General features: G+C 59.0%; 43 protein-coding genes and 1 tRNA gene (2 of these 44 cut by a window edge). 21 read left to right on the top strand and 23 right to left on the bottom strand.

Features of this window, described 5'->3' with window-relative positions; genetic code table 11:
* A protein-coding gene (locus DWU98_RS13035) for an alpha/beta fold hydrolase (RefSeq protein WP_230474845.1) crosses the window boundary here: on the bottom strand, positions 1-795 show its 5' portion. The gene continues 45 nt to the left of window position 1, outside the view; the window shows 795 of its 840 coding nt (coding positions 1-795); the start codon lies at positions 793-795; its stop codon lies off the left edge, out of view.
* A gap of 432 nt (positions 796-1227) precedes the next feature.
* Here DWU98_RS13035 and DWU98_RS13030 point away from each other — a divergent pair, with 432 nt between their 5' ends.
* On the top strand, positions 1228-1860 hold the full coding sequence (locus DWU98_RS13030) for a response regulator (protein WP_115495996.1): 633 nt from the start codon (positions 1228-1230) through the stop codon (positions 1858-1860).
* Here DWU98_RS13030 and DWU98_RS13025 read toward each other — a convergent pair.
* Positions 1857-4943, bottom strand: a complete 3087-nt coding sequence (locus DWU98_RS13025; RefSeq protein WP_115495995.1) for a sensor histidine kinase — start codon at positions 4941-4943, stop codon at positions 1857-1859. The genes DWU98_RS13030 and DWU98_RS13025 overlap by 4 nt on opposite strands.
* A gap of 672 nt (positions 4944-5615) precedes the next feature.
* Here DWU98_RS13025 and DWU98_RS13015 point away from each other — a divergent pair.
* Complete coding sequence (locus tag DWU98_RS13015) at positions 5616-7121, top strand: DHA2 family efflux MFS transporter permease subunit (RefSeq protein ID WP_115495993.1); 1506 nt, start codon at positions 5616-5618, stop codon at positions 7119-7121.
* 589 nt (positions 7122-7710) lie between these two features.
* On the opposite strand, the gene DWU98_RS13005 is transcribed toward DWU98_RS13015, so the two are convergent.
* The 8 genes from DWU98_RS13005 to DWU98_RS12970 all read right to left on the bottom strand — a co-directional run bounded on the left by DWU98_RS13005 (position 7711) and on the right by DWU98_RS12970 (position 15024).
* A complete protein-coding gene (locus tag DWU98_RS13005) occupies positions 7711-7929 on the bottom strand; it encodes a hypothetical protein (RefSeq protein ID WP_115495991.1) in 219 nt (72 codons plus the stop codon).
* A 270-nt stretch (positions 7930-8199) separates the two neighbouring features.
* Positions 8200-9147: a hypothetical protein gene (locus tag DWU98_RS13000; RefSeq protein WP_115495990.1), complete on the bottom strand. Its 948-nt coding sequence runs from the start codon at positions 9145-9147 to the stop codon at positions 8200-8202.
* Positions 9144-9818, bottom strand: a complete 675-nt coding sequence (locus DWU98_RS12995; RefSeq protein WP_230474838.1) for a DUF6932 family protein — start codon at positions 9816-9818, stop codon at positions 9144-9146. The genes DWU98_RS13000 and DWU98_RS12995 overlap by 4 nt, the downstream gene beginning before the upstream one ends.
* Positions 9819-10107: 289 nt before the next feature.
* Entirely contained in the window at positions 10108-12285 is a 2178-nt protein-coding gene (locus DWU98_RS12990) for a VapE domain-containing protein (RefSeq protein ID WP_196239511.1), read from the bottom strand.
* A 160-nt stretch (positions 12286-12445) separates the two neighbouring features.
* Complete coding sequence (locus tag DWU98_RS12980) at positions 12446-12658, bottom strand: helix-turn-helix transcriptional regulator (RefSeq protein ID WP_115496048.1); 213 nt, start codon at positions 12656-12658, stop codon at positions 12446-12448.
* On the bottom strand, positions 12655-12855 hold the full coding sequence (locus DWU98_RS21720) for a hypothetical protein (protein ID WP_147293317.1): 201 nt from the start codon (positions 12853-12855) through the stop codon (positions 12655-12657). Before DWU98_RS21720 ends, DWU98_RS12980 begins: the two co-directional genes overlap by 4 nt.
* A gap of 875 nt (positions 12856-13730) precedes the next feature.
* Positions 13731-13943 (bottom strand): cold-shock protein, encoded by a 213-nt coding sequence (locus DWU98_RS12975; RefSeq protein WP_115495987.1) that lies wholly within the window; start codon positions 13941-13943, stop codon positions 13731-13733.
* A 736-nt stretch (positions 13944-14679) separates the two neighbouring features.
* Positions 14680-15024: a hypothetical protein gene (locus tag DWU98_RS12970; RefSeq protein WP_115495986.1), complete on the bottom strand. Its 345-nt coding sequence runs from the start codon at positions 15022-15024 to the stop codon at positions 14680-14682.
* 500 nt (positions 15025-15524) lie between these two features.
* Between DWU98_RS12970 and DWU98_RS12965 the strand changes: the two genes are divergently transcribed.
* The gene (locus DWU98_RS12965; RefSeq protein WP_115495985.1) at positions 15525-17111 is read left to right on the top strand and encodes an MASE1 domain-containing protein; all 1587 of its coding nucleotides are present in this window, start codon (positions 15525-15527) and stop codon (positions 17109-17111) included.
* 48 nt (positions 17112-17159) lie between these two features.
* Here DWU98_RS12965 and DWU98_RS12960 read toward each other — a convergent pair whose 3' ends face one another.
* The gene (locus DWU98_RS12960; RefSeq protein ID WP_196239510.1) at positions 17160-17654 is read right to left on the bottom strand and encodes a hypothetical protein; all 495 of its coding nucleotides are present in this window, start codon (positions 17652-17654) and stop codon (positions 17160-17162) included.
* 870 nt (positions 17655-18524) lie between these two features.
* On the opposite strand from DWU98_RS12960, the gene DWU98_RS12950 reads away from it, so the two are divergent.
* Positions 18525-19103: a glycine zipper 2TM domain-containing protein gene (locus DWU98_RS12950; protein WP_115495983.1), complete on the top strand. Its 579-nt coding sequence runs from the start codon at positions 18525-18527 to the stop codon at positions 19101-19103.
* Positions 19104-19233: 130 nt separating this feature from the next.
* Here DWU98_RS12950 and DWU98_RS12945 read toward each other — a convergent pair whose 3' ends face one another.
* On the bottom strand, positions 19234-19572 hold the full coding sequence (locus DWU98_RS12945) for a hypothetical protein (RefSeq protein ID WP_115495982.1): 339 nt from the start codon (positions 19570-19572) through the stop codon (positions 19234-19236).
* Between the two features lie 441 nt (positions 19573-20013).
* Between DWU98_RS12945 and DWU98_RS12940 the strand changes: the two genes are divergently transcribed.
* The 7 genes from DWU98_RS12940 to poxB all read left to right on the top strand — a co-directional run bounded on the left by DWU98_RS12940 (position 20014) and on the right by poxB (position 27576).
* A tRNA-Arg gene (locus DWU98_RS12940) sits at positions 20014-20090 on the top strand.
* Positions 20091-20398: 308 nt separating this feature from the next.
* Complete coding sequence (gene amaB / locus DWU98_RS12935) at positions 20399-21934, top strand: L-piperidine-6-carboxylate dehydrogenase (protein ID WP_115495981.1); 1536 nt, start codon at positions 20399-20401, stop codon at positions 21932-21934.
* Between the two features lie 152 nt (positions 21935-22086).
* Positions 22087-22869, top strand: coding sequence for an SDR family NAD(P)-dependent oxidoreductase (locus DWU98_RS12930; RefSeq protein ID WP_425480228.1), 783 nt, complete (start codon positions 22087-22089; stop codon positions 22867-22869).
* A 4-nt stretch (positions 22870-22873) separates the two neighbouring features.
* Positions 22874-23641: a class I SAM-dependent methyltransferase gene (locus DWU98_RS12925; RefSeq protein WP_115495980.1), complete on the top strand. Its 768-nt coding sequence runs from the start codon at positions 22874-22876 to the stop codon at positions 23639-23641.
* Positions 23641-24678 (top strand): quinone-dependent dihydroorotate dehydrogenase, encoded by a 1038-nt coding sequence (locus DWU98_RS12920; RefSeq protein WP_115495979.1) that lies wholly within the window; start codon positions 23641-23643, stop codon positions 24676-24678. Before DWU98_RS12925 ends, DWU98_RS12920 begins: the two co-directional genes overlap by 1 nt.
* A 10-nt stretch (positions 24679-24688) precedes the next feature.
* Positions 24689-25717, top strand: a complete 1029-nt coding sequence (murB, locus tag DWU98_RS12915; protein WP_115496046.1) for a UDP-N-acetylmuramate dehydrogenase — start codon at positions 24689-24691, stop codon at positions 25715-25717.
* Between the two features lie 128 nt (positions 25718-25845).
* Positions 25846-27576: a ubiquinone-dependent pyruvate dehydrogenase gene (gene poxB / locus DWU98_RS12910; protein WP_115495978.1), complete on the top strand. Its 1731-nt coding sequence runs from the start codon at positions 25846-25848 to the stop codon at positions 27574-27576.
* 30 nt (positions 27577-27606) lie between these two features.
* On the opposite strand, the gene murJ is transcribed toward poxB, so the two are convergent.
* From murJ to DWU98_RS12890, 4 genes are all read right to left on the bottom strand, one after another.
* Positions 27607-29187, bottom strand: a complete 1581-nt coding sequence (gene murJ / locus DWU98_RS12905; RefSeq protein ID WP_196239509.1) for a murein biosynthesis integral membrane protein MurJ — start codon at positions 29185-29187, stop codon at positions 27607-27609.
* A 104-nt stretch (positions 29188-29291) separates the two neighbouring features.
* Positions 29292-30047 carry a Bax inhibitor-1/YccA family protein gene (locus DWU98_RS12900; RefSeq protein WP_115495977.1) on the bottom strand — a complete coding sequence of 252 codons (756 nt, stop codon included), beginning with the start codon at positions 30045-30047 and terminating at the stop codon, positions 29292-29294.
* 66 nt (positions 30048-30113) lie between these two features.
* Complete coding sequence (locus DWU98_RS12895; RefSeq protein ID WP_115495976.1) at positions 30114-30422, bottom strand: hypothetical protein; 309 nt, start codon at positions 30420-30422, stop codon at positions 30114-30116.
* Between the two features lie 9 nt (positions 30423-30431).
* A complete protein-coding gene (locus DWU98_RS12890) occupies positions 30432-30755 on the bottom strand; it encodes a YbjQ family protein (protein WP_115495975.1) in 324 nt (107 codons plus the stop codon).
* Positions 30756-30936: 181 nt separating this feature from the next.
* Between DWU98_RS12890 and DWU98_RS12885 the strand changes: the two genes are divergently transcribed.
* The gene (locus tag DWU98_RS12885) at positions 30937-33645 is read left to right on the top strand and encodes a M16 family metallopeptidase (protein WP_115495974.1); all 2709 of its coding nucleotides are present in this window, start codon (positions 30937-30939) and stop codon (positions 33643-33645) included.
* A gap of 78 nt (positions 33646-33723) precedes the next feature.
* Here DWU98_RS12885 and DWU98_RS12880 read toward each other — a convergent pair whose 3' ends face one another.
* Entirely contained in the window at positions 33724-34932 is a 1209-nt protein-coding gene (locus DWU98_RS12880; protein WP_115495973.1) for an MFS transporter, read from the bottom strand.
* Positions 34933-35060: 128 nt separating this feature from the next.
* On the opposite strand from DWU98_RS12880, the gene DWU98_RS12875 reads away from it, so the two are divergent.
* Positions 35061-35846 carry an AraC family transcriptional regulator gene (locus DWU98_RS12875; RefSeq protein WP_115495972.1) on the top strand — a complete coding sequence of 262 codons (786 nt, stop codon included), beginning with the start codon at positions 35061-35063 and terminating at the stop codon, positions 35844-35846.
* A gap of 116 nt (positions 35847-35962) precedes the next feature.
* Positions 35963-38119 (top strand): polyphosphate kinase 1, encoded by a 2157-nt coding sequence (ppk1, locus tag DWU98_RS12870; protein WP_115495971.1) that lies wholly within the window; start codon positions 35963-35965, stop codon positions 38117-38119.
* Positions 38120-38121: 2 nt separating this feature from the next.
* Here the strand turns inward: ppk1 and DWU98_RS12865 are convergent, their stop codons facing one another.
* Positions 38122-38679 carry an NADPH-dependent FMN reductase gene (locus DWU98_RS12865; RefSeq protein WP_115496044.1) on the bottom strand — a complete coding sequence of 186 codons (558 nt, stop codon included), beginning with the start codon at positions 38677-38679 and terminating at the stop codon, positions 38122-38124.
* A 358-nt stretch (positions 38680-39037) separates the two neighbouring features.
* Here DWU98_RS12865 and DWU98_RS12860 point away from each other — a divergent pair, with 358 nt between their 5' ends.
* Positions 39038-40717: a sensor domain-containing diguanylate cyclase gene (locus DWU98_RS12860; RefSeq protein ID WP_230474835.1), complete on the top strand. Its 1680-nt coding sequence runs from the start codon at positions 39038-39040 to the stop codon at positions 40715-40717.
* Positions 40718-40817: 100 nt separating this feature from the next.
* On the opposite strand, the gene DWU98_RS12855 is transcribed toward DWU98_RS12860, so the two are convergent.
* The 4 genes from DWU98_RS12855 to DWU98_RS12840 form a co-directional block, all read right to left on the bottom strand.
* The gene (locus DWU98_RS12855; protein ID WP_115495970.1) at positions 40818-43088 is read right to left on the bottom strand and encodes a thiamine pyrophosphate-dependent enzyme; all 2271 of its coding nucleotides are present in this window, start codon (positions 43086-43088) and stop codon (positions 40818-40820) included.
* A 40-nt stretch (positions 43089-43128) separates the two neighbouring features.
* Entirely contained in the window at positions 43129-43611 is a 483-nt protein-coding gene (locus DWU98_RS12850; protein WP_230474834.1) for a nucleotidyltransferase family protein, read from the bottom strand.
* On the bottom strand, positions 43593-44135 hold the full coding sequence (locus tag DWU98_RS12845) for a GNAT family N-acetyltransferase (protein WP_115495968.1): 543 nt from the start codon (positions 44133-44135) through the stop codon (positions 43593-43595). The genes DWU98_RS12850 and DWU98_RS12845 overlap by 19 nt, the downstream gene beginning before the upstream one ends.
* Positions 44136-44270: 135 nt before the next feature.
* On the bottom strand, positions 44271-45440 hold the full coding sequence (locus DWU98_RS12840; protein ID WP_115495967.1) for an acyl-CoA dehydrogenase family protein: 1170 nt from the start codon (positions 45438-45440) through the stop codon (positions 44271-44273).
* 587 nt (positions 45441-46027) lie between these two features.
* Between DWU98_RS12840 and DWU98_RS12835 the strand changes: the two genes are divergently transcribed.
* The 6 genes from DWU98_RS12835 to DWU98_RS12810 all read left to right on the top strand — a co-directional run bounded on the left by DWU98_RS12835 (position 46028) and on the right by DWU98_RS12810 (position 57197).
* Positions 46028-46903 (top strand): DMT family transporter, encoded by an 876-nt coding sequence (locus tag DWU98_RS12835; protein ID WP_115495966.1) that lies wholly within the window; start codon positions 46028-46030, stop codon positions 46901-46903.
* Positions 46904-47167: 264 nt separating this feature from the next.
* A complete protein-coding gene (locus DWU98_RS12830) occupies positions 47168-48409 on the top strand; it encodes an efflux RND transporter periplasmic adaptor subunit (protein ID WP_115495965.1) in 1242 nt (413 codons plus the stop codon).
* 19 nt (positions 48410-48428) lie between these two features.
* Positions 48429-51536, top strand: a complete 3108-nt coding sequence (locus DWU98_RS12825; RefSeq protein WP_115495964.1) for an efflux RND transporter permease subunit — start codon at positions 48429-48431, stop codon at positions 51534-51536.
* Positions 51533-54847 (top strand): efflux RND transporter permease subunit, encoded by a 3315-nt coding sequence (locus tag DWU98_RS12820; protein ID WP_115495963.1) that lies wholly within the window; start codon positions 51533-51535, stop codon positions 54845-54847. Before DWU98_RS12825 ends, DWU98_RS12820 begins: the two co-directional genes overlap by 4 nt.
* Positions 54844-56307 (top strand): efflux transporter outer membrane subunit, encoded by a 1464-nt coding sequence (locus tag DWU98_RS12815; RefSeq protein ID WP_115496042.1) that lies wholly within the window; start codon positions 54844-54846, stop codon positions 56305-56307. The genes DWU98_RS12820 and DWU98_RS12815 overlap by 4 nt, the downstream gene beginning before the upstream one ends.
* 14 nt (positions 56308-56321) lie before the next feature.
* Positions 56322-57197, top strand: a complete 876-nt coding sequence (locus DWU98_RS12810) for an aldo/keto reductase (RefSeq protein ID WP_230474833.1) — start codon at positions 56322-56324, stop codon at positions 57195-57197.
* 9 nt (positions 57198-57206) lie between these two features.
* Here the strand turns inward: DWU98_RS12810 and DWU98_RS12805 are convergent, their stop codons facing one another.
* Positions 57207-57671 carry the end of a 5'-nucleotidase gene (locus DWU98_RS12805; RefSeq protein WP_115495961.1) on the bottom strand. Its footprint extends 465 nt past the window's final position, so 465 of the gene's 930 nt are visible here — the last part of the coding sequence; its start codon lies off the right edge, out of view — the gene reads right to left on this strand; the stop codon is at positions 57207-57209.

Here is a 57671-nt window from a genome sequence, read left to right as displayed (position 1 = left end):
ATGCGTCGTCATCAATCCGTGTGGGAAGCCTGGATAAATTTTCAGCTTGGCGTTCTTAAGCAGTTTCGCCTGTAGCACCGAGGCGTCTTTGTAAGGAACAACTTGGTCATCGTCTCCCTGCATAACGAGGGTCGGCACCGTAATCGCTTTCAGATCTTCGGTTTGATCCGTTTCAGAGAAAGCTTTGATGCCTTCATAGTGTGCGAGCGCACTGCCCATCATGCCCTGACGCCACCAATTTTCGATGATGCCTTGGGAAACTTTTGCACCGGGCCGGTTGAAGCCATAAAACGGGCCAGTCGGAACATCAAGGAAAAATTGAGCGCGATTGGCAGCGAGTGCTGCGCGAAAACTATCGAAGACAGCGAGCGGTGTGCCGTCAGGGTTATTGGCGGTCTTGAGCATAAGCGGTGGAACCGCGGCGATGAGCACCATCTTCGCGACACGCCCTTGAGGTTCACCGTATTTCGCAACATAGCGAGCGACCTCACCACCACCGGTGGAGTGACCGATGTGGATGGCATTTTTTAAATCGAGATGTTCGGCGACGTCCGACGCATCGGATGCGTAATGGTCCATGTCGTGGCCCGTCGCAATTTGCGAGGACCGGCCATGACCGCGTCGATCATGAGCCACCACGCGATAACCCTGGGCGACAAAGAACAACATCTGCGTGTCCCAGTCATCGGACGATAGCGGCCAACCGTGATGGAACACGATGGGCTGAGCGTTCTTCGGGCCCCAATCTTTATAAAAGATTTCGGCGCCATCTTTGGTCCGGACGAAGCTGCTCATGGGTGAACTCCCAACTTGATCAGGGGTGGAGGAAGGAGTGGCATGCGAGGTTGGGCTGGACATCGCGATCCTCGGCAATGCAACCGAGATCGCAACTACGGCAGCGCCAAGAAGCAGTGCTCGGCGCTGCTCATCCACGTCGGACGGGAAGTGATCGGTGCTCATCACAATCCTTGATAGGCCAACAGCGGGATCCATTCGCGCTCGGAAGAGACGCGAGCCAACGCCTTGCGGGGAGGCGTTACCTATTCATTTGGCACGCCGAGCATTCCATTGATCGACCAGGCCCCAAAGCCCTTACGAAGGGAACGCTGACTCACCCTGATGGGGGAGTTTCGTGGCAGTTGTCGCCGGGGGGAGATTGTGATTAGCTAGTGAAGCTCGTCTGCCCGTTGGGAATGGACGCCCTAAGATCCGTGGGGATTGAAGCCCATGAGTGACGATTCGCACCGTATTCGCGTTTTAATGGTCGATGACCACCCGATTTTCCGTGAAGGCATTGCGGCTGTTCTGGCTGCGCAAAGCGATATGGAATTAGTTGCCGAGGCAGTTAATGGCGAAGCAGCCATTGCGGCCTTTCGTCAGTTTCGACCTGACATCACGCTGATGGATTTGCAAATGCCAGGGATGGGTGGCCAGGATGCCATTCATACCATCCTTGGTGAATTCCCCGACGCACGAATCATTGTGCTCACGACCTACGAGGGTGACGTGCAAGCCACCCGAGCGCTAAGAGCGGGCGCAGTCGGTTACCTGATTAAAAGCACATTGAGGAAAGAGCTTCTCTTCACGATCCGGCAAGTCCATCAAGGGCACCGTCACATCCCGGGTGACATTGCACGGGTCATTGCCGAGCATGTAACCGATGACGCATTGAGCATGCGCGAGCTCCAAGTGCTCGGTCATGTGGCCGGCGGCCTTTCAAACAAGCGCATTGCCACGCACATGGGTATCTCGGTAGAAACCGTCAAGACGCACATGAAGAGCATCTTGGCAAAGGTCAACGCGAGCGATCGCACGCAAGCGGTGGTGATCGCGATGCGCCGCGGCATCATCGACGCCTAACGCCCCAAGCTCAGCATCTGTTTGAGCCACGTCCACCGCCGTTTGCGCGAGCGGACATAGGCAATACCAGCGGGCACCACTAATTCAATCTCCGTCCCTGCCCCAGGTTTTGCCCAAATCTTGAACTGGCCGCCAATGCAATTGGCACGTTCGCGCATGCCCACCAATCCCCAATGCCCCGGCTTGCGACCGGCTTCCAAAACCGTGGGATCGATGCCGATGCCATTGTCGCGCACACACAAACGCAGCTGCTTGATGTCGTAAACGATCTCCACTCCGATTTCCGTGGCCTTGGCGTGATGAAACGCATTGAGCAAAGCTTCGCGACCGATGAGATAAATTTCCTCGCGGATGGTGGGATCAATCTCCTGCCGTTCACCTGTGCTGACGAGCCTGAACTTGGGAGGCTGCTCGGCTGAAAATCCTTCACCTAGCGTTGCAAATGCAACAGTGAGATCTTGGGTCGCATGATCGCTAGCACGAAGGTCTCGCACGCGGTCGCGGCCGTCGACCAGAACGGAGTCGGCCCGATCTAAGGCCTGATCGATCTGAGCACGGAGTGGATCCCCGCCTGACATGCGTTCGGCCACCGCCTGGAAACAAAGGATCAACCCTTGAATGCCTTGCAGCAACGTGTCGTGCAACTCGCGCGCAATGCGTTCGCGTTCTGCATGGCGAACTTCCAGGCGATCGCGTACGGTGGCGACCATTTTTCTGTATTGGAAGATCACCAATCCAATCACGCACAAAATGGCGGCCAGAATGGACAAGATCTGAAAGCAACGCGTTTGATAGAACGTCCGCTTAATTCGAAACGTCAAACTAGCGGGATGTTCGCTCCATGTGCCATCGCTGTTCGCTGCAATAACCTGAAACTCGTAATCCCCAGGTCCCAAGTTGGCATAGATAGCCTGGCGATGTGCGCCCGCATCCTGCCAAGTGCTATCGATACCGCTGAGCTTGTATCGGAACTTGACGTTTTGAGGTGATCGAAAACTCGCCGCGGCGTATTGCAAACTGATTGTCGTTGTATGGGGCGGAAGCACCAAATGGCTAGTGATCGCAAACGCCTGACCTTCGGCCAATACGGATTCGATCGAGACCCGAGGAGCGACATCATTGAAGTGAACACTGGAGGGTAAAATCCAACACACGCCTTGGTTGGTCGCAAACCACAATCGGCCGTCTGCATCCGTTGTAATCGTCGAGGCTAGTGGCTGTCGCAATGCGATGCCCGGCACACCATCATCGCCGCCGTAAAGTTTGTAGCCCGGCGTGTAATTGGGTTCTTCAAATGCGCGATCCGCCTCACTGGCCGCGATGCGCACCACACCCACACTCGTATTGAGCCAAAGATCCCCAGACGGGGTTTGTGCCATACCCGTCACCGCGCCAAGCACGTTCATGCGACTGATCTGGATGGATTGAAAGCGACCGCCTTTCCACCGAGCGACGCCGGCATCTCCGCCGACGAGAACAGAAGCGCCTTGTGCAGAAATCGCTTCGATGTCCCCCACATCCAAGCCATCACGAGCCGCATAGGTCGTCGACGTGTTGCCGTCCCAGCTCACCACCTGGCCGTTTGCGTAACCCAACCACGCACGATTGTGTCCGTCAAATGCAATCGCGTTGGGCTGGATATCCGACATCGCGGTGCTAATGTCAGCGTGTTGCCAACCCTGCTCCACCAACTTAAAAAGGCCGCCATCAAGGCCAAACCAAAGGTCACCATGAACATCCTTGGCGACAGCGGTGACGTGTCTGACCGACTCCGTCGCAAGGGGTTGCAAAGGCACGACGCGCGTTTGGCTATTCCACTGGTATAGGACCGCTGCCATTTGCGTGATGACGCGATCGCCTGCAGAAATTAAATCGTATGCATGGACCGGCAGCTGGCAGGTCAACTGCGAAGGTATGGCATGAGAGACCTGATACAGGCAGCCGTCCTGCATCAAAAAAACGCGACCCGCGTCATCGGGCGATAACCAGGTCGTTGCCGGCGACGAAGTTGGATTGGGAGACACCACCGTAAAGCTGTTGGCGTGAAAGCTGTTGAGGCCGAAATTTGTGCCGATCCAGACGTCACCCTCGTGATCGACAAGGATCGGCACCGCCACAATGGACGTTAGCCCTTGTGCAGTGGAGTAGCTGTCTGTGACTTGGGGAGGGCGTAGCGATTGTCCATCGGCTACGCGGGACGGATTTTCGATACGAAACACACCTTCAATCCCATCGCCAGGCCACAACGTGCCCCACAACGAGCCGTCACGGTCGAACGCCAAACGTTTGGCTTGCACGAAATTGGTTGGGGGCAGCGGTTGTAGGAGCTGACTGGGGATGTGATCGGCCGACAATCCGGGCAGTGCGCGCGTGCCATGCAGCCCATCCGATAGCCAGAGTGCGCCGTCCGGTGATATCGCCAACACCGCATACATACCGGTCGGAATGCCGGTGTGCTCAAAACGATGCGCACCTTTGCGTAGGAACAAGAGTTCTTTATCGGTGGCCAGCCACAACGTGCCCTGGCGATCGACCACCATCCAAACCGATTGCATGTCAGGTGGGTAGTTCCAATCGGAACCCACCCGTGTGAATCCGTTCGTCCCGTAGCGCAGCAGTTCGTGACCAGCTGCTACCCACAACGTGCCATCCGGCGTGGTTGCAAAGCAAAAGACGGGACCCTCGCGGTTGATCTTGCTGACGGGGTAATTCGTGATGTGCCCACTTTTGAGATGGCTAATCACTCCATCAGAGGTGCCCACCCATAACTCATCGTTTGACACGATCGAGAGCGCTGTCATGTCACTCGATGAAAACGCTTCTCCCTGGGCCGGCGTGTAATGCTCAAATTGGACACCATCAAAACGAAACAACCCGCTTCCCGTCGCCAGCCACATGAAGCCCATGTCATCTTGCTTCATGTCCCAAATGTCGGCGGGCGCACCGCTTGTGACCGCCCACGTGCGGTGATTCATTTGGCTGATGCTGGGAGCGGTAGCCTCCTTACCGGCAGCCGCCACCGTCCACAGAAGCCAAAGTGGCAGCACGAAGAGAGCGATCCATCTCTCGCGTAAGGCGAACATACGTCCCCACCTTGGAATAACGGACTATCTAATACGGTAAAGAGGGCGCCGACATCACCCTTTGGAGGGGCGCGCGCAAAGCCGAAAGACAGGTTAATACGACGAGCCGCCCTAGTTACGGTTCTTGCCCCGTATGCATCGCCTCTACCCGATGTTTCCGCTAGGACTACCCGGTCTCGGCCTTGGCCTATTGCGGCTGTCCGTCGCGATCACCCTTTGGCCCCTCCCTATGGGGCTAACGGTATGGCTGGGCCAGAAACCGGTTTTTGTAATGGCGGCCGTGCTCTTTATAGCACTCATATTCGGGGTCTTTACGCCCTTTGCGGCAAGCCTCGGCCTGATCTTTAAATTGATTGAAATCATCCAACCCATCTCAATGCCGATGGAATGGGCCGTAGCGATGGCGTTGATCTGTCTAGCTTTAATGCTGCTGGGCCCTGGCGCCTATTCCATGGATTCTCAACTTTATGGCTTCCGAGTGCTAACGCTCCGACCTAGGCGATGACCGTCAACCTCCAAGACGTTAATGGAGAAGACCAATGACAGCGGCAGTGGAGCACGGAGTCCCCCTACGGAGGGGTCATCTTCCGGGCAGAACGCGATAAGGTGATTTCGCCCTCGCCGATCCACTCGGGTGGACCGTCCTCCCTCCCATAAGGGACCGAGAAGTTCATGCAACAGACTGCCGATCCTGCGAACTCGAATCAGAGTTCACTCTTTTACGCGGTATTCTTTTATGTAGCGCCCGCCATGTTCATCGGCACGCTCGATCAAACCATTGTTGCCTCCGCGTTGCCCACGATCTCTACCAAGTTAGGGGGCTTTGGAAACATCGCCTGGGTCGTAACGGCCTATATGCTCGCAGCAACCGTCGCAGCGCCTTTATACGGGAAACTGGGCGATGCATTGGGCCGCCGTCGCGCACTTCTTTGGGCAGTTGCGGTCTTCACCGCGGGATCCATTCTTTGCGCGCTCTCACCAGACCTCAACGTCTTGATCGTCGCCCGCGCTGCACAAGGGTTAGGCGGCGGTGGATTAATGACGTTATCTCTCGCACTGATCGGCGAAGCCGTGTCGCCGCGTGAGCGAGGGCGATTTCAAGGGTGGTTCGGGGCCGTCTTTGCACTCGCAAGTTCGATCGGCCCGGTTGCCGGTGGCACATTGACGGAACTCTGGGGATGGCGTTCCATCTTTTGGATCAACGTTCCGTTGGGTGCCATCGCCACCTATGGCACCTTGCGATTGCAATCACGTTCCGGCCTTGTCCGCTTCAAATTTGATCCATATGGCACGCTCACGTTCGTCATCGCCACCGTGTCGTTGTTGCTGACTTTCGACGCAGGGCCCAAGGTTGGCTGGACCAGTTTCAACACCCTCTCATTGTTGGTTGTGGCGTTGGTGAGTTATGCAGCACTCTGGAAAATTGAGCGTGTTGCGAAAGATCCACTGATCAATTTAGACCTTTTAGCGGACCCCGTTCTCTGGCGTTCGGCGGTATGTGTGCTGTTATATGCCGTGATGTTTTTTGCCGCCATTGTGGGATTGCCACTGTTGTTGCAACTGGTGCTGAGCATGAGCCCAAGTGGTTCCGGCCTAATGTTGATCCCGCTGACCCTCGCCCAGGTTGTGGTTTCCACCATCACCGGTTATCGCATTTCTGCGACAGGTCGCCCACGTGCACCGATGACGTTAGGTTTATTCGTGGCCACGTTGGGCTTTTTGTTGATGGCACTGTTCTTAGGCGAGGGGGCATTCGCCATTTGTTTAGCATCCGCCCTCTTTGGCCTAGGTTTGGGTACCACGATGCCGGCGGCGCAAACGCTTGCGCAATGGACAGCTGGCTCACAGCAGTTGGGCGCCGCCGTTGCAATGGTGACGTTCGCGCGTTCGGTAGGTGGAACCTTGGGGGCTGCGCTTGCCGGTGCACTGCTGACAGCGGCCCTTCGTTCCAACAATCCCGCACTCGTGTCGAGCATTGAAAACGCGCTTGTGACATCGGGCACGCATATCACTCTCACGCCCATTCAATCCTCGCAAATCGCACACGCCTTTCGCTTCGTGTTCGGTAGCCTCGCACTCATCGCATTCGTCGCATCATGCATTGCACGCACACTGCCCAATGTTGATCTAGCAGCCTCACCCGCCCGTATAGGGACTATTCCGGGTTCTAGTTCTTGAGATAGTGCAAATGCGAATGCGTTCGCCTGGGTATACACGGGAGGCTTACTTATCCATCTCCTCCACAATGCATATAAGCCCCCGATGCTCTGAAATTTTCGTCTGCGAAAGATCTGAGCAGGCAACTATTTACTTGAACATGGCCTTCTATGACCGCAAGGGGCATCGAATTTTGCGCTCAGTCCTTTGGAAGTGAACACCTTCATCAACCCAATTTTTCCAAACGCCCTCAATTATGCCCTGGCAACTAATACGCCAGTTCAATTTACAATATGAGTCACCCGATTGACGAAGCGTGCGCAGCTTGAATCCCGCGATCCTTACCTTTGATGACCTGCGTGAAATTAGTCGACTTGGCCCGAACGCTCGCTTATCCAGCATGGAGCGCTGGGCAAGATCGAATGGAATTCGGTATAAGTACGACGGTAAAGGCGGAATTTGGACAACTATTGCCGCAATGAATGCTGCCGTCGGAGTTACATCAGAAACTAGAGACAGCGCTAAACTCCGGGCCGAGGATGTGTCCTTTTAGTCATCGCAACAGCCTAATGTGAGAAGTAACTAGGTAGCAATGCGCTTATTCATGATGTCATTTCTTTTGCCGCAGAAGCCTGACCGCTTCACTCAGCGACCGCTCAATAATCTGCATGCGTGATTGCGCATATTCTGCAGATAACAGCACGTCTAAGTCCTTTGCCGCCTTGGCCGACATCACACCACCAGGAAGCCGTTTCCCACCCGCCTCGATCTTCTTGGCCTCACTGGCAGACGCACGCCGAACATTTTTCATTGCAGGAGACTTGGACATTACTTTACTTCCGTTTTCGACATGTCCATTTTAACCAGCAATGCCCGCAGCATAAACAACATAAAGCCAGCCTATTTTATGTTGCTTTATATTCGGATCGCGACTAGACGCCAAAAAATAGGCATATCAAGTAACCAAGGTAAACAACAAACCGAATCCCGAAGGGTACGCACACTTCGAGATCCGGGGTGTCGAGGACCCCGCCCTATGTGCCCCCGTAGGAAGGACCCGTGAGATTTGAGCGCACTCAATCGGACAGCCGTTCTGCAATTAAAGCGACTCACTAAGCAAACGGATGAGCGTGTAATACGTACGTGATGGCATGCCTCGACGCGATACCGTGCGTGACGAAAACTCTGCGCGCCAAGTCTTTCCAATTGGATTGAATGTTTGCCCAATCAACTGCTCAGTTACTGCCCTACTCGCATCAGAGGCAACACCCCCCGAAATAACATCGCCATCAGACAATTGAAATTCAAACCGCTTGTGTTGGGGCAACAAGCCGAGCAAAAGACCAGTCAGGATTATTCCTGGGTCTTCCTTGACTTCCAAAAACTCCGTCCTCTCTCTACCACGCTCTACTTCAAGGCGCCCAAGATTTATCTCGCGATCGCCTTCGACTATGCGCACCGTCGCTTCCGCCTTTGACAGCGTGCCAAACAAATTTCTTGAGGCGCTAATCATCCGCGAATCGATCGAAGCGATTCGCTCTGCAAATGCTTCCTCTTCGGCAGATGCGATTTCGTTGATAAGCGACGCGACGTCATCCACTACAACAGTAAGTGGCGTTTCAAATGCTTCCGACTGGTTGCCTAGTTCCTCCAACACAAAACCAAATGAACCCCTGGTTACACCAGTGACCATGAGGTTTGTTTCTGCCCGATGTGGGACCGGGCCTCTAGACCCCATGTCGCCCACCTCCATTGCAGTGAAAGACTTCGACACCAGGTCCTGAAAATTGCCGATGACGTTTGAGGCAAAATCAGCATCAATCCCCTGCATGCCAAGAACTTTGGGGCCGCCAAAGTACATAGCGACAGAAGCTCTGGTGACGTTTAAAGATCCAAGTTCAACTAGCTCGCGCTCGATCTCGGCAAGTCTAGATTCGAACTGCATCACCCCAACAATGTCGTCCACTCCCCTTGCCTCGCTTAGCAATTGCGAGATGGTCGCACGTTCAGCGGCAAGACTTTCTTTCTGCAATCTACGCGGGATCATGGGAGCGCTCCCAAGGTGCTTATGGCCGCCGCATCGTCCTCAGCGAGATCAAGTTGAAGCAATCCTTTCCACAAGGCTGTGACCCTTTGATGTGAAAAAAGACCAGCCCAGTAAGCAGTTCGGCTAACCAACACCCCAACAGGAAGATTTAAGTCCACGAAGTATGCGTCAAGATTGCCAATAGGCGGCAGAAAGAGAACGCTATTGGCGGAAATGAACGCACCCCATTGCGCGAGAGTTTGAGCGTGTTGGGGGCGATGGGCAAATGTCACGAGATCGATGTCTTTAGGCGGCCTCCCTCTAACGATCTCCACATTCTCCATAAAGCTACCGTCGAGCCACTGGAACCCAGTTGCGATACCAATGGCTCGTAAATCGGCGCGATATTGAAATAGCTGCCTCAAGAGACTATTTCGCTCCGGGCTTGTCGCAAATGCTGCGACTAGCTCCGTTGACTTTACGTGATAGGGCGAGCACCCAGCCATTACAGTTGGGTCGGTGCCTACAAATGGCGGCAGAACACCCGATTGATTAAATAGTGGAATCAACATGCCCCCCCGGAATGCTTCCCTGCTGTCAAAGGAGATTACGCTCATCGGCTTTTTCAGCCAACTCCCGTTGAAAGGCGCAGTTCCTCCTGAAAAGGTCAAGCCGTCATGCATGACGCCCATGTTCCGCTTGCCGGTTAGGCGACCAACCCCAAATAGTTGGTACACACTCAAAACCCATGGGGCACAATGGTTTCACGGATCGAGTGACCAAAAGACCAACTTTCCAACTCTCTCAATGACTCTGCGGTGTTTGCGATTGCTGTACTACTGATGCTTGCCAAGAGTTTCCTTGACATTGTTGGTCATTGGTCAATCCACAGCTGAACACCCCTTTCATATCCACAACTTGCGCTTGTTTAAGTCCGTTCGAAATCGATGACGGACCCGAAGGTCCGTCACCATAGCTAGTCTAGAGTGGGCTTTCGCTACATCGCATGCTCGGCACCATGAACTGCCGAGCTGCTTTGGTTCGTTTGGCTTCACCAAAGAGCGCACGAAGAACTTTTGCCGCTTCGTTGAGGTTGGCTTTGGTTGGTCGGTCATAGCCGATTTCGAGCAACACTTCGGTTGCCGTCATGGGTGTACGCGGCGCAGATGCAGATGCATCTCCATATTTTAATGTGATCAGCTCACCAATCGGATCACTTACTTGGTGTTGTCCGTTTAAACGCTCTAAGCGAGCTTCTTCGTCGCGATCCAACCACCAACGCTCACCAGCTTGATACCAAGTCGCAACTTCTGCCCAGAGTTGCTGCATATCGATGGCATGGTTGTAGTTGATCCCTGTCACGGGAACCGTCCACCAACGAACGTTGCCGGTATCGTCAGCAAGAAACTGTTCGGGATTTACGCTGGCGAAAAATACCGTTCGGCGGGGCGCCTTATCTTCGGCGCGACTGTAAGGACGACGGAACTGGTCACAGTCTTGACTGATAAAGCCCTTTAGTCGTGCGATGTCAGCACGACGCAGTGTCCCATCTAGTTCGCCAAGTTCGACGAGCCAATGACTGATCGCGGAAATCACCGTGTCTTTGTTCTGCGGATCGATCATCGCATCGACCTTAATCAGGTCACGCATCTCTTCAGGCACCAGCGAGCGGAACCACGAGGTCTTGCCTACCGACTGCCCTCCTTGGAAGACCAGCACACCCTTAGACATGAAGCCAGCAGGCTTGAGCGCAGCAGCGACAGCGGAAATCAGCCATCGTCTCAATAGCACAGCGAACAAGTCACGATCGTACTCTGGGCGAATTTGCACAGTGTCGAGCAGAGCGCCAAACCGCGAGCAGCCATCCCACGGTCGCGAGCGAATGAATTCTGCTATCGGGTTCCAAACGTTTTCGGGCATGTTTCCAATATGTATTAGGTGCTCAGCAACGTCTTGCTTTGGCAGGCTGTTCTTGGCACACAGACTCCGCACAGCGGCGAGCGCGACGCTCTGTTGGTTTTCGATACTCGCGATCATGCCGGGATACTCAATGTCCATGCGCTTACGGATCGTGTCGTAGCGAACTGTGAATGCGTAGTGCCGCAACATGTGTCGCATATTCACCACCGTGTCTTGAGGCCTCCCGCTATCACTCAAATCGGGCCAGCTCATACGATCCACCGGGCGCAATCGATGAACATCCGTTCCGCCGCGCGTTGAAGTGGTTGCAAGGTCCTCAGCGCTCGCCGCTTCTGCTGGTTTTTCAATCAGCAATTGGCGCACGGCATCCAAGCCATGTTCGTTCGCGTAGTCGTTCCAGTCTTGCCCGACAGTGGGCGGCATCGCCCAAGATAGCCCGGTTGCTTCGGCGGCCTTGCGGCCGGTTTCACTCTGATCGTTATCGGCGGCGACGCCCCGTAGCTGCCCCTGCAATGTGGCGGCGACATGCTTCAAATTCCCTGCATCAAACGCCACGATGACGGCCGCACCCGTTGCAGCATGCACACTCGCGCCCGTCGCATAACCTTCCAGAAGCCACGCAAGTCCGTCACCGTCAATACGGAAATAAGTACCTTGCTTCTGGCCGCCACGCAGGAAGAGCTTGTCGCCGTTTTGCGTGATGCGCTGGAGACTTACCAGCTCTCCACAGCCACTATGCATCGGGATCAATAGTTCACCTTCCCGAATACCATTTCCTTCCGCATGCGCGACTCGCAGTCCATACGACAGAACGCCTTTGCGCTGTAGATAAGGATGCTTATTAGCCGGCTGGGCAGACTCCCATGCCATACGAGCGTTCTGCGCAGTTTCAGCGTGACGTTTCTTTTCCTCTTGTTCTCTCGCAACCCGAATGGCTTCACTACGTTGTTTAATCTCGGCGCGTTCCGCAACACTCAACGCCATTGCAGGTCTCGCACACCATGGATGGGATTCACCCGTACGCCAGCTGCCGAATTCACCAGCGGGCACGCCATCATTGAAGAGCACCGCCCATCCGTTGCGCGTTCCTTTGCGGTCTCCCTTGATTTGAAAGCGAATGAGGCTTCCGTCCCCCGGAATATCGAGGTGACCCAATTCGGGAACGATGTTTGCGGCATGCATGGCAGCTTCAAACTGGCGTATTGGATCACCGCCTCCTGGAATCTGCCTCGTATTCATGTCGACATCTCCGGCCAGCTATTAGCAAGCGCTGAGCGTAACCCCGGCATTAGACACCCCTGATCAGCAATGCGACCAGTCCTTTGCTTTCTTGCGGCTCGCAGCATCTTTTTTAGCTTTGCCTGACGATCATTAGGGCGACGTTTTCGGCTCTGCGGAATCATGTGCGGTTTCCCACATAGGATTCGGCAAACGCCAGCACCTCAGCAGTTCGCCATACCGTCACTCGCGGAGACAGCTTGACGGGCTTAGGAGCCGTCCCTGCACTCACCCATTCCCACCATGTGGAACGACCTATGGGCAACAAGCCGATCTTCCCTGTCTTTCGGTTCGTATAGATGTCGGCAGCGCGAACGTAGATGGGAAACGTCATACGTTGCCCCCTGCCCGCCTTGTCATATAGCAGTGAATCTCGCTCCACAGGATGAACGTCTCGCCGTGAGGCGATTGATGTGCTTCTATCTCCCCTTTACGAATCATGTCGCACAGTTTTAGCGGGCGAACACCTATGTAATTAGCAGCATCTTTAAGCTTGCAGTACGGCGCACTGTGATCTTTCATCAATTTCATGTTGTTGCGATTCCTACAGAGACACACCGGCCGGCACATCGCTGGCGCTTACCTTGGAGCGGTCTCTCATGAGCGTTTCCTTGTGATGATTTGGTATTGAAGCCAATTGTCGAAATCCGCGCCGGCAGTTCCATTACGGAAATGTCCGCTTGCATCCGTCCCAACCCAGTACGGTCCGAATACAACGGAATCATGGAGGGGCATTGACCGACACGTCATTGCAGAAAGTTTCCAGGCGAATCATCCAGCCACGCAGGCGGCGCTCCATGTCCGCTCGGGCCCGCTATAGGTCTGCACAGTCCGGAATTGATTGAATCATCTGGCACCGAGGGCCGGTTCTCCATTGCGGAGATGTTCGCGTGTGCTCTACAGCGTCCCAACCATTTGGCCCGCGCCCGGCATTCCTATTTGAAGGATCGGCTTGGGGCCAACTTGCGTGACAGGGCAAGCAGGCAATACCTGACGGTAACTTTGACGGTAACTCAAAAATATAAAACGAACCAAATGGCTAAATGAAGCCATTTATAAGGTACGATTCGACGCCTATTTCCACCACGACATCATTTCAGGGCGTGCACTCTCGTACACAAAATCCTGAAAAACGCGGTAAATCCAGACACCCGGTGTGTACACCCGTACCGCCGGGTGTCTTGCTGTCTGCGGTGCGATTAGGAACAAGTACCTGCCCCCGCCCAGCTTGTACCCAGGCCGAGCTCCAAAGTGACTTTAAGTGCGGTCAGCGAAATAGCTAGAGCGCATTTGCAACAACTGAACAGCTTGGCGGCAAAAGGCCGGCCCAGGCAAATGCAGTGTCCCAATAAACAAGAAGCCCGGCATGAGGCCGGGCTTCTTGTTCTTGAAGTGGGCGCGCCGCTTCAGATCACCTTGACTTCCGAAGCCTGCAGACCCTTCTGGCCCTGCGTAACCTTGAAGGAGACCTTCTGACCCTCGGCCAGGCTCTTGAAGCCCTGGGATTGGATCTCACGGAAATGCACGAACAGGTCATCACCACCCTGATCACGGCTGATAAAGCCGAAACCCTTGGAATCGTTGAACCATTTGACAGTGCCGGTTTCTTGCTGAGACATGATTTTTCCTTGTAACGCGTGAAGCCGCATAGCGGCGGATAGGCTGGTCGCAAGGAGGAAGCGGGTTCAACGGTGTAGTAAAACTGCATCTACAGCATCGGGCCACAATTCACGGTGACCCTTGAAACTCAGCACGCGCACGATATAGGCCATTGGCTCAAATGGCAAATCTCAACGGGCACATTGGGTTGCCGTCGTGCGACTGATTGAGACCAGCGCAGGCGACTATAGCCAATATCCGGCTTTCCTGACAGCCCCGCGCAAGGCATCACCAACCGCGTTTAGGCGGCCTGTTGGCGATTTTAGGGTCCTGGGGAGCCTGCCCGGAATGTGATGGATCGCGTGCGAAACGGTTCGTTTTCCCGAACGCATGGGGCTGTGCGGAGCTCAATGTGACTTTTTGGCCAGAGTAAATCGAATGAATGGCGGCTGCCGTTAGGGGTTTGTTGGTGTCGCTCATTTGATGGCCGGCAGCATAGGGGAAGGGGTTCACTCTACTCCCTATTCACCGATCGCGTGATGAAAAGCCGGATCGGCCTGGTTTTGACCTGCGCCGAATGGCACATAGCGACGCTCCGGGGCGCAACGGTAAACGCGCCCCGTCACGGGCGGCATGGCTGCACGTTGCTTGCCTGGGTCCCCAGATGCGGAAGCAGACATCGCAACTATCGCAGGACCCAATCAGGCTTCGATTACCATGGGATTATGTCGCTAGCGTCGCGACACGTTCGACGGCTCAATGTTTTGCTTCCTTCAGGTCACGCATCCTTCCCGCCGGGTCGCTGCCATCGACTTGATTTATCTGATTGTAAAACTGCTGCAGATAAGCGAAGTCCTGGGCGAACAGACCTTCAATGACCTTGGTATTGATCATATCGAGTCGACCCAGCCTCACGACCACGCGGGACAAGATGATTATGGCCAGATAAGCCGGATTAGCCTGCACACGGTGATCTTTCAACGGCAGCATTTCATCGCCAGCCGTTGCCAGACGCATCACTCCGTCGCGGTGAAGCGTACCTTCCGCGTCGACGTACCCGATCGGAAGAGTGAATTCAAACTCTTTGCCGGTCACGCTCATGATGCCCCCTGATGGCTTGCGCGCTTCTTTACTCGATATTGATGTGCAAGCAGGCGCGTTGCTAGTGCGCCGATCTGATCTGGGCCTTCAATGACGGCACGCATGATGGGTCCGGGGTCATGGGCGCCGCATTGGATTTCTGTCGCAGGTTCCACCGCAGTCCGCTTTTTTCGCGTATGGCCAGCCGGGCCAACAGCTGTGGGTGAAGGAAGCCCGCGCGCGGCGGTGAACCTTGGACGGCATGTCCCCAAGCCGGATCGGCGATGCATCCTGGAAGCTGTTTACCGCTGACGTTATGGGGCAATTCCAGGCGAAACTGACATGGGTTTCACAACGCCCGTCACATCCCGGAAGGCTATCGAGGTAAAGCGGCCAAAGAATGTAAGATATTGGCCCAGCAAGCTACGGGGCTCGCGTTCACCTGGGTTTCACAGCATGCCCTGGATCGTTACACAAATTTGCTTCACGCGCGTCAGGGATCCACTGGGGAGTTGGAGACGATGCACGAACGACTGAGGGCGCTTGCAAAAAACGGATGGAAGCATGCGGCCATTGTCGTGGCCTACGCCATCGTTTTATGGCTGTTTCGCCAGATCATTATCCCCCACTACGTATTGCTGTCCGGTGTTCGCGTCGCTGTTTTGGCGTTGGTTCCTTATCGTTACTGGCCAGCACTCATTCTCGGCGAAGAATTCGCGCTGGTTCCCATGACAGTAGCGTGCTGGAGCCAATTCGGTCCGGTATGGAGCATGCTGAACCTGCTTCCCGCCAGCGCACTGATGGCGCCCGTGGTGTACATGGCGCGCGAACGTGGGCCGTTGCTCGGAAAAGAGGGCCACGTGCATGTGGCCGTGCTGCTGGTTTGCGCACTCGTGGCCTCCATGGTGTGCACGGCCTACAACCTTTTGATGGCCTCTACCGCGAGCGTACCGGCGGGTTACCCGGCGCTGCATTACGACCAGCTTGCCTCTGAATGGCTGCTGGGCAATTTCCTGGGGATACTGTCGTTGGTCCCGACCGTACTGGCATGTCACCAGCGCGTAAGAAGCCATGGTTGGAAAGAATGGGCATGGCATGCCATCGAAAGTCGCATCGTTTTCGAGAGCATTTGCCTGGTGGTGCCGATGCTCGCGATGCTGCTTTGGATCGGCTTCACGCTGCCGCACGTACGCGGCGTGGCCCAGGTGTGCCTGTTCTTGCCTATCGTTTGGCTGGCACTTCGCCACGGCTGGCAAGGTGCCGCGTTTGGCGGCACGTTGGCGAGCCTGGCGGTGGTCCTGCTGATGCCGGAGCGGTTCGATCACGACACCATGCAGGCAGAGGTGATCGTTGCATTCGCAGTCAGCACCATGCTTTTGGCCGGTGCGCGCATCGGCGTGCTCAGCGCGCGCGCAGAAAAAGAGCGCGCCGAGATGCAGCTCGCGCTTGAACTGGCGCGTAGCAATTTCCACATCGGCGAAATGCAAATGCGCTCCACCGCGCAGGCTCTGGAGCAGATCCGCGAAACAGTGCGCGGCGGCTACACGATGATGATGGGGCGCTTGCGCCATTTGCAGCCCGCTATCGACGACGGCGGCTACATGCGGGTTGCCTTGGATGCCCAAGACCAACTCTACGGACTGGCCGATAGCTTGTATCCGCAATCGTGGCGCGAGCGTGGTTTGCCCTCGGCCCTGCGCGAAGGTGCCGTGGCACGGATGCTCGACGAGGCCGGTGTCCATTATGGGTGCGACCTTAAAGGCCCTGTCAGCCGTCTATCGACGAGCCTGCACCTGGCTATCTACCGCATGGTATGCGAGGGCATCGCCGAAGGATGTAGCCGCAAAGACGTCAGTGCCGTGCGCGTGCGCGTACGGGCGAGCGAACGGTCAGGACGTCTGTGGGTCGTTGTGCAATGGCAATTCCGGCGCAACGCTGCGGACCTCGCCTATGTGAAATGGGATGAGCTGGTACCACGCCTGCAGCGTTCGAGCAGCGGGCTGGGCATGAAGGCGCTGCAAGACCGTGCCGCCAGCTTCGAAGGGCTGGCCCGTCAGAGGGAGCGACGAAATGGCAGGAACATCGCTTGCCTGATGTTCGATCCATAAAAAAAGCCCGGCATTTGCCGGGCTTTTCCGTTATGACGGCATCCTGTTTCAGGCGCCGTGCGTGCTGCAGGTAATCACATCACACGTTTGCTCCATGACGGCCGGAGAGGCCGCTGGGCTTGCGGTTTGCGTGGATGCCGATGCCGCCTGCAAGGAGGTCGTCCCATCGCTCATCGGCGTAGCCGAAATCACCGTGGTGCCGTCGTTGTAGACAACGGCAGCATTTCCTGCCGACGTCGCGGTGGTGGTGCCCGATTGCTGAGGCGTCGTCACCGATGATGCGTTGCCAATCGGCAGGACGATGAATTGCCCACCCGAGGTGCCGATCGCACCAAGCACGTTGCCGGCCGCATCATTGATCTGGACATACGTGACACCGCCCAGCACGAATGCATAAGCGTGATAGTGTGCATTGACACTGACATCCACAGCATTGGGCCACGCCTGGCCCAGACCTTGAGTCGGCGCTCCAGCGCTCGCTGCGCCGGAAAAGCCAAGTGCCAGCAATGTGGCAAACACTGTACGACGAGCAAGCTTCGACATACGAATCCCCTTTGGGTAGTCGGTGCGCCCTGCACCGGTGGACGTGCAATCTAACACTCTGCCACCGCGGACCACTGTGTAGAGCGTCGGCGAGCGGCAGCTACGGTTCAGCCGTTCGTGATGACGGCGTGAAGAACTCGCGTCTGACCACGTCGGCAATTGCAGATTAATGCAATAGCTCCGTGCGCTCCGGAAGACCATTCGATGTGGCTTCATTCGTCGGTAGCAGCCGGCAGTCGAACGCGCGCCACCGACCATCGCTGCCCTCGATGTTGATGACCGGCTCGCCCTCTGTTGCACCTTCCTCGTAGCACCGTCGAACAATGAAGGAAAGCGCTGCTTGGCGTGATCGAAAGCGCAGCGGCTTTCCATCTGCGACGAGTACGCAGCCATGCGCTTCAGACACCGCGTATCGAAGGTAAAAGTGCTGCAAGGGACGCCCTTTACGAACGCTATTGAAATGCATTCTGGTTGGCGCTGCGTGCGTGCGCCGTGACATCCGTATCGTAGGCGGCTGCATCAACCCGACTGCAGGTTGAACGAGCTCGACGTGGCAGGAGTGCGTTGGCAAGGGTGGCGATGATTGATCACGCGCACGACGTCGCACGCTGCAATACAAGGCTTTTGACGCACCATGCTGGTTTCAACAGCGGACCTGCGTCACACCGTGTGAAGTGCGCTGGGACGCGCCTGCCCCATCACCCTCTTAATTTTGCGAATATGGCGAACTGAGACTTCGCCGTTTAGCCGCTGCCAACGCTTCGTGTAGGCGGTGTTCAGCCGAAGAGCCATTCAATAAATGTTATGGCCGGCAAGGCCAAGTGCTCTGAAGTGCTTTTGTTTAATTGGATAACCGATGGGGGATTTAGTATGAGCAAGTGGGTATTGAAGGCATGTTGCATGGCCGGCATGGCGACCGCGGCCGCCGGGCTCACGGCATGCAGTCATCAGGCAAACGCAGACCCCGCAGTGGACGCATCCGCGCAAGCCGCGCAGGCTTCCGGACCGCAGTATGCGCAGGTGGTGAGCGTGACGCCGGTTCATCAGATGGTGAACAATCCCCAGCAGGTCTGCCAGGATGTCGTGGTCAATCACACCGCCCCTCCGAAAGACCAGCACCATATCGCAGGCACCGCAATTGGTGCGGTGGCCGGTGGCCTGCTAGGTCACCTCGTGGGTCACGGCAAGGGCAACACCCTGGCGACCGTGGCCGGTGCCGCGGCAGGTGGCTATGCGGGCAATCGCATCGAAGCCGCTCACCAGCACGACCGGGTGTATTCCACTACGGAGCATGAGTGCAAAACGGTCACCAATGCGACCGACACCATCGTCGGTTACGACGTGCAGTACGTCTATAACGGTGTGACTCGCACGGCACGCATGGATCACGATCCAGGCAACCGCGTGCAGGTGCAGGAAGGGGTGGTATCGGTCTCGGACGCTCAATAAGCCACACATCGCCAGCCGCACGCATTTAAAGAAAAAGGTGGTAACCGATCGGTCACCACCTTTTTTTGTCGCTCAAATCAAGAGCTCAACATCGCCGTGCAAGCACGAGAGAACTTCGTCACATCGAAGCTCAGTGTTTCTGCTTGTAAATATCCTTGCTGTTGTGATTCTCGGAGCGATTGAGGTTGTGCTGCTCCTGCTTGGTCAGATGACCGTTGTGCTTGGCTTCGTCCACGGATTCACGGCGGGCGATATTGGAATCGCGCTTTTCATCGCGCGCCGCCTGGGCTTGCGACATGGTGCCTTTCTTGAGGCCGTTGTTGATGCGATTCTGCTGGTTTTGTACGCGATTGTTGACTTCATTGACACGCGGATGGCCGGGAACATCGGTTTGCGCCATCACCGCGCCGGACATCATGGCTGCACCCATGACCAGACCGGCAACGACGAGCTTGGACTTCACATTCATGGCAGATTCCTTGAGTTTGTTAGCGGACGTTGTTTGCCGAACCAAGCGGCTTGCATGCGTCGAGTGGAGTCATCGTTGTAAGTAGAACGGTGCCGATGGTGTCTCCTCCATCATCCTGCGCCATCGCGTGCCCCTCACCCTCGCAAGCGCCATAAACGAGCGCCCTCCTCACCCGTTGACACTGATCGCCTTGCGCATCGTTGCAATTCAGCGGGCGCATGGTTTTCTGGCCGGGCCTTTCGCTTGACTGACATAGTGGTGCAATGCGTCACCGCATGACGCACGCGGCCGTATGCGCAAAAGCAGCATCGATGCTGATGGCTTGTTATCGATTGACCCTGGAATGTAATGGCGTGGCTGCCCGACAGAGACTTGCTCGCCACCCTATGGCGCATCACCTATACTTGCGCACGCGCTTATGCGCACAGCGACAGTCTTCGCGCCCCCGTAGCTCAGTTGGATAGAGCGTCCCCCTCCTAAGGGGAAGGTCGTACGTTCGAATCGTATCGGGGGCACCATTTTGAGCTGGTTTCGACTGCTACAGCGCCGCGGCAATACGCAATGCGGAAAGTGCTGCGCATGCCCGCGACCCGGCCTGCATTAGAACGCGATGCCGATACACACCCGCCACCGCGCCGGCTTTGAAGACGCCCGACCCTGGGGTGGCTGCGTTAAGACCTTGTTCGCCCCCCCCTTTTTTTCGGGTATTGCCGCGTTTTAGCCAGGGTTCCCCCGCAATGTGCATCGGCCGCCATGGACACGCCTGTTAGAATAGGCATTTTCCCCATCCAAGGCGCTCAGACGCCACGTCTTACGGAGCCCAAGCATGTCCCACGAAATCCTCAAGGCGCTCGGTTTGTCCGGCGAGCAGTCGGGTACGTATCTCGGCAACGGCGAATGGTCCAAGACCACGAATGCCGGCGCGCTGCAGCCGTTGAATCCGGCTACCAACGAGGTGATCGGCACGGTTTACGCCAGCAGTGCCACCGATTACGACATCATCATCAAGCGCGCACAGGAAGCATTCGCTGTGTGGCGCACCACCCCTGCCCCACAGCGTGGCGAAGCGGTCCGCCTGTGTGGCGAAGCGCTGCGCAAGCACAAGGATGCCCTGGGTTCGCTGGTCGCGCTGGAGATGGGCAAGATCAAACCCGAGGGCGACGGCGAAGTGCAGGAGATGATCGACATCGCCGACTTCGCAGTAGGCCAAAGCCGCATGCTCTACGGCTACACCATGCATTCGGAGCGCCCTGGCCATCGCATGTACGAGCAGTATCAACCACTCGGCCTGGTCGGCATCATCAGCGCGTTCAACTTTCCCGTGGCAGTGTGGGCTTGGAACGCAATGCTCGCTGCCATTTGCGGCGATATCTGCATTTGGAAGCCGTCGCCGAAAACGCCGCTGTCGGCCATCGCCACGATGAAGATCTGCAACGAAGCGCTGACGGCTGGCGGTTTCCCGAATCTGTTTTTCCTGTTCAACGACGCCGGCACGGATCTCTCGCAAGCGTTCGTCGACGACCATCGCATTCCGCTGATCAGCTTCACCGGCTCCACCAAAGTGGGTCGCCACGTGGGTGAGCGCGTCGCCAAGCGCATGGGTCGTTCGCTGCTGGAGCTGGGTGGCAACAACGCCATCATCGTGGACGAAAGCGCCGATTTGAAACTGGCGATCCCTGCCATCGTGTTCGGCGCAGTCGGCACGGCCGGCCAACGCTGCACGACGACTCGTCGCTTGTTCGTGCACGAGTCCATTATCGGTGATGTGACGGACACGCTGGTCGCCGCGTATAAGCAGGTGGAAAGCAAGATCGGCGATCCTACGCTCAGCACCACGCTGATGGGTCCGCTCAACAGCAAGGATGCCGTCATGGGCTATCTCACCGCCATCGAAAAGGCCAAGGCAAGCGGTGGCACAGTACGCACCGGCGGTGCTGCGTTGACTGACCGCAAGGGCAACTTCGTGCTGCCTGCGATCGTCACCGGCCTGAAAAACAGCGATGAAGTGGTGCAGACAGAAACCTTCGCACCGATTCTCTACGTGATGCCGTTCAAGACACTGGATGAAGCCATCCAATTGCAGAACAGCGTACCGCAGGGCTTGTCCTCGTCCATCTTCACGCAGAACCTGAAAGCCGCCGAGCAGTACCTGTCGGCGGCGGGTTCGGATTGCGGCATCGCCAACGTCAACATCGGCACCTCCGGTGCGGAAATTGGCGGTGCGTTCGGTGGTGAAAAGGAAACCGGCGGTGGCCGTGAATCCGGCTCGGATGCGTGGAAGGTGTACATGCGCCGGCAGACCAATACGATCAATTATTCGAACGCGTTGCCGCTGGCGCAGGGTATCAAGTTCGATCTATAGGCTTCTCGTGAAACCGTGACGGCTTCTCCCCTCCGGGGAGAGGGTTGGAGTAAGTGGCTCCCTAGCCAGCAAACGATAGATCTGCCTCACCGTCATCCCGGCGAACACCGGAACGACGGTGAGGCACCCTAAGCACTACACCACCAAGAGGCATTGCCGTGCCCTCGCCTACAACACCCTCCCCCTTCGACTTCAACGGTTATCGCATCGTCATCGCCGGCGGCAGCAAGGGTATCGGTCGCAGCATGGCATTGGCCTTCGCAACGTCTGGTGCAGCCGTTTCGATCTGTGCACGCGGACAAGCAGCCTTGGATGAAACCGCCGCAGCGATCGCCGCGCACGGTGTACCCATGCACAAGCAATCGTGCGATCTGGGCGATGCCTCCGCAATCAAAACGTACATCGATGATGCGGCCGAAGTGCTCGGCGGCATCGACGTGCTGATCAACAATGCCAGCGGTTACGGCTTCGAAGATAAGGAAGAAGACTGGGCTGCCGTCTTCAATATCGACATGATGGCGGCCGTGCGGGCTTCGCATGCCGCGTTGCCGTATCTCGCCAAATCGCCGCACGCCAGCATTCTTCACACCAGTTCCATCGCAGCACTGCATCCGCGCCCCACCATGCCTTCCTACGGCGCAATGAAAGCAGCGCTTTGTCACTACACGGCTTCTCAAGCCGCGGCCCTCGCTCCGCAGCGCATTCGGGTGAATGCCATCGCCCCCGGCTCGATTGAATTTCCGGATGGTTTGTGGGACCGCTGCAAGCATGAGGACCCCGCACGCTATGCCAACGTCCTGTCGAAAATCCCCTTCGGACGCTACGGCACACCCGAAGAAGTTGCGCATGTGGCACTCTTCCTCGCGTCGTCGTGGGCAGGTTGGGTAACCGGGCAGATCATCTGTGTCGATGGCGGCCAACAGTTGAGTCGATAAAATCATGAACAACCTACGCAGCACCGAACGTTTCAGTGATCGTGTAGCGGACTATGTTCGCTTCCGCCCCACCTATCCCACCGTCTTGGTCGACTGGCTGCGCAAAGCACAGGGCGTTACAGCCGACTGGCGCGTGGCCGATGTCGGTGCGGGAACGGGCATTTCCAGCAAGCTTTTTCTCGACGCGGGTCACAGCGTAACCGCCGTGGAACCCAACGCCGCGATGCGCGGCGCAGCGCTCGAATGGCTGGGGGACAATCCGAAATTCCACGCGGTGGACGGACGTGCCGATGCCACCACACTGGATGACGCGAGCGTGGATCTCGTTTCCGTGGCGCAGGCGTTCCACTGGTTCGATCCGCAAACGACGCGACGCGAATTCCACCGTATCCTGCGCCCGGGTGGCCTGGCAGCCATTTACTGGAATTCGCGCCGGTTGGTCGGCACGCCTTTTCTGGAAGGTTACGAAGCACTGCTGCAGACCTACGGCACCGACTACACCAGCGTGGCCGAACGCTACGCCGACGAACCGCGCATGCGCGAGTGGTTCGGCGAAGGCTGGCGTGGCACCGCCAGCTTCGATCATCGGCAGCGCTTAGACTTCGACGCGCTGCGTGGACGGCTGATGTCTTCCTCATACGCGCCTCAGGCCGGTCATCCCAAGCATGAGCCCATGATCGAGGCGCTGCGCACGTTATTCGATGCCTGCGCCGTCAATGGCCATATAAGCTTCGATTACGACACCCGTGTCTACGTTGGCGAGGTTCCCTGATGTACCGCTGGCTGCGCCCGCTGCTGTTCAAACTGGATGCCGAGACGGCACACGGGCTCACGTTGTACGGCCTCGATGTTGCCTGGCGCAGCGAATTGGCGCGCTTCGTTGCACAGACGCCAGCCGAACTGCCGGTTGAAGCGTTCGGCATCCGCTTTGCCAACCCCGTCGGCCTCGCCGCCGGCCTGGACAAGAACGCCGCACACCTGGATGCACTTGGCGCACTGGGCTTGGGTTTCATCGAGGTCGGGACGGTGACACCACGCCCGCAGATCGGCAACGACCGCCCGCGCCTGTTCCGCCTGCCGCAGCATGAAGCCATCATCAATCGCATGGGCTTCAACAATGAAGGTGTCGATGCACTGGTGCGCAATGTGCAGGCATCCAGCTATCGCGGCGTGCTGGGCATCAACATCGGCAAGAACAAGGACACGCCCAACGAGAAAGCGGTCGACGATTACCTGTTCTGCCTGGAGCGCGTCTACGGGCATGCCACTTACATCACCGTCAATATTTCCTCGCCCAATACCAAGGGCCTGCGCGATCTGCAGGAAGAAGCCACGCTGCGCCGCTTTATCGAAACGCTGCGCGAAGCGCAGGAACGTCTCGGCTCGCAGCAAGGCCAGCGCAAGCCCATGCTGCTGAAAATCGCACCCGACCTCAGCGAAACAGAGCTCGACAGCGTTGCCGACGTGCTGCTGGCTGCGAATGTGGATGGCGTGATCTGCACCAACACCACGATCGACCACTCATCTGTCGCTGGCGATCCGCACGGCAACGAGGCAGGCGGGCTTTCTGGCCGCCCGCTGCGCACGCGCGCCACCGAGGTGATCCGTGGCATGCGCCAGCGGCTGGGTGATCGCATCGGCATCATCGGTGTTGGCGGCATCCTTGATGGCAGCGATGCGGCGGAAAAGCTCGACGCTGGCGCGAAGTTGGTGCAGGTTTATTCCGGCCTTATTTATCGCGGCCCTGAATTGATCGCCGAGTGTGTGAATGAAATCCGCCGTCAGCAGGACGATCGCGATGCACGCTGAACGCGTCGACATGGGCGGCTACACGCTGATCGAAAACGCACCGCTGCTGACGCGCAACACCCTGCGCGTGAATGCCCGCGCCAAGCTGCTGGCCGAAGTACGCGATGCAACGAAACTGCCCCAACTGCTGGACTTTCCAGCTATACGCTCAAGCAAGCTGCTGGTGCTGGGCGAAGGCAGCAACATTCTGCTCACCGGCGATGTCGACGGCACGGTACTGGCCATGGAAACGCGCGGCGTGCATATGGAAAAGGGCGGCGATATCGCCCGCATCGCCGTGGCCGCGGGCGAGCGCTGGGACGATTTTGTGCGCTGGACGCTGGGCCAGGGTTTTGCGGGCCTGGAAAATCTCATCCTGATTCCCGGTACCGTCGGCGCAGCACCGATCCAGAACATCGGCGCATACGGCACGGAAGTCGCCGAGTTCATCGAAAGCGTGGAAGCCTGGGATCGCATCGAGCGGTGCGTGGTGACCCTCGATCAAAGCGCCTGCGCTTTCAGCTACCGCGATTCGCTTTTCAAGCACGAACCGGAGCGCTTCATCGTCACCGCCGTGCGTTTCGCCCTGCCCCGTGAGCACAGCTTGCGCATGGACTACGCAGGCATCCGCGAAGAACTGGAACGCATGGGCGTCGAGAAACCCGCGCCGTTCCACGTCGCCGAAGCTGTCGTGCACCTACGCACACGCAAGTTGCCCGACCCGTCCGTCATTGGCAACGCCGGCAGCTTCTTCAAGAATCCCATCGTCGATGCCGCCCAAGGCGAAGCATTGAAGCGCGAGCACCCGGAACTTGTTGCATGGCCCGGCAACGATGCGCGGTGGAAACTTTCCGCTGCATGGCTCATCGAAGCGACCGGCTTCAAAGGTACGCGCGAAGGCGATGCGGGCATTTCCAATCGGCATGCACTTGTCCTGGTCAATCATGGCAAAGCCAGCGGGCAAGAGCTTTGGCACTTCGCACAAGCGGTGATCGAAGGCGTGCAAACGCGTTTCGGCGTAAAGCTGGAACCGGAGCCCGTGATCATCGGGGCCGCCTAGGCATCTCTTTGATAGCGCTCCAGCCAGCGTAACGTCTTCACGAAACCCGTTGCGTTGGGGCCTTTACAGAAACCAAAGCATAGCTTTGCCAAGATAGCGCGGTCTCCGATCACGTGAGGTGCCGCTTCATGAGCATTCGCAACGTTGCAGACGTACTGGTCGAAACGCTGGCTCAGGCCGGGGTAAAGCGCATCCATGGCTTGGTAGGCGACAGCCTCAACGGCATCACCGAATCACTGCGTCAACGCAAGGATATGCAGTGGATCCATTACCGGCACGAGGAATCGGCCGCTTTCGGCGCCGGCGCGGAATCTCAGCTAACGGGCACGCTTGCTGTCTGTGCAGGATCGTGCGGCCCCGGCAACCTTCACCTTATCAATGGCCTGTTCGATGCGCATCGCTCACGCACGCCAGTGCTGGCCATTGCTGCGCACATTCCTTCGGCTGAAATCGGCAGTGGCTATTTTCAGGAAACGCATCCGCAGAATCTGTTCAAGGAATGCAGCCATTATTGCGAGTTGATAAGCAGCGCCTCCCAAATCCATCGCGCGGTTGCCATGGCGATTCGAACAGCCATCGGTCAACGCGGCGTGGCGGTCTTGGTCATTCCCGGCGATGTAGCGCTTTCTGAAGCAAGCGGCCCGGTGGCCAGCGGCCAAAGCCTGCTGCCCGCCTCGCCCAAGGTCGTGCCGGCCGAGGCACAACTGGAACAGCTCGCTGCATTGCTCAGCAGCGGGCGCAAAGTCACGCTCTTTTGCGGCCGCGGCTGCGCCGGTGCGCACGACTTCGTCATACGGCTGGCCGAGACACTCAAGGCCCCGATCGTGCACGCACTGGGTGGCAAGGAACACGTCGAGTGGAACAATCCCTATGACGTAGGCATGACTGGCCTGATCGGCTTCAGCTCCGGCTACGAGGCCATGATGAGCTGCGATACGCTGCTGCTGCTTGGCACCGATTTTCCCTATCGCCAGTTTTTTCCCGACGACGCGAAGATTTGCCAGATCGATCTGCGCGCGGAGAATCTCGGCCGCCGCTGTCGTCTCGACCTGGGTCTAGTTGGCGATGTAGGCGCCACCATCGAAGCGCTGCTGCCAAAATTGAAAGCAAATGGCGACGACAAGCACCTGAAAAACAACGTGGAGCACTACAAGAAGGCGCGCGAGGGGCTCAACGATCTCGCTACCGGCAAACCGGGCAGCGCATTGATTCATCCCCAATACGTGGCCAAAGTGGTGAGCGACGTTGCCAATGACGACGCGGTTTTTACCTGCGACGTAGGCACGCCGACGATCTGGGCTGCGCGCTATCTGCACATGAATGGCAAGCGTCGCTTGCTTGGTTCCTTCGTGCATGGCTCGATGGCCAATGCGATGCCCCAAGCCATCGGTGCGCAAACCGCCTTTCCCGAGCGCCAGATTGTGAGCCTGTCCGGCGACGGCGGTTTTTCAATGTTGATGGGTGATTTGCTGACGCTCGTGCAACACAAACTGCCCGTAAAGATTGTGGTGTTCAACAACAGCACGCTCGGCTTCGTGGAATTGGAAATGAAAGCCGCCGGCTTTCTGCCCACGGGCGTAACGCTGGACAACCCGGATCTCTCGGCCCTCGCACGCGCTGCAGGTATCTACGGCGTGCGCGTGGAAGATCCCGGCGATCTGGAAAAGGCGGTGCGCGAAGCGTTTGCGCATAACGGACCTGCCCTGATCGACGTCGTCACCAATCGCCAGGAATTGTCGATGCCGCCGAAAATTCAGCTGGAGCAGATGAAGGGTTTCAGTCTTTGGGCGCTACGTACCGTGATGAACGGTCGTGGTGACGAACTGATCGAACTGGCGCGCAGTAATCTTCGCCGCTAATGATATCGCGCTCGTTTGCTGCGTTTTCGATCAACCCATGCCTATCCGTCGCATGACCTTGCCGACGACTTCCCTGCATACCGCAACATGAAGCAAGAAAGTGATCGCGAAGTAAGCGATGCCGTAAGTCGATAGAACAACTAAAGCCGTGCCAATCGGGCCATAGGGAGGCAAGTAGTGCTCGATGCTGCACGCCGCCAGCGCCGCCAAAATGGCCGCACCCCACAGCTTGATCATCATCGGCAATGCGACGCCCGTGGCACCCAGCATCTTGTTCATCTTCCGCCGCAGCAGATGAAACTCGATCCATCCGGCCACGCCAGCCGAAGCGGTCAGGCCCACCGCCCCCCATTGCAGCGGTATACCCAGCATTCTGGGCCCCAGCAACGCGCTGCCCAGGCCCAGCACGGCGGTAAACATGAGCCGCACCATGGCAAAGCGCAAAGGGCTGCGCGTATCGCGCATGGCGTAATAGGTGGATGAATAAAGACGTCCAAAGGTGGACGCGAGCAATCCCACGCCGGAACCCGCCAGAATCGCCCACACGTAATAGGAATCCTTGCTCGTGAAGGCACCTGATTGGTAAAGCGCGGCAACGATCACATTGCCTAACGCAAAGAACGCCATGGCGGAAGGCACGATGAAAAACGCAATGCGCTCCAATCCATTGTTCAACCGTACCGACAGTTTTGCCGCGGTTTCCGCGTCGACGTGGTCGCCTGCCATGCGCGAAAGGGTCGGCAGTTCCGAGGCGGATACGGCCATGCCGAACAAACTCACCGGCAGCAAATTGATCGAGGATGCCGTGGTCATGCCCGCAATGGCGCCGCTCCCCAGCAACGTGGAAATAGCCTGATCCACGAAGGCGCTGATTTGCACGACACCGCGCCCTACCGCCACGCCAATGAAACTGCCACCCACCTGCTTCACGTGCAGACTGCGAAAATCCAACCTCAGGCGCAAACCGGGAACCAACTTCAGCACCGGACCCAACTGCACCAGGAACTGCAGCACGCAACCGAGTACGGTGCCCCATGCCAGGTAAACGATCAGGCGATCCGCATCCAGGTGACGAAAGACCAGCATCGTCACGATCATGGAAAGATTCCAGATCACGGGCGCCGCATACGAGAGGAAAAATTTGTGGTGACTGTTGAGAATGCCCAGACACCATGCCGACCACACCAAAATGCCGGTGCCAGGAAAAAGAATCCGCACGATCAAAATGGTGAGCTCGCGCTTTTCACCGGTATAGCCGGGCGCAATCAACCAGATGAGATAAGGTGCCGCCAACACACCCAAGGCGACGATGATCGAAATGATCAAAGCCAGAATGGCGAAGATCGCGCCGGCCAGGCGATCGGCATCTTCCTGTTTGTGCTGCGCCAGCAAGCGGGCGTAAACGGGAATGAAGGAGGCCGAAAGCACACCTTCCCCGAACAGATTCTGCAAAAAGTTCGGCACGCGTAGCGCAGCGCTAAAGATATCTGCCGCGTCGGACAGGCCGAAGTAATGGGAAAACACCCGCTGTCGCGCCAGTCCGAACAGGCGACTGCAAAGGATGCCCGCTCCCACCAGCAAGGCGTGTCCGCGGCCGGCCTCTTTCGTCATATCTGTCCGCTATCGGAAAAGCGCAAAGGGTAGCATCGACGGCCTCTCCCCCTAAAGCAAAGGCCGCCCCGAAGGCGGCCTTTGCACGACAAAAACCGTATCACTCAACGGCGCGCCTTCGATAGCAGACGCAGCAGTTCCATATACAGCCATACCAAGGTCACCATCAGCGCGAACGCACCGTACCACTCCATGTACTTTGGCGCCCCCTGTGCGGTGGCGCGGTCGATCATGTCGAAATCCAACACGAGGTTGAGTGCGGCGAGCCCCACCACCAACAAGCTGAAGCCAATACCCAGCGCACCCGTTTCGTGGATAAAAGGAATCTGGATATGCGTAAAGGCGCGCAGCGCCATATCCACGATGTAGAGCAAAGCAATGCCGCCGGTCGCCGCCATCACGCCCATGCGGAACTTGTCTGTCACCTTGATCAGCCCGGACCGGTACAGCAGCAGCATCACCGCCAACACGCCCACCGTCAGCATCACCGCCTGTAGCACGATGCCGGGAAAACGCAGGTTCATCACTGCCGAAATACCGCCCAACGCGAAACCCTCGGCAATGGCATAGAGCGGCGCCGTAATACCCGCAAAACGCTGCGCAAATGTGGTAATCAGCGCCAGCACCAAGCCTACGATGAGCCCGCCCCACATAAAGGGGCTGATGGCCGCCATGGCTCCCATGACATCGCCACCGACCGCCGCATCGGCAAAACGCTGCCAGGTCCAGCCGCCGGTGATCACCGCCAGCACCAGCAACAAGCCCGTGCGCGTGATCGTGCCGTTCATGGTCATGCGTTCGCCCGTGACGGGCAGTCCCTGAAACGCCTTGGGGCGCAGTACCGGATTACCTGAAGGCATGGTTATTCCTTAGTCTTTTTGGTTTAGTTGAGGAGTCATCCTATCTAATAAATAGATAGCGTCTCGTTAATCCGACGGGGGTTTCCCTTCGATCACGACATAGTGTCGCTCGCCTTGCGCTGGATCGAAATACACGGCGGTGAGCTCACCGCTACCGGGGTCGACGAAGCGTTCGCCGGTATCCTTCCAGCGCGGGTCGGGCCCGGTGCGTAAGAGCGGCTTGTAGCGCCAGCGTTCGATCGCCAGCCCCACCACCAACAGCAAGCCGCCGAAGATCAACTGCGGCAGCAACGCCACCAGCACGCCAGTCAGTGCGGCGATGACCGCCCCCACCAGCAGTACTGCTCCGATCACATACAGCACAAAAGGCAGCATGCGCGTGGCTTAGGTCGGCGGGTCGAGCACCACGGCGGTGCCGTAGGCCACGATCTCGCTCATGGTCTGGCCGATTTCGGCCGAATCGAAGCGCATCATCAGCACCGCGTTCGCCCCCATCAGCTTGGCATTGGCAACCAAGCGGTCGAGTGCGTGGCGACGCGCTTCCTCCAGCATCTGGGTGTACTCGTGGATCTCGCCCCCCACAAGCGAGCGCAGCCCCGCCATCACGTTGCCGCCAATACCACGGCTGCGCACCACCACGCCGAATACCTGCCCCTTCACCTGAACCACCTGATGCCCTGGAACGTTCTCGGTCGTCACCACCAACATAGCTCGCTCCTTTCATTGGGAAACCACGGTAGAGGCACGATACCCCAAGTCTTCACCCGCTGCGCCCATACCCGCGTCTAACTTTTGGGCATTTGCGCCCTGCCGACCGGCACTTAGGCAGACGCGGGGCACTATGGCACCATCCCGCGGTCAACCGTTGTTCTGAGCTAAGGATGAAATCATGATGTCGAGCCCACTGAAGACATTGGCATGGAGCGTATTGCTGGGCATGGGCCTGGTCACCACCTGCGTGGCCGCGCATGCCGATGCACCTGCTTCCAAGGCTGTCGCCAATGACAGCAATGTCCTGCGCGCCACGCTCGACAACGGCCTTCGTGTGGTGATCGTGCGCGAAACGCTTTCGCCGATGGTCACCACGCAAATCACTTACCTCGCCGGCGGCTATCAGACGCCCGATGGCTTTCCCGGCACGGCGCACGCGCTGGAACACATGATGTTCCGCGACAGCAAAGGCATGACCGGTTCGCAGCTCAATGAGATGACCGGCAAAATGGGTGCGGACAACAATGCCTTCACCACCAACGACGCCACCCAGTACTACTTCGTAGCACCGTCCAATTACCTGGACATCCTGCTGCATATCGAATCGGCGCGCATGCAGGGCGCACTGCTTACCCAGCAGGATTGGGACCGCGAGCGCGGCGCGATCGAGCAAGAAGTATCGCGTGATATCTCTCAACCCGAATTTCTTGCGTTCCAGAAAGCCGAGCACACGCTCTATGCAGGCACCGGCTATGCGGAAGATCCGCTCGGCACGCGCTCGTCCTTCGGCAAAACCACGGCTGCGGACTTGCAGGCGTTCTACAAGACCTGGTACGTACCCAACAACGCCTTGCTGGTGATCGTCGGCGACGTCAATCCGCAGCAGACGCTGGCGAAGGTGCAGCAACTGTTCGGTACGATTCCACGTCGCAAAACGCCTGAGCACATACCGCTGAAACTTCAGCCGGTGAGACCGGAAACCATCGCCACCACCACGCCGCGTGGCACCGGTACGGTGCAGTTCATGTACCGCATGCCGGGCTTGATGGACAACGACAATGCCGCCGCACAGATACTGCTGGACGTACTTACCAATGCGCGCAGCTCGCTTTCCGCGCTTGCGGTAGAGGGCAAAGTGCTCAGCACCAATGCAGAATTGCAGCCTTTCAGCCACGGCGGCGTGGGTGTTATCGAAGTGGGCTTTCCCAAAGGCGGCGATGCACACAAAGCGCAGGCTGATCTGGACGGTGTCATTAACGACCTGCTGAAGAACGGTGTACCTGCCGATCTGGTGGAAGCTTCCAAGCGCTCTGAAATCGCACAGGCCGAATTCAACAAAAACAGTGCCGTATCGCTCGCCACCGCATGGTCGCAAGCCATTGCGTGGACCGGTCTGAACTCGCCGGAAGAGGTCGAAGACCAATTCCGTAAAGTCACCGTGGCCGACGTCGATCGCGTGGCGCGCCAGTACTTGAAGCCGGACGAACGCGTCACCGTCGTGCTGACACCGAATGAAAACGGCCAGCGCCCGCCGGACAGTGCGGGCTTTGGTGGTTCCGAATCCTTCGCCGGTAATGACAAGCTCGACGTGCCGCTGCCAGCGTGGGCGAGCGAAAAACTCAGCAAGCTGGAAATGCCGCGCTGGACGCTGGCACCGGTTCAAATGACGCTCGACAATGGCATTCATCTCATCGTGCAGCCGGAGACCATCAGCAAAACGATCACCGTGCTTGGGCATATCGACAACAACCCCAAACTACAGGAACCGGCCGGCCAGGAAGGCGCGGCGCGCCTGCTTGATTCGCTGTTCGATTACGGCAGCACCACGCTGGATCGCGATGCCTTCCATAAGGCACTGGACGACATCTCCGCCGACGAAAAAGGTGGCACCGACTTTGGTGTCGTTGCGTTGAGCGACCAATTCGATCGTGCGGTGCAATTGCTGGCCGATAATGAATTGCGCCCTGCCCTGCCGCAGCAAGGCTTCACCGTGCAGCAGGAAACACTCGCACGCGCGCTGGCCGGTGAAATGCAATCCCCGCAGTACAAGATGATGAAAGCGCTGCGAACCGGGCTTTTGCCAGCGGGCGATCCGGACCTTCGCTTTGCCACGCCGGCAACGATCGATGCGCTGACGCTTGGGAACGTCAAGGGTTACTTCGCCAAGGCGTATCGTCCTGATCTCACCACGATTGTCGTCGTCGGCAACGTCACACCTGAACAAGCCAAAGCAACGGTGGAACGCTACTTTGGACAATGGAAGGCCACGGGCTCGAAGCCGGATGTGATTTCCAAGCCGGTCGGCGTGAATCCTTCCGGCTATACCGTGGTCGACAATCCCTACGCATCGCAAGACCAGGTGCTGATGGGCCAGATGCTCGAACTCAACCTGCACAATCCCGATCGCTATGCCTTGCAACTGGGCAATAACGTGCTTGGCGGCAACGGCTTTGCGTCACGGCTGATGACCGATATCCGCGTGAAACATGGCTTCGCTTATGGCGCCGGATCGAACATCCATTTCGATCGCACACGCTCGATCTTCTTCGTGCAATATGGCAGTGATCCGGACAAGGTTGCCCCCGTCGACGCGCTGGTACGCCAGAACCTGATCGACATGCAGAACACGCCCGTCAAGCAAAGCGAACTGGATAACGCACGCCAATACGAGATCCGTTCGATTCCCGTGGGCGTTTCCAGCATCAACGGCATCGCGCGTTCGCTGTTGGACTGGTCCTGGCACGGCGAGCCGCTGAATCAGCCAATGGTGGCCGCCAAGTACTACCTCACGCTGACGCCCGAACAAGTGCAGGCCGCATTCAGGAAATACTTGAAGCCGGAAAACCTGATGCAAGTAGTGCAGGGGCCAACGCCGGCCAAGCATTGAGTGCCTCTACCGTCGCCCCGGCGAACGCCGGGGCGACACATAACCACCGTTGAGCGCCCCAATCAGTTCGCGCGTAACTCAGCGTTGCCCTTTTTCCAAATTCGGCAAGAACACCGCCAGCACACCGATCAAAGGCAAGTACGCGCACAGCGAGTACACGTAATCGATGCCGCGCACATCCGCAACCTGCCCCAGCACCGCGGCACCGATGCCGCCCATGCCGAACGCGAGGCCGAAAAACAGCCCTGAAATCATGCCTACGCGTCCGGGGATCAGCTCTTGCGCATAAACCAGAATCGCGGAAAACGCCGAGGACAAGATCAAACCGATCACCACGGACAGCACGCCCGTCCAGAACAGATTGGCATGCGGTAGCGCCAGCGTGAACGGGGCAACGCCAAGTATGGATACCCAGATCACCCACTTGCGCCCCACCCTGTCGCCCACCGGACCGCCGATCAGCGAACCTACCGCCACCGCGAAAAGAAAGACGAACAAATGAATCTGCGCAGCCTGTACCGACAGGCCGAACGTGTGAATCAGGTAAAAGGTGAAATAGCTGCTGATGCTGGCCAGATAGAAATACTTGGAAAAGATCAGCAAGCCTAAAATCGCCAGGCACGCCATCACCTTGCCGCGGCTCAGCGCTTCACCGGCCACATGACGCACCGTCTTGCTGCGGCTGACATGATGCAAGCGATACCAACGCCCCACTTGCAACAACACCACCATCGCAAGCAGCGCCGCGAGTGAAAACCACGCCACGCTGCCGCGCCCGTGCGGCACGATGATCCAGGCGGCCAGCAACGGCCCGAGCGACGAACCGGTATTGCCGCCCACCTGAAACAAGGACTGCGCCAATCCGTGTTGGCCGCCCGATGCAAGGCGCGCGACGCGTGAGGATTCGGGATGGAACACGGATGAGCCCGTACCGACCAACGCGGCCGCCACCAGGAGCACCGCGTAATTCGGCGCGGTGGCCAGCAACAGCAGGCCCAGCAGCGTGAAGCCCATGCCCACGGGCAAGGAATACGGCATCGGCCTGCGGTCGGTGATAGAGCCCACCACCGGCTGCAGCAACGATGCGGTGATCTGATAGGTGAGCGTGATCAGGCCCACCTGACCGAAGGTCAAATGAAAGCCGCTTTTCAAGATGGGATAGATCGCAAGAATCAACGACTGGATCATGTCGTTGAGCAGATGCGAAAAACTGATGGCACCCAGAATGGTGTAGTCGGTGCGCACCGCAGTCGACGGCACGGACACCGATTCGGCGGAGTTCTGCATGGCTTCTCGAAGGGTCGGGGGAACCGGCGCGATTGCCGGGTTGCAGCTACCACCTTAAAGTACCCGCGTGCGGCCTGCATGCACAATTGGGTCAACTTCTGTCGAATTCAGGCCAAGGCTGAGGCAGCATGCGAAATGCCCGTGTCATCCATTACGAAGACACCCCGCGCGACGTCGTCGCCACCGGCAACGATTACCCCGCCGGAATGGTCCTGCCCCGTCACACGCACAAGCGTGGCCAATGCCTGTATGCCGTAACCGGCGTACTCACCGTCACGACCAGCGAGGGAAGCTGGGTGGTGCCGCCCTACCGCGCCCTATGGATTCCGGCGGGCGTGCATCACACCGTGCACATGGGCGGCCCCACCAGCACGCGCAGCGCGTATGTGTTGCCGGAGGTCGCGGCAAGCACGAAGCTGCCTGCCCATTGCACCGTGATCAGCGTGTCGCCGCTGCTGCATGCGCTGCTGTCCGAAGCCGTGGACGTGCCCGCCGAATACGCACTCGGTAGCCGCGACGATCAGGTGATGCGCCTGCTGGTGGAGGAAATCGCCCGTATGCCCATCCTGCCGCTCAGTACTCCGCTGCCGCAGGAACCGCGGCTGGCGCGGCTATGCCACGCATTGCTGGAATCACCATCGATGGACGTGGACATCGATACGATGGCACGCAAGGCCGATATGAGCCGGCGCAGCTTCACCCGTCTGTTCCGCGAGCAAACCGGCATGAGCTTCAGCCATTGGCGACAACAGGCCTGCTTGCTGGCCGCGCTGGCCCGGCTGGCGCGCGGACAGCCCGTGACGCGGGTAGCAGTAGAGCTCGGCTATAGCAGTCCCAGCGCCTTTGCCGTCGCCTTTAGGCGTACGCTGGGGGCTACGCCCAGCCAGTACCTTGCGCCAAGGCATGTCACCTGACATAGGTATCACGGCAACCGCTGTCACGAATGTGTCAACGCACCGTCACATTATGTCCAGACCCTGGCGCGCCAAATACGCTGCCACGCCCTGACGACCACTGGATTGACGCATCGATGAGCAAACGCAACGACCAAGACGCCCTGTCTCCCGCAAGTGTCGCCAATGCTGTCGAAGCGATCGCCTCGCCACCCGTCGATCTCAGCGAAAAAACGTATTACATCCATCGCGAATTATCGCAACTGCAATTCAACAACCGTGTGCTGGAACAAGCCTTGGACGAGCGCACGCCGCTGCTGGAACGCCTGAAATTCCTGCTGATCTTTTCCAGCAACATGGACGAGTTCTTCGAAATCCGCGTCGCCGGCCTGAAAAGCCAGCTCGCTTTCGGCCACGAAATCGTCGGACCCGATGGCATTGCGCCCAAGCAGGCGCTGGCGGAAATCAGCGAGATCGCGCACCGACAGATCGCACGCCAGTACGCCATCCTCAACGAACGCCTGCTGCCCGAACTGGACGAGCACGGCGTTCGCATCGTTCGCCGGGAAAGCTGGACGCCAGTGCAGAAGCGCTGGATACAGCGCTACTTCCGGCAAGAAGTGGCGCCGATAATGACGCCGATCGGACTCGACCCCACGCATCCGTTCCCATTACTGGTCAACAAGAGCCTCAACTTCATTGTCGAGCTGGAGGGCGTCGATGCGTTCGGGCGTGATTCGGGCCTGGCCATTCTGCCTGCGCCGCGCGTACTTCCGCGCACCATGCGCCTGCCGGACGACATTTGCGAAGGCGGCGAAAACTACGTGTTGCTGTCTTCGATCATTCATGCGCATGCCGATGAGTTATTCCCCGGCATGGAAGTGCGAGGCTGCTACCAGTTCCGCCTCACGCGCAACGCGGACCTCACCATCGATCCGGAAGAAATGGACGATCTGGCACGTGCGTTGCGCGGCGAATTGTTTTCCCGCCGCTTCGGCGATGCCGTGCGCCTGGAAGTGGCCGACAACTGCCCGAAGAAACTCACCGATTATCTGCTCAAACAGTTTGGTCTCACCGAGGCGGAGTTGTACGAGGTCAACGGGCCGGTCAACCTCACGCGCCTGTTCGGCATCATCAATCGCAGCCAGAGCCCGCACTTGCAGTATCCGCCGTTTGTGCCGGCCATCCCCAAGGCACTCAAGAAAGCCGAAGACCTGTTCCAGGTGATCAACAAGCAGGACGTGCTGTTGCTGCACCCGTATGAATCGTTCGCGCCCGTGGTGGATCTGGTGCGGCAAGCGGCCAAAGATCCGGACGTGCTCACCATCGAGCAGACGCTCTATCGCACGGGCGCGACCTCTGAAATCGTGGATGCGCTGGTGGAAGCGGCGCGTGCGGGCAAAGAAGTGATCGCCGTGGTGGAACTGCGTGCACGCTTCGACGAAGAATCCAACCTGAGCCTGGCCACGCGCCTGCAACAAGCCGGTGCGGTGGTGATCTATGGCGTGGTCGATGTGAAGACGCACGCCAAGATGATGCTGATCCAGCGCCGCGAAGGGCAGAAATTGCAGCGCTACGCTCACCTTGGCACCGGCAATTACCACAGTGGCAATGCGCGCCTGTATACCGATTACAGCCTGCTCACCTCCGATGCGGCGCTGTGCGAAGACGTGCACAAGCTCTTCAGCCAGCTTACCGGCATGGGCAAGCTGTTGAAGATGAAGAAGCTGTTGCATGCGCCATTTACGCTGAAAAAATCGCTGCTGGACCTTATCGCCCGCGAGACCGCGCATGCCGAAGCCGGCAAACCTGCGCAAATGATCATCAAGATCAACGCGCTGACCGACGCCAAGATGATCCGCGCGCTCTATAAGGCGAGCATTGCCGGCGTGAAGGTGGAACTGATCGTGCGCGGCATGTGCTGCCTGCGCCCTGGCATTCCGGGTATTTCGCAGAACATTCGCGTGCGCTCGAATGTAGGCCGTTTTCTCGAACACAGCCGCGTGTATTGGTTCGCCAATGACGGTGATGAACGCATGTACCTGGCCAGCGCCGACCTGATGGAGCGCAATCTCGATCGGCGTGTCGAAACCGGCTTTCCCATTGAGGACCGCAAACTGCGCCAGCGCATCCGCAAAGAGCTCGACCTCTATCTCGCCGACAACGCCACCTCATGGCAATTGCATACCGACGGCAGTTACACCCGCCTGCGTCCCGCCGACGGCCACGTGCAGCATGATGTGCAGCGGCAATTGCTGGATAAATACTGCGGGGTCGGCGCACCCGTCGCCTGACGTCAGGTATGCACGTGGCGTCGCACCCAATCCACGTAGCGGTCGACGAATTCCTGCAGAAACTTCTTGGTGCTTTCGACGCCGATGTTGCCGTCCTGATCGATCAGCCCGTCGCTGTATTTGACGAACACCTCCGGCTGCCCCATCAAAGGCACATCCAGATACGCCAAGATGTTGCGCAAATGTTGCTGCGCCAGTGCGGTGCCCGTGGCCCCTACCGAAATGCCTGCCACGGCACCCGCCTTGCCGGCGAACGCGCTGGCACCGTACGGGCGTGAGGCAATGTCGATGGCGTTTTTCAGCACGCCCGGCACGGAGCGGTTGTATTCGGGTGTAACGAACAACAAGGCATCCGCCGACTTGATCTGTTCTTTCAGTTGCCGGCATACGGGTGGGTAGTCGCTGTCGAAATCCTGGTTGTAGAACGGCAGGTTGTCGATGCGGACATGCTCGAACGAAAACTCGTGCGGCGCCAGGCGCTCCAGCGCTTTGGCGAGCTTGTGGTTGAGCGACTCCTTGCGCAGGCTGCCGATCAGCACCGCTATCTTGATTGCGCTCATGCCACTCTCCATTCGGGTGGGGCCCACGTAGCGTCAGGGGATGCAGGTGTTCCGGAAGATGCACCGCCGGCCTGCAACCAGGCGTGAAATCGTCTCTCAGACACCCAAGCACGGGCTGGCATGTCTCCTGCATGAGGGCGGAACTAACGCAATATTGTGACGGAGCGCTCAAAATAGGTCTGCCTCGGCGCAAGTCGCCGCGGCGAATACGAGAAAGCCGAACGACACGGGAAACAAGCCCGCGTCGGCGAGGCATGAGCATTACGCCGCATGACTTCAGGGACAGGGGAGCTGAGCTGAGGTGTCAGGGGAAGCGCTGTTCAATGGCTTGGTGAAGCGAAGGTGGTTTCCGACCGCCTTGCCTTTGATTTGGCTGCTGTGGTTCTCGCTGGTGCAGGCCGCCGTCATCAACGTGCCGCTGCGCGGGGCATGGCACGAAGTGACGCGTGGGGACACGCCCGCGTCAGTCCTGGCCGCGTTCCGACAGGGGACGCTGAAGGTATTCAGCCCCTCCATCATGCAGCGCTTCTCACGCGAGGACCTAGGTAGCTGGGTGGTGCTTGAGCCCCAGGGAGCCAGCACCAAGGAAGAGCGCGTTCTATCGATCTACCCTGCCCCCATGGGTTCGATCACCCTTTACGCCGGTCACGGCCCTGCCCGCACCCTGGCGCTGGATGACTTCGACAACTCCCTGCATGGACACGGGCGACTCGCCTTTCGCCTGCCGCCTGGGCAGGATTCGACCCAACCGCTCCTGCTCAAGTTCGAACCCACCGGCAACATGGCCGCGCCGGAACGTTTCGAATTGCAAAGCCTGGACGATTTCGTCCAGGAAGATTCCAACTGGCTGACATTCGCGACGGCCTGCTTTGCCGTGATGGTGGCGATGGCACTGATGGCCTTGTGCTTCGCCATCATGCTGCATGACGTGACCTTCGCCTGGTACACCGGCTACATGCTTTGCTATGTGGTGGTGCAAGGGGTGGAAACCGGCTTTCTATTCCACCCGCTGCAACTGCGATGGCTGGCCGGCTCCGAAGTGCTGGTGGGTGCGTCGGCCGTGGCGCTGTCGGTTTCATTCGCATCGCTGTTCATCGTGCGCTTCTGCGATGTCCAACGTTTTGTACCGCCCTTGCGCGTGCCGGTGATCGCGCTTGGGTTTGCGATGCCATTGATCGTGCTGCTGCGCTGCAGCGGTGTTCACGAGCTGGTGGTGATGGCGCAGACGCTGGTCAATCCAGTGCTGATTCTCGGCGCACTGCTGTTGCTTTTTACTGCGCTCGTCGCCGGTGCCAGGGGTTCGCGCCCAGCCTGGTTCTTCCTGGTCGGATGGACCCCCTTGCTGATACTCACCGCGATGACCAGCGCACAGACCACCGGCGCATTGCCGAGCCTGGACTGGCTCAACGATGCCAGCATCGCGATGGGCGCGTTCGAAGCGATCGTGCTGTCGCTGGGTCTGGCCGATCGTGCGCTCACGATGCGACGCGATCGCGATAACGTGCGTGTATTGGCCGACCGCGATGCGCTTACCAATATTTTCAACCGGCGTGCGTGGACGGAGGCGGCCAACCGTATGCTGGAAGGCGCTTCCGGTTCGGAGCGTTCCATCGCCCTGCTGTTTCTTGACCTCGATCATTTCAAGGCGCTCAACGATTTCCACGGCCATGCGGCCGGCGATCGCGCGCTGGTCGCGGTGGCCGATGTGTTGAGCAGCGAATTGCGTCCTACGGATCTACTCGGCCGCTACGGCGGCGAGGAATTCGTCGCCATGCTCCACGATGTCAACCAGGAGCAAGCCTTGCACGTGGCCACGCGGTTATGCCGGCGCGTGCATCGCTTGGAAATTCCCGTGAACCTGCAAGATCTGCGACTGAGCGTGAGCATTGGCCTGTCCATGCGCAGCATGGGCGATACGCTGGAGTCGCTGATCGAACGCGCGGACCAGGCGATGTATTACGTCAAGCTCAACGGGCGCAACCAGGCGCAGGCCTATGAGCGGCGCGCGGAGATGCGCAGCACATCGCCGCATCGTTGACTTCGTCGCCCTGGCTAAAGCCGGGGCCTAGCGTCTTCAGGCACGTATGACAAAGTCACTGGGCCCCGGCTTTCGCCGGGGCGACGGAGTAACCATCCTCTTATGACCGCTCGGCCAGCTTCCTGGCGGCTGCCACGACATCTGCATCGCCCGGCAATACGAGGAATGCCGCACCGGCCAGCGGCGTATAGGTGTCCGCACCGACCACGCGTTCCAACGGCGTGCCGCCCAACCCCGCTTCGACAATGGCGGTGATGATGCCCTCGCCCACGCCGGCACTCTTGCGGCCTTCGTCCAACACAAGAATGCGTTTGGCATGTTTGGCCTGCTCGGCGATGAACGCATCGTTGAGCGGCGCCAGCCAACGCAGATCCACCACGCGCACATTCCAGCCGTGCTCCTGTTCGATCGTGCGCGCCGCACGCAGCGCCATCGGCACGCCGTTGGCGAAGGTGAAGATCACCAGATCGTCGGCTTGCGCGTTATAGATGCGGCCCTCGCCCAGCGGCATGGCCTCGCCCGGTGCGGGATAGGCGAACTGCCACTGGCCATCACCGGCCTCGTAGAGATCTTTCGTCATGTACAGTGCGATGGGTTCCAGATACGCGCACACGCGGCCATCCACATTGGCCAGCGCCATCATCGTGCGCAACATGGTCGCCGCATCATCCCCGCGGCTCGGGCAACCAACCACCAGACCGGGGATATCACGCAAGGCCGCAATCGAATTGTCATTGTGGAAATGGCCGCCGAAACCGCGCTGATAACCCAGCGAGGCCACGCGCATCACCAGCGGATTGCGATATTGCCCATTGGAGAAGAACTGCAGCGACGCCGCCTCGCCGCGAATCTGATCGCATGCATTATGGAAGTACGCCAGATACTGAATTTCCGGTATCGGCAGCATGCCCAGATTGGCGTAGCCCTGCGCGAGACCGAGGATGACCGTTTCGTCGAGCAGCGTATTGAAGACGCGATTGCCTTTAAATGCTTTCTGCAACCCCTTGGTCACCGTGTAGACGCCACCCTTCTGCGCGACGTCTTCACCGAACAGTAGCGATTGGGGGTACTTCGCCATCAGGTCATGCAGCGCGTGATTAATCTGGATGGCCAAATGACGTGGCGCTTGTTTCTCCGGCAGCTTGTCTTCGCCACCGAATGCGGTGATGCGCTTGTCGTGATAGTCGGCGCGTTCGGCTTCAGCTTTCACCTTGTCCGGCGTATAGGGCGCAAGCGGCGCCATCACTTCGTCCAGGCTTTGCAGCTTGCCGCTACGGTCGGCTTCTTCCGCTGCAGCGAAACACCGTTTGCGAATGGCTTCGGCGAGCGCCAGCAGTTCGTCTTTGGTATATAGGCCCGATTCCAAGGCGATGGCCGCCGAGCGCAGCAGCGGATCGGAGGCTTCCACCGCCACCAATTCTTCGATGCTGCGCCATTCGATTTCGAAATCGGTGCCGGCGTGCCCCATGATGCGGGTGGTCTTCATGTGCAGGAAGGTTGGACGGCGGGTTTGCCGGCAGTGATCCACCGCGCGCTGCACCTGCTCGTAGCCAGTGGCCAAATCCAAGCCATCGGCAAAGAAATAATCCAGATCGCGACGGTGCTGGAAGTTATTGGCCACCCATCCGCCGGGCGTCTTTACGGAAATGCCGATGCCGTTGTCTTCGCACACAAACAACACCGGCGCCGGCAGTTTCTGATAAGCCGTCCAGGCCGCCGCATTGAACGCCGTTTGCGCGGTCGCGTGGTTGCTGGACGCGTCACCGAACGAGCAGATCGCAATCGAATCGTTGGGAATCGGCAACGTATGCCCGATCCGGCGCGCCTGTTCGATCGCCACGGCCGTGCCCAACGCCTTGGGCAAATGCGAGGCGATGGTGGAGGTCTGCGGCAGCACCCACAGCGGCTTGCTACCCCACACTTTGTGGCGCCCGCCCGAGGCCGGGTCTTGCTTGCTCGCAGCGAACGACAAGGCCGAATCCATTACCGGATCCATGTCTGGCAATTTGCGAAAACGCTCGGCCATGAAACCGCCAGAGCGGTAATGCAAGAACGCAGGGTCGGTGTGGCGCGTCAGTCGCGCCACCATCGCATTGCCTTCATGACCGGAACTGCCGATGGTGTAGAACACTTTGTTCTGCACGCGCAGCACTCGCGCCATCAAATCGAGATGACGCGAGATGAGTTGGGATTCCAACAGTTCGCGAAATCCGCGCGCGTCCAGCGCACTGCCAGGCAGCACAGATTGGCTGTCGTGCGGTTTGGCATGCACCTGGCCCTGCCAGAGCTGCACGAATTCCGTGAAATTCTGATCGACGATTTCGGCGCGATTGAAGCCTTTGTGGCGGGCGGCAATGGGCGTGGCAGACATGATGACGATGTTCTCTAAGGTGATCGATGAGCGGGCCCGTTCACAAGGCGCGCAGCAATTCGGCGCGCGCCAGATCTTTGGGGCGACCGAAACGTTCAAGTATGCGAATTTGTTCAGTGCGAGAAGGAATGGGCACCGCCACATCGGCGACATCCACCTTCACGACATCGTTGACGAGCACGGATTGCCAGCCACCCTCGTCATGCCATTGCAGGCCGCCCATCACTTCGAGCGGCATACCGGGAAAACGAAAACGCGCGAACCGCGAGCGGAATCGCTCGGAGTCGGCTGGGCTGTAGTGCATATCCAGGCGTGTTGGCCATAGCGCCATCAAATGTTCGGCATCCGCAACGCTGGTCAGGAGATCCAGATCGGCCACGTTCACCGTCGCGCCAGCAAGTGCACACGCGGCGCTCCCGATGACCACCCATGGATCGCGGCAATGCCTTTTTAGCTGCGGCATGCTGGCTGCCATCACTTCGCGCAGGGCCGGCGTGAGCTGCATCATTTGCGGCTTAACCATGCGTCTTTCGTCTGCCCCCAGATCTGGACGGTGACGTCCTGATAGGGCTCGGGCAGGTTCGAGTGGCGCAGCATGCTCGATCCCAATCGTTTTGCCAGCGCAATCGAGGGACCGTTGTCCGCGTTGATGGAGTGGATCACTTCGTGCCAGCCAAGATGCTGGAACGCCCAGTCGATGGCGGCGGCCGCGCCTTCATAGGCGTAGCCCTTGCCCCACGCATCGCGCACCAGCGCCCAACCCACTTCGGTGCCGGGCCATCCTTCGGGGTACCACGGGCCGAGGCGTCCGATCCACTGCCCGGAGGTTTTCTCAATCACCGAGAACATGGAAAAACCCTGAATGTTCCACGCACCCGACAATGAGAGAAAACCGCGCCATGCGACCGCGCGCGATTGCTGGCCGCCGATAAAGCGAGCCGCCTCGTCATCGGCCATGTTCGCCGCGTAAGCGTCGAAATCGTCCCGTACGGGCGGACGCAGGATCAGACGTTCGGTTTCGATGATGTGGATATCGTGGGTCGACACATGGGCTCCGGAAGCTATCGCGATACGCCTCTGAGGCCATCATTCCCGCGCAGGCGGGAATCCATCTCTAACACGCACCAAGCGCAACATGGATTCCCGCTTGGGCGGGAACGACGGCTGGGCTGGACCTGGGCATCAGAACGCGTTGATTCCGGTCAACTCGCGCCCTACCACCAACTGATGCACAGTCTCCGTGCCTTCATAGGTGATCACCGATTCCAGATTCAGCGCGTGGCGAATGGCCGAATGCTCCACCGTGATACCCGCGCCGCCGAGGATGTCGCGACACTCGCGCGCGATATCCAGCGCCATGCGCACGTTGTTCCATTTGGCCAGCGAAACCTGTGTGGGTTCCATCTTGCCGGCATCCTTCAGGCGACCGAGCTGCAGCGACAGCAATTGCGCCGTGGTGATGCGGCGAGCCATGTCGGCCAACTTCAACTGGACAGCCTGGTTGGCGGACAACGGGCGGTTGAACAGCACGCGCTCGTGCGTGTAATCGAGCACTTCCTTCAGGCATGCCTGCGCTGCGCCGATCGGACCCCAGGTGATGCCGTAGCGTGCCTGCGTCAGGCAACCGAGTGGCCCTTTCAACCCTTTCACGTTCGGCAAGCGGTACGCATCGGGCACACGAACATTGTCGAAGAACAAGGCGGACGTCACCGACGCGCGCAAGCTCATCTTCTTGTGCACTTCCTGGGCGGTGAAACCCTTGGTGTCGGTGGGAACGATGAAACCCTGGATGCCGTCATCGGTTTGCGCCCAGACGATGGCGATGTGCGCGAGGTTGCCGTTGGTGATCCACATCTTGGCGCCGTTGATGACCCAGTCGCCGCCATCTTGCTTGGCATGGGTCTTCATGTTGGCCGGATCGGAGCCGCCATGTGGCTCGGTCAGGCCGAAGCAACCGATGATTTCGCCCGCCGCCATCTTCGGCAGGTACTGCATCTTCTGCTCTTCATTGCCGTAGGCGTAGATGGGATACATGCACAGCGAGCTCTGCACGGAAGCAAAGCTGCGCAGGCCCGAATCGCCGCGTTCGAGTTCCTGGCAGATCAAACCGTAGCTCACGCCATTCATGCCGGCACAGCCGTATTTTTCGGGAATGGTGGCGCCCAGCAGGCCAAGGTTGGCGATTTCGGGAATCAGCTCGTTGGGAAAACGCGCCTGGTCGAAGCAATCGCCAATGATCGGCAGCACTTTTTCATCGACGAACCGGCCTACGGTGTCCTGCACCATGCGCTCCTCATCGGTGAGCAGGGAACGGACGTCATAGAGGTCGAGCGGATTCAAACGAGCTGCCATAAGGGATTCCAGAAACAGTCGGGGAAGCCCTACATTGTAGCGGTGGCCGGTGAACCGGGTCATGTCGGGGTGCAGCAGCCGTCAGGGCTGCGCCCGCCGGATGCTTGGGCCCTGCCTTTTTCACGATCCAAAGGCGTCAGGCCCGCACCTGGCGGTGGCGGCCCAGGGTCGGCCCGGCTTGCCATCAAGGACGAACCTTCCACCAGCACCATGGCCGGCATTCAAATTTCCGGGAACCGCACCACCAGAAACATGGTTTTCAACAGGCTTTGTTGAACGTGCGTCGTGCATGGGCCATCACCGGCGATAAGAGACAATCAATTCAATGAAACAATTCTGCGCCATGGCACTGAGCACATCGCCATGTGACGTCAACCCGGCACGCGGTTGCCGAGCGCGACCGGCAAAACATATGCAGCACCCTTCCGATGAGTCAGGTTTCGGCCAGTAAGCGGCGTGCACTGAAAGATGCATCCGATCCAAGCAGCGACCGCACCCACCTAACCCTTGCAACCTGGTTCTGTTAGCGTCGCTGATTCTTCGAACACTCGTTATCGACCCACGCTGTCACGATTTCTGGAACGTGCATGATCAAAGGAATTCTTCTCGGTTTCGCCAGCTTCGCGGCCTATGCCATCAGCGATGCCTTCGTGAAATCGCTGTACGGCTCGATCCCTCCGTATGAATCGGTGTTCTTTGGCGCACTGTTCGGCTTGGCGGCGCTGCCCTTCATCATGGGCAAGGGCGACAGATGGCGCGATGTGGTCACCGCGCAGCGTCCTTCGCTATGGTGGGTGCGCGCAGCCGCCGGTGCGTTCGGCAATATCGCTTCGGTGACAGCGTTCACACTGCTGCCGATGGCAGAAGTGTTCACCATGATCTTCCTCATGCCGATCTTCGTGACCTTGCTTTCGGTGATATTTCTGAAAGAGCACGTGGGCTGGCGTCGCTGGTCTGCAGTGGTGGTCGGATTTGCTGGCGTGCTGGTGGTATTGCGCCCTGGTTTTCGCGCGCTGGGCATTGGCGATATCGCCGGCTTGGTGTGTGGTTTGTTTGCAGCCATATCCGTCGTGGCACTGCGCATGGCCGGTCCGCACGAAAAACGCATCAGCTTGTACGGCGCCGGTGTCATCGGTCCGCTCATCATCGGCGGCCTGATGATGATTTCTCACTTCCGCTGGCCGGTGCTGCACGAATGGGGTTTGCTCGCCGGTTACGGTCTGCTCGCCGCATTGGCCGGCGTATTGCTGATGTATGCAACCTTGATTGCACCGGCCAATCGCGTCGCTCCCACGCAATACAGTCAGATGCTCTGGGCGATTGGATTTGGGTATTGGCTGTTCAACGACAAGCTCGATTGGCCCATGTTGATCGGCATCGTCATGATTCTCGGTGCAGGACTTTTCACACTGGTGCGTGAGGAAAAGATGACTCCATGGTGGAGACGGCAGAAAATCGTCTGAATTGGCTGCGTTACATGTGCAACCAAGTGCGTTATCACAATGCCACTTCCTTAAAAAGGCCCATAAGGCACAACCCGTACTAACGCATTAATACAGCACATGCAGATATCTATTTCACATGTGTCAACCCCGTGAAAGACAAGCCGTTAGTAGTGTTTCCGATCGTCGCGCTGACGGCCGCCTACTACCGAAACCGCCGGTGGATTACGTTTCGACAATTGAAAGTGCTCTTGTAAACTCAGGAGCGAGTATTTGGAGATGGTTATGAGTGCGGATACCCCGCGAACAGCCGGAGCTTTTCGCAAAAATCGCGGCAAGTGGATCGCGATAGTGGTGGTGATAGCGGTCATCGCCCTGGTTGTGTTCCACCTGGTCAACACCAAACCAGCCCGGACCGGTGCTAGCGCTCAAGTAGTGAGCGTTGCCGCCGCCAAGCTGGGCGACATGCCTGAGATCTTGAACGAGCTAGGTACAGTCACGCCGCTCGCCACCGTCACGGTGCTGCCACAATTGAGCGGATACCTCACCGAGGTCGGTTACCACGAAGGCCAGGATGTGAAGAAAGGCCAATTCCTGGCCCAGATCGATCCGCGCCAGTACGAGATCGACAAGCAGCAGGCCGAAGCGCAGTTGACCAAGGATCAAGCCACGCTCGATCAGGCGCGCACCGACCTGGCTCGTTACACACAGCTCTACCAGCAGAAATCGATCGCCGAACAGACCTACATGGACCAGAAATTCCTGGTCGAGCAGGATGAGGGCGCTGTGAAAGCCGACAAGGCCAACATTGCCCAATTCGAGCTCGACCTGGAGTACTGCCACATTACGGCGCCGGTGGATGGGCGCGTCGGTCTGCGCCTGGTGGATCCGGGCAACTATGTGACCGCCTCCAGCTCGACTGGCATCGTAGTGATCACCACGATGAAACCCACCACCGTGCAGTTCACGGTGCCGCAGAATTCCTTGAGCAACGTGTTGGAACGCTTCGGTACCGGCGCCAAGCTACCGGTGACGGTCTATAACAGCGACAACAGCAAGCAGCTGGCCACCGGCACGCTCTATGCCATTAGTAATCAGATGGCCACCAGCACCGGCACCGTAACGCTGCGCGCAACCGTCCCCAACGACAACGAAGTGCTCTATCCAAACGAGTTCGTCAACGCACAGCTGTTGGTGGATACGCTGCGCAATGCCGTGCTGGTGCCGACGCCTGCCGTGCAGACTGGCGCGCCCGGCGACTATGTATTCCTGGTCAACGCAAACGACACCGTATCGGTGCAAAAGGTGAAGCTGGGTCCGAGCGATGGCAAGTTCACCGCCATCCTGTCCGGGCTCTCTGCAGGCCAGACGGTGGTGACGGATGGCACCGATCGGCTGAGCGACGGCGCGAAGATTCGCGTTGCGGGTGCACAGGGCGCTGAACCTGCTTCCTCTTCGTCTACCGGCGCCGCGCATGCAGGCGCAAGAAGGAAGCACAGCGCCGGTTCCAGCTCTTCCGCTTCGTGACCGGCAGGCGCGTGATCCGATGAATATTTCCCGCCTGTTCGTACTCAGGCCGGTGGCGACATCGCTGCTGATGATCGCCATGGTGCTGATAGGCCTGGTCGCGATGCGTTTTCTGCCGGTGTCGTCGCTGCCCAACGTGGACTATCCGACAATCCAGGTGCAGACCTTCTACCCTGGCGCCAGCCCGTCGGTGATGGCCACCACGGTCACCGCGCCGCTGGAAGTGCAGCTCGGCGAAATCCCCGGCCTGCAGCAGATGACGTCCAGCAGTTCTGCGGGCGCATCGATCATCACACTGCAATTTGATCTCTCGCTCAACCTCGACGTTGCCGAGCAGAACGTGCAGGAGTCGATCAACGCGGCCAACAGTCTGCTGCCCAGCGGCCTGCCTGCGCCGCCGACGTATGCGAAGGTGAATCCGGCCGATTTGCCGATCCTCACCCTGGCAGTCACCTCCAAATCGATGTCCCTCACGCAATTGCAGGACGTCGCGAACAACCGCCTGGGCACGAAGATTTCCGAGGTACCCGGCGTGGGCCTGGTGACACCGGCAGGCGGCAATGTGCCCGCCGTGCGTGTGGAGGCCGATCCGCAGAAGCTCGCCGCTTACGGCCTCAACATCGACGACCTTCGCTCGCTGATCTCCAATGTCAACGTGAGCCAGCCCAAGGGCAACTTCGACGGCCCTGCGCTGGATTACACCATCAACGGCAACGATCAGATCCAGGATCCCAAGGACTACCTCAACACGGTGGTCTCCTATCAGAACGGCGCGCCCGTGTTTTTGCGCGACGTTGCGCGCGTTACCCAATCGGCGCAGAACACTGAACTAGGCGCCTGGTACGACTCCACCCCGGCGATCGTATTGAACGTGCAGCGCCAGCCAGGCGCCAACGTGATCAAGACGGTCGATCAGATCAAGAGCATCCTGCCGCAGCTCGAATCCACGCTGCCGACGGGTATGAAGGTGCAGATCGTCTCCGACAGCACCGGCGTGATCCGCGCGTCGGTGGCGGATGCGGCGTTCGAGCTGATCCTCGCCGTCATATTGGTGGTGCTGGTTATTTTCGTCTTCCTGCGCAACCTGCCCGCCACCATCATCCCCAGCGTGTCCGTACCCGTGTCATTGATCGGCACGCTGGCGGTGATGTACGAGCTCAATTATTCCATCGACAACCTCTCGTTGATGGCATTGATTATTGCCACCGGCTTCGTGGTGGATGACTCGATCGTGATGATCGAGAACATCGTGCGCTATCTGGAGGAAGGCGAAACACCTCTCAATGCGGCCCTGATCGGTGCCGGGCAGATCGGCTTCACCATTCTGTCGCTGACCATATCGCTGATCGCCGTATTGATCCCGCTGCTTTTCATGGGCGGCGTGATCGGCCGTCTGTTCAGCGAATTCGCGGTGACGCTCGCGGTCACCATCGTGATCTCGGCCATCGTATCGCTCACCCTGGTGCCGATGCTGTGCGCGCGTATTCTGCGCGCCCAGGCCGAACGCCACCCGAGCCGGTTCGAGCGCATCAGCGAAGGACTTTTCAATAAGCTGCTCAATGCGTACGAGCGCGGACTGCGCTTCGTCATGGATCATCAGACGGCGACCTTGGTGACCTTCGTCATTACGCTGGTCATCACGGTGATGCTGTACGTCGCCATTCCCAAGGGCCTGTTCCCGGTGCAGGACGTGGGCGTACTGCAGGGCATCAGCATTGCCGACAACTCGGTGTCCTACACCACGATGGTCAATCGCCAGCAGCAACTGGCCGAAGCGATTCTCAAGGACAAGGACGTTACCGGCCTTACCTCTTACGTTGGCATCGACGGCACCAATACCACGCTCAATGACGGGCGCTTCCTCATCAATCTGAAGTCGCGCGATGATCGCTCGGACACCGCCGCCGAGATCGCAAGGCGCATTCAGGACGAAGTGGCGAACGTCGCCGGCATCAAGCTGTACTTGCAGCCCGAGCAGGATCTGACGCTGGACACTACGGTGTCGCCCAACCAATACAGTTTCGTGCTGCGTGGGCCTAGCCAGCAGGCATTCCAGCAATACGTGCCGGCGCTGGTCGATCGCATGAAGCAGATCACCTCGATCACCGACGTCACCAGCGACCTGAACAACGAAGGCCTCAGTGTGAATATCGACGTGAACCGCCAATTGGCGGCGCGCTTCGGCATCACCGCGGCGACCATCGACAACGCGCTGTACGACTCGCTGGGGCAACGCATCGTCTCGACGATTTTCAATCAGTCGAACCAATATCGCGTCATTCTGGTGGCCAAGCCGGAGAAACTACCGACCCTCCAGTCGCTGGGCGAGCTGTATCTGCCGAGTCAGACAGCCACCAGCGGCCAGGTACCACTGAGCGCCATTGCGAAGATCGAGGTCACCAAGTCGCCCCTGGCGATCAATCATCTCGCGCAGTTCCCGTCGGTCACCATCTCCTTCAACCTCGCCAAAGATGCTTCGCTCAGCAAGGCGGTGGATGAGGTCAATCAGGCTGAGCAGCAAATACATCTGCCAGCGTCCATCACCTCGTCGTTCCAAGGCGCGGCACAGGCGTTCCAGGACTCGCTTTCCAGCGAGGTGTATTTGCTGATCGCGGCATTGGCGGCCGTCTACATCGTGCTCGGCGTGCTGTATGAGAGCTTCATTCATCCGGTCACGATTCTGTCCACGCTGCCCTCGGCGGGGATCGGCGCACTGCTGGCATTGATGGTCGCTGGGGCGGACCTGGATGTGATCGGCATCATCGGTATCGTGCTGCTGATCGGCATCGTGAAAAAGAACGCAATCATGATCGTCGACTTCGCCCTCGAAGCCGAACGCGATCATGGCAAGCCGCCGGCCGAAGCTATTTTCGAAGCGTCGCTGCTGCGTTTCCGCCCCATTCTCATGACGACGCTGGCGGCAATGCTCGGTGCCCTGCCGATGCTGTTGGGCACTGGCACCGGCTCGGAACTGCGTCGCCCGCTGGGCCTGGCGATTATCGGCGGCCTCACGCTCAGCCAGTTGCTTACGTTGTTCACCACACCGGTGATCTATCTGTTCTTCGACCGGCTGGCGCAGCGGTTCAGCCGCAAGCCGTCGCTGGCGGCGGGAGATAGCGCGCCATGAACATCTCGGCGCTCTTCATCCGGCGCCCGGTAGCCACCACCCTGCTGGCGATCGCTATCCTGCTCTCCGGCTTTCTGGCGTATTTCCGTCTGCCGGTGGCACCGCTGCCCAACGTCACCTACCCGGTGGTGGTCGTGCAGGCCAGCATGGCTGGCGCCAGTCCGGAGATCATGGCCGCTACCGTGGCCGAGCCCCTGGAAAAGCGCCTGGGTGCAATCGCCGACGTGACCGAGCTGACCTCGACCAGCGACGTCGGCTCCGCGCGCATCGTGGTGCAATTTGGCCTCAACCGCGACATCAACGGTGCTGCCCGTGACGTGCAGGCCGCAATTCAGGCATCGCGTGCGGACCTGCCCACCACGCTGCGCAACAACCCCACCTATCGCGAATACAACCCGGCCGACTCACCGATCATGGTGCTGGCGCTGACGTCCGATACGCTCACGCGCGCGCAGCTTTACGATTCAGCCGATTCGGTTATCCAGCAGCAGCTCTCACAGATCGATGGCGTCGGAGAGATCACGCTGGGTGGCAGCGCGCTTCCTTCCGTGCGCGTGGAACTGGAGCCGGACAAACTCAACAGCTACGGCATCGGGCTGGAAGACGTGCGCGCGGCGATCAGCTCCGCCAACGCGGACAGCGCCAAAGGCCATATCGATCAGGACGGCCTGCGCTACGAAGTGACCTCCAACGACCAGATCAACAAGGCCGCGCCGTATCGCGACCTGGTCGTTGCCTACCGCAACGGTTCGCCCGTGCTGTTGCGCGACGTCGCGGACGTGAAGGATTCGGCCGAAAACATTCGCAACATGGGTTTGTACAACGGCAAGCCCGCGGTGCTGGTGATCATATTCCCGTTGCCTGGTAGCAATATCGTCAATACCGTAACGCAGATCCGCAAAGTACTGCCGGCGGTTGAAGCGACTTTACCCAGCAGCATCAAGATCGGCGTAGCGATCGACCGCTCACAATCGGTGAATGCCGCGGTCGGCGATACCGAGCGCTCGTTGTTCGTCGCCGTGCTGCTGGTGATCGGCGTGGTGTTCGTGTTCCTGCAGTCGCCACGTGCCACGCTCATTCCTTCGGTGGCGCTGCCGCTTTCGATCGTCGGCACGTTTGGGCCGATGTATCTGATGGGCTACAGCATCGACAATCTTTCGCTGATGGCGCTGACCATCGGCACCGGCTTCGTCGTGGACGATGCGGTGGTGGTGCTGGAAAACATCGTGCGCCATGTGGAAGCGGGCATGGACGTGCGCGAAGCGGCATTGAAAGGCAGCGGCGAGGTGGGCTTCACCGTGATCTCGATGAGCCTGTCGCTGATCGCCGTGTTCCTGCCGATTCTGTTGATGCCGGGCATCATCGGCTTGTTGTTCCACGAATTTGCGGTGACGCTCTCGACCGCCATCCTGCTGTCGATGGTGATATCGCTGACGGTCACGCCGACAATGGCCGCATATCTGCTCAAACCCGGCGCCGCCATGCATTCGAAAGCGCGTTGGGCGGTGTGGTATGAAAGTCAGTTCGACCGCTTCAGGAACGCGTATTCGCGTTCGCTCACGGCTGTACTCGACCACGCATGGCTGGTCGGCTTGACGCTGATCGCCCTGATCGTGCTCAACATATTCCTGTTCAAGCTGCTGCCTTCCACGTTCTTTCCGGAACAGGACAACGGCATCCTGATGGGCCAGATCATCGCCGACCAGAGCATCTCCTTCCAGGCGATGGAAAAGAAGCTGGCGCAAATGCAGTCGATCGTGCAGAAAGACCCGGCCGTTGCATCCGTGGCCGGCTTCGCCGGTGGCCGCGCGCTCAATACCGCCAGCATGTACGTGGAGTTGAAACCGCTGGCCGAGCGCAAGCTTTCGGCGGCGCAGGTGGTCGAACGCCTGCGTCCGAAGCTCAGCACCATTTCCGGTGGAAAACTGTTCCTGCAGGCATCGCAGGATCTGCACATCGGCGGCAGGCAATCGGCATCCGAATATCAGTACACCTTGACCAGCGACGATCCCGACGCGCTGTACACATGGATACCCAAGCTGGTCACGGAGCTTGGCAAATACCGCAGCCAGTTGGTGGACGTGAACTCCGACCTGCAGCAGAACGGTTTGCAGGTCTTCGTCAACTTCGATCGATCGACCATGGCGCGCTACAGCTTCGCGCCCAATCAGATCGACAGCGTGCTGTACGACGCATTCGGCCAGCGCACCGTATCCACCGTCTACAACGAGCTCAACCAGTACTACGTGGTGATGGAAGTCGCGCCGAAATACTGGCAATACCCGCAGATGCTCGACCGCATGTACTTCAGCACGGCAGCGGGCAATGCCAGCGGTACGCAGCAGACACAGATGTCGTCCAGTACAGTCAAAGGTGTACCCCTCTACCTGGCCGCCAGCGCGGCCTCCGGCGCGGCATCGAACACCAATTCGCTCAACGCGAACGCCGAGGCAAACCAGCTCACCAACGCGATCTCCAACTCCAAGGGTGGCACCTCCAGCGGCAGCGCCGACAGTACCGCGGCGGAGACCATGGTGCCCTTCCCGGCCATGCTGAGCTACACCAGCAACCACACACCGACGGAAGTCGCTCACCAGGGTGGACTAGTGGCTGGCACGATTTCCTTCAACCTGCCGCCGGGTGGCTCTCTGGGCAAGGCGTTGATCGCTGTCCAGCAGGCTATGCAGGCGCTGCGCATGCCGGCATCGATTCACGGCGCCACCGCCGGCGCCGCGCAGGTGTACTCGCAGTCGATGGGGACGATGCCGTTGCTGATTCTGGCGGCCCTGGGCGCGGTCTACATCGTGCTCGGCATTCTTTACGAAAACACCGTGCATCCCATTACCATTCTTTCCACCCTGCCTTCGGCAGGCATCGGCGCTACGCTGGCGCTGCTCATCTTCGGGACCCCGTTCTCGGTGATCGCGATGATCGGCATCATCCTGCTGATCGGTATCGTGAAGAAGAACGCGATCATGATGATCGACGTGGCGATCCATCTGCAGCGCGACGAAGGCTACGACCCCGTGAAGGCCATCCACGATGCCGCGGTGGTGCGCCTGCGCCCGATCATGATGACCACCGCCGCGGCGGTACTGGGCGCCGTGCCACTGGCCATCGGCCTGGGCCAAGGTGCATCGCTGCGCCAGCCGCTTGGTATTACCGTGATGGGCGGCCTGATTCTCAGCCAGGTGTTTACCTTGTATACGACACCGGTGATTTACCTGTTCCTCGACCGTCTGCGCGCACGACTGGCCCGTTGGTCGGCGACCATGCCGTGGAACAGATCCGACGCGAGCGCATCGACATGAAGATTTTGCGTACTACATCCTTGGCTGCCTCGCTGACCTTGATGCTTGGCGGGTGCATGGTCGGCCCTGACTATCATCGCCCACAGGTGCCCATGCCGACGCAGTACAAAGAACTGCCCGGCTGGACCGCTGCATCGCCCCAAGCCGACAACACCCCCAAGGGCGACTGGTGGACGGCTTTCAACGACCCGCTGCTCAACCAGCTTGAGCCGATGGTTTCCGTCTCCAACCAAAGCGTGTTGCAGGCCTACGCCAATTACAAACAGGCACTGGCCGAGGTGGAAGTGGCGCGTGCATCGCTGTTTCCCACCCTGGGCATCACCGGCTCGGCCAATAAGCAGCGCAGCGCCAGCGGCAACCTTTCCACCAGCAGTTTGAGTACCAGCTCGCGGCCAGCGATCAGCACATCCGGCTCGCTGGAAGGCAGCGCGAGCTGGGCGCCCGATCTATGGGGCAAGGCGCGCCGGACGATCGAGGAAAACAAAGCCACCGCGCAAGCCAGCCAGGCCACCCTCGCCAATGCCACGCTGACCGAACAGATTGCTTTGGCCGATGCAGTGACCGAACTGCGCATCAGCGATGCCGATATCGACTTGCTGCAGAAAACGGTCGATGCCTACACCGAATCCCTGCGCGTAGTCGAGAACCAGGGCAAAGCGGGCACCGCGGCACCATCGGATGTGATTACCGCACGCACGCAGTTGGATACCGCCAAATCCAGCCTGATCCAGGCCGGTATCGCACGTGCACAATATGCGCACGCCATTGCGGTGCTCGTAGGCAAGAATCCGGAAGATCTGGATATCCCGCACAGCACGAGTGTTCCGGCGCTACCGGCTGTACCCGGCGGCGTGCCGTCCACGCTGCTTGAACGTCGTCCCGATATCGCCGTCGCCGAGCGTGACATGGCCGCGCAGAACGCAGCCGTGGGCGTTGCCATCGCCGCGTATTATCCCGACCTCACCTTGTCGGGTGCGGATGGCTTCTCGCAGTCGCCGCTGGCGGGCCTGTTGCATATCGCCAATCACGTCTGGTCGCTCGGTGCCGATGTGGACGAAACCGTTTTGGATTTCGGCGCGCGTCGCGGCCAGGTAGCCTCGGCCAAGGCGGCTTACGAAGCGGCAGTCGCCAATTATCGCGGTACGGTGCTGACCGCGCTGGAAGACGTGGAAAACGATCTGTCTAACCTGCGCATCCTCGGCCAACAGGCTGACGTGCAAAACGCAGCGGTGAGCGATGCGACACAAGGCGCGCGCATCGCGTTGAACGAATACCAGGCCGGCACCGTGGACTACACCACGGCGGCTACCGCGCAGGCCACCCAGCTGAGCGCACAGCAAACCGCGCTGAGTATCACCGAGCAACGCCTGCTCGACACCGTTTCGCTGATCGGCGATCTGGGCGGCGGCTGGTCGGCCGATCAGCTCGACGCATCGCGCAAATCCAACACCAAACGCTGATGCCCATGGACCCTATGACTCCACGTATCGAACTCTCCCCCATCGTAGCGGGCCTATGGCGCAGCACAGAATGGCAGATGAGCGTGCAGGAGCGCGTGCGCTGGATCGAACAGGCACTGGAGCTTGGCATTACCTCGTTCGACCATGCTGACATCTACGGCAGCTATCGCGCAGAAGTCCTGTTCGGTGAAGCGCTGAAGGCTACGCCGGGCCTGCGCCAGCGCATGCAACTGGTGACCAAATGCGGTATTCGCATGCGCGCGGCGGAAAAGCCGTATCGCATCAGCTACTACGACACCGGTGCGGCGTACGTGCGCGCCCAGGTTGAACAATCACTACAAAAACTGCATGCCGATCAGCTCGACCTCGTGCTGATCCATCGCCCCGATTACCTGATGGACGCCGCCGCGCTCGCCGACACCTTCGCCACCTTGACGCGCGAAGGAAAGGTTGCGCATTGGGGCGTATCCAATCACAGCCCCCATCAGTTCGCCCTGCTGCACCAACATCATCCCCTGGCAACCAATCAGGTTGAGCTGTCGCCGCTGCAGTTGGGTGCGCTGGACGATGGCACGCTCGATCAGGCGCAGCAGCTCGGCCTGCGGCCGATGATATGGTCGCCGCTGGCCGGTGGCCGCTTGTTCTCCAGCGAGGACGAACAGGCGCAGCGTGTGAGAACCGACATGTCCGCCATCGCAGCGCGCTATGACATTTCGCTCACGACACTGGCGTTTGCGTGGGTGTTGAAACACCCGTCGCGCCCGTATCCGATTACCGGCTCGAGCCGCATCGAAAGCCTGCGTGAGGCCGTTGCCGCACTGGATGTTCAGCTGGATGCGGAAGACTGGTACGCGATCTGGGTGGCCAGCAAAGGGCACGGCGTTCCATAAATCGAACGCCTATTTATTGCTGACCCCGTGCGGTACGTGCCCCGTCGCCACGTGCCTGCGGGCCGACTCCACATTTGCCGGTGAATCATCGAAAAAGATGTCCGCGCCGAATGCGTCCAGGAATGGCCCCTTGTCGCGCCCACCCAGGAATAAAGCTTCGTCGATACGCACGCCCCAGCGGCGCAAGGTAAGGATCACGCGCTTGTGCGCGGGCGCGGAACGCGCGGTGACCAGCGCGGTGCGGATGGGTGAATTCTCGGCCGGAAACGCAGCCTGCAAACGATGCACGGCGGACAGGAATCCACGGAACGGCCCGACGGAAAGAGGTTGTTCGGCAAGTTCCGTTTCGTTGCGGTGAAACGCCTCCAAACCTTCTTCGCGCGATACACGCTCGCCTTCATCGCCAAAAATCACCGCATCGCCATCGAACGCGATGCGCAATTGCTCACTTGCGCGCGGAGGTGCGGTAGACGG

The sequence above is a fragment of the Dyella monticola genome, from assembly GCF_003363155.1.
Classification (GTDB): domain Bacteria; phylum Pseudomonadota; class Gammaproteobacteria; order Xanthomonadales; family Rhodanobacteraceae; genus Dyella_B; species Dyella_B monticola.
This window is presented reverse-complemented; position numbering and strand designations above follow the sequence as displayed.

Bases quoted from the DNA above. Each gene is read 5' to 3' on its own strand.
- DWU98_RS13030 (WP_115495996.1), top strand. From the start codon at position 1,228: ATGAGTGACGATTCGCACCGTATTCGCGTTTTAATGGTCGATGACCAC.
- DWU98_RS13025 (WP_115495995.1), bottom strand. From the start codon at position 4,943: ATGTTCGCCTTACGCGAGAGATGGATCGCTCTCTTCGTGCTGCCACTT.
- DWU98_RS13015 (WP_115495993.1), top strand. From the start codon at position 5,616: ATGCAACAGACTGCCGATCCTGCGAACTCGAATCAGAGTTCACTCTTT.
- DWU98_RS13005 (WP_115495991.1), bottom strand. From the start codon at position 7,929: ATGTCCAAGTCTCCTGCAATGAAAAATGTTCGGCGTGCGTCTGCCAGT.
- DWU98_RS13000 (WP_115495990.1), bottom strand. From the start codon at position 9,147: ATGATCCCGCGTAGATTGCAGAAAGAAAGTCTTGCCGCTGAACGTGCG.
- DWU98_RS12995 (WP_230474838.1), bottom strand. From the start codon at position 9,818: ATGGGCGTCATGCATGACGGCTTGACCTTTTCAGGAGGAACTGCGCCT.
- DWU98_RS12990 (WP_196239511.1), bottom strand. From the start codon at position 12,285: ATGAATACGAGGCAGATTCCAGGAGGCGGTGATCCAATACGCCAGTTT.
- DWU98_RS12980 (WP_115496048.1), bottom strand. From the start codon at position 12,658: ATGACGTTTCCCATCTACGTTCGCGCTGCCGACATCTATACGAACCGA.
- DWU98_RS21720 (WP_147293317.1), bottom strand. From the start codon at position 12,855: ATGAAATTGATGAAAGATCACAGTGCGCCGTACTGCAAGCTTAAAGAT.
- DWU98_RS12975 (WP_115495987.1), bottom strand. From the start codon at position 13,943: ATGTCTCAGCAAGAAACCGGCACTGTCAAATGGTTCAACGATTCCAAG.
- DWU98_RS12970 (WP_115495986.1), bottom strand. From the start codon at position 15,024: ATGAGCGTGACCGGCAAAGAGTTTGAATTCACTCTTCCGATCGGGTAC.
- DWU98_RS12965 (WP_115495985.1), top strand. From the start codon at position 15,525: ATGCACGAACGACTGAGGGCGCTTGCAAAAAACGGATGGAAGCATGCG.
- DWU98_RS12960 (WP_196239510.1), bottom strand. From the start codon at position 17,654: ATGTCGAAGCTTGCTCGTCGTACAGTGTTTGCCACATTGCTGGCACTT.
- DWU98_RS12950 (WP_115495983.1), top strand. From the start codon at position 18,525: ATGAGCAAGTGGGTATTGAAGGCATGTTGCATGGCCGGCATGGCGACC.
- DWU98_RS12945 (WP_115495982.1), bottom strand. From the start codon at position 19,572: ATGAATGTGAAGTCCAAGCTCGTCGTTGCCGGTCTGGTCATGGGTGCA.
- amaB (WP_115495981.1), top strand. From the start codon at position 20,399: ATGTCCCACGAAATCCTCAAGGCGCTCGGTTTGTCCGGCGAGCAGTCG.
- DWU98_RS12925 (WP_115495980.1), top strand. From the start codon at position 22,874: ATGAACAACCTACGCAGCACCGAACGTTTCAGTGATCGTGTAGCGGAC.
- DWU98_RS12920 (WP_115495979.1), top strand. From the start codon at position 23,641: ATGTACCGCTGGCTGCGCCCGCTGCTGTTCAAACTGGATGCCGAGACG.
- murB (WP_115496046.1), top strand. From the start codon at position 24,689: ATGGGCGGCTACACGCTGATCGAAAACGCACCGCTGCTGACGCGCAAC.
- poxB (WP_115495978.1), top strand. From the start codon at position 25,846: ATGAGCATTCGCAACGTTGCAGACGTACTGGTCGAAACGCTGGCTCAG.
- murJ (WP_196239509.1), bottom strand. From the start codon at position 29,187: ATGACGAAAGAGGCCGGCCGCGGACACGCCTTGCTGGTGGGAGCGGGC.
- DWU98_RS12900 (WP_115495977.1), bottom strand. From the start codon at position 30,047: ATGCCTTCAGGTAATCCGGTACTGCGCCCCAAGGCGTTTCAGGGACTG.
- DWU98_RS12895 (WP_115495976.1), bottom strand. From the start codon at position 30,422: ATGCTGCCTTTTGTGCTGTATGTGATCGGAGCAGTACTGCTGGTGGGG.
- DWU98_RS12890 (WP_115495975.1), bottom strand. From the start codon at position 30,755: ATGTTGGTGGTGACGACCGAGAACGTTCCAGGGCATCAGGTGGTTCAG.
- DWU98_RS12885 (WP_115495974.1), top strand. From the start codon at position 30,937: ATGATGTCGAGCCCACTGAAGACATTGGCATGGAGCGTATTGCTGGGC.
- DWU98_RS12880 (WP_115495973.1), bottom strand. From the start codon at position 34,932: ATGCAGAACTCCGCCGAATCGGTGTCCGTGCCGTCGACTGCGGTGCGC.
- DWU98_RS12875 (WP_115495972.1), top strand. From the start codon at position 35,061: ATGCGAAATGCCCGTGTCATCCATTACGAAGACACCCCGCGCGACGTC.
- ppk1 (WP_115495971.1), top strand. From the start codon at position 35,963: ATGAGCAAACGCAACGACCAAGACGCCCTGTCTCCCGCAAGTGTCGCC.
- DWU98_RS12865 (WP_115496044.1), bottom strand. From the start codon at position 38,679: ATGAGCGCAATCAAGATAGCGGTGCTGATCGGCAGCCTGCGCAAGGAG.
- DWU98_RS12855 (WP_115495970.1), bottom strand. From the start codon at position 43,088: ATGTCTGCCACGCCCATTGCCGCCCGCCACAAAGGCTTCAATCGCGCC.
- DWU98_RS12850 (WP_230474834.1), bottom strand. From the start codon at position 43,611: ATGGTTAAGCCGCAAATGATGCAGCTCACGCCGGCCCTGCGCGAAGTG.
- DWU98_RS12840 (WP_115495967.1), bottom strand. From the start codon at position 45,440: ATGGCAGCTCGTTTGAATCCGCTCGACCTCTATGACGTCCGTTCCCTG.
- DWU98_RS12835 (WP_115495966.1), top strand. From the start codon at position 46,028: ATGATCAAAGGAATTCTTCTCGGTTTCGCCAGCTTCGCGGCCTATGCC.
- DWU98_RS12830 (WP_115495965.1), top strand. From the start codon at position 47,168: ATGAGTGCGGATACCCCGCGAACAGCCGGAGCTTTTCGCAAAAATCGC.
- DWU98_RS12825 (WP_115495964.1), top strand. From the start codon at position 48,429: ATGAATATTTCCCGCCTGTTCGTACTCAGGCCGGTGGCGACATCGCTG.
- DWU98_RS12820 (WP_115495963.1), top strand. From the start codon at position 51,533: ATGAACATCTCGGCGCTCTTCATCCGGCGCCCGGTAGCCACCACCCTG.
- DWU98_RS12815 (WP_115496042.1), top strand. From the start codon at position 54,844: ATGAAGATTTTGCGTACTACATCCTTGGCTGCCTCGCTGACCTTGATG.
- DWU98_RS12810 (WP_230474833.1), top strand. From the start codon at position 56,322: ATGACTCCACGTATCGAACTCTCCCCCATCGTAGCGGGCCTATGGCGC.